This window comes from Nocardia sp. NPDC059195, assembly GCF_042754695.1.
In the GTDB taxonomy this organism is placed as follows: Bacteria; Actinomycetota; Actinomycetes; order Mycobacteriales; family Mycobacteriaceae; genus Nocardia.
The window spans coordinates 1-57,671 of sequence record NZ_JBHZBG010000012.1 but is presented as its reverse complement, the minus strand read 5'-3'; the positions used below and the strand labels follow the sequence as shown (position 1 = coordinate 57,671).

Below are 57,671 nucleotides of genomic sequence, written 5' to 3'. Positions count from 1 at the left end.
ACCCATTTCTGCCCGACGGGCGGCTGCGGATGGGCCAGCTGATAGTCGACGGTGCGCAGCGGCGTCCGGCCGAGAATGCGAAAGGTGACCAGGTGCAGGTGGATCGGGTGCGGATCGGGCGTGATGTTGATGATGTTCCACTGCTCGACGGTGCCCTGGCGCGGCATCTCGATATCGGGACTGCTGAAGGTGAGATTGTTCAGCGACATGATCGCGGGTGGCACGCGCAGCTCGTAGGGCTGGCTGACGGTGACATTGCGGATCACCGTCGGTGTTTCGATCGGCGGCAGCAGCGGCGGCAGCCCGGCCTCGCCGCGCAACCGGGCAGGCACGCCGTCCGCGAAGCCCGGCCGGTCCTGGACCCGGAACTGACAGAACCGCGGCATCGCGACCTCGCCGAGGATCGCGGCCTGGAAGACCGGCGCCTCGTCGTTGCACAGTTCGACGGTCTCGCCCGGGGCCAGTTCGGCGAAGTCCACCAGCAGATCCACCCGTTCACCCGGCGCCAACCGCAGCTCGTGGGCGGCGACCGGCGCATCGAGCAGGCCGTGATCGTTGCCGATCACCCAGAACCGCATCCGGTTGCCGAAGAACAGATTCCACACACTGAACGACGCCGCGTTGAGCACACGGAAGCGGTAGAGGCCACGCGCGACCGGTAGATACGGCCAGATCTTGCCATTGACTACGCCGGTATCGCCGACGGCTCCACCTTCCCAGCCGCCTTCGGGTACCACCGGTGTCGACCGGACCGACTGGTGCCCGTCGGCGGTGAACAGCTTCTCCTGCAGGACCAGCGGCACCTCGAACTCGCCGGCGGGCAGACCCAGCGGGTTACCGGGTGCGCCGGTGTCGAAATCGTCGCGGAGCAGCAGCATTCCGGCCAGTCCGGCGTAGACGTTCACGCGGGTGATGCCCATGGCGTGGTCGTGATACCAGAGGTGGCCGGTGTCCTGCGCCAGCGGGAAGTCATGGTCGATGTCACCGCCGGGATACACGAGTTGCTCCGGGTGCCCGTCGCTGTCGGGTGGCGTCACCCCGCCGTGCAGATGCAGCGACGACGGCGGTGCGGTGCGGAAGCTCTCGGCGACGCCGTGCAGGCTGGTGTCCATGTCGGCGGCCAGCGGGTGGGTGGTCATCCTGTTCGCGAAGCGCAGGCGCAGTGGGGCACCCGCCGGATGCTCGATGGTCGGGCCCAGGTAGCTCATCCCGTTGTAGCCCAGTGAGGGCGATTCCGGCAGATCACGGTGGAACCGGTGGGTGGTGGTCTCGGCGAGGAGTTCGAGCCGGTCACCTCGCACCACGGGCAGGCGCGGCAGCTCGTCGACGAACGGCTCGACCGCCGGGGAGTGGAACAGCAGCGGACTTCGGATTCCCGGTGGCGTGGTGGGGGCCGCCGCGGCTTGCGATTCCCACAGCATCGCGCCGAGCAGACCCGCTCCGGCCGCACGCAGGAACTGGCGGCGTTCGATCGGATGTTCCATGTTCGAGCCCTTCCCGGGCTGCATCGTCGCAGGCACCGCGGCAGCGACCATACCACCGAGTACAGTACCCAGTACTTCGCTGGATGGCACCGGGTGCAACCTTGCGGGACATGCCGATATCCACTGCGCGCGAGGAGGACCCAGCGACCCGTTCGTCCGAGGGATTCCGCGGGTCGGCGCCGGGCGTACGATCAGCGGACAACATGAGGCGGGGGCTTCCAGCGCGAGGTGATGTCGCATGTTCGATACCGATGTTCTGATCGTCGGCGCAGGTCCGGTGGGGTCGGCGGCCGCCGTGGGAGTGGTCCGGCGCGGCGTGCGGTGCCGGATCATCGACGCGCTGTCGGATCCGCCGCAGTACGCGAAAGCGGTCGGCATCCAGCCCCGCACGCTGGAATTGTTCGAGGCGATGGGCATCCTGCGGGAGGTTCTCGACGCCGGGATCCTGTTGCGTGGTCAGATCGTGTACATCAACGGCGTCGAGGCCGGCCGAATGGATCTGACGCTGCCACCCGAGATTCCGTTCGGGTTCCTCGGACTCCCCCAGTACGAGACCGAGCGGATCCTGCACCAGCATCTGGAGTCGCTGGGCACGCGCGTCGAGCGCGGGGTCCGGCTCGTCCGGTTCACCCAGGACGAGAACGGCGTCGATGCGGTGCTCGCCGGACCCGAGGGTGAGCACACGGTGCGGGCACGGTATCTGGTGGGCTGCGACGGCGCGCACAGCACCGTCCGCAAGACGCTGGGCCTGACGTTCGAGGGGGCGGCCTTCGCGGAGCAATACATGCTCGCCGATGTCGAACTCGACTGGTCACAGCCGCACGGCTACAACGTGCGGTCGATGCACCAGACGAACGGCGTCACCGACGACGTGCTCGTGTGCGTCCCGCTGCCCGGCCACCACCGCTACCGGGTGTCGATGCGGGTTCCCCCGGAACTCGAGACCGACACCTCCGTCGGCGGCGACAAGGTCGAACACGGGCTCGGCACCGGGCCCGGCCCGCGACTGGCCGATATCCAGGCGGTGCTCGACCGGCTGGCGCCCGAACCGGTGACCGCTTCGCATGTGCGCTGGTCCTCGGTCTTCCGGATCAGCCATCGCATCGTCGACTCCTACGGGCGGGGACGGGTTTTCGTCGCGGGCGATGCCGCCCACATCCACCCGCCCACCGGTGCCCAGGGCATGAATACCGGCATCCAGGACGCCGACAACCTCGCGTGGAAGCTCGCGCTGGCCGTCGCGGAGGTGGCCGCGCCGTCGTTGCTGGCCAGCTACGACGCCGAACGCAGGCCGGTCGGCGAGGACGTGGTCGGTCGCACCGTCCGCGATGCCCGCGAGGGGATCGGCGCAGGCGAATCTGACCCCGAACGCGTCCTGCTCCGCGAGGCCCAGCTCCTGATCGACTACCGCGACAGCCCCATCGTCACCGAATCCCCCACCGGCGCACCGTCTCCCACGGCCGGCAGCCGCGCTCCCGACGCGATCGGGCTGACCAGGGACGGCGTGAGGTCCCCTTTCCGCCTCTTCCCTCTCCTCGCCGGCCCCGGCCACACTCTGCTCTGCTACGTCGACAACACCTGTGACACAGCCACTCTCGCCGACCTGGAACGCCACGTCGGCCTGCTCCGGAAACTGACCGACGACCACCTCGACAGCTACCTCGTCGCGAGCCCGGAGGCCACCGTCGGCCCGACGACCCTCCCGGTCATCCGCGACAGCGACGGTGACTTCGCCCGGCGATACCACTGCGCCCCCGGCGCGGCCTACCTCGTCCGTCCCGACGGCTACCTCGGCTATGCCGCCTCCCCTGCCTCCCCTGACGACCTCATCCGTCATGTCGAGTCGACCTTCGCCCCGGCACCCGAAAGCGTCCTGGGGACAGCCTGACCCGCGCCTCGACGCCACCACAACGTCGCGCCCGAACGGTTCGAAATCACCGGGTGCGGGTTGCGGGCGCAATACAGTGGCCGGATGCGTGGACGATATCGAATCCTGCTGCAGGCGACCGCAACAGCCGCCGCAGCGCTGGTGCTGCCCGCCGTCCCGACTGCGGCCGCCGACCCGATCCCTCACCCCGACGGCTGCGCGGAGGTCCGGGTCGTCACCGTTCGTGGCACCCTCGAACCGCAGTCCGGCAGCCTGCTGCTCACTCCGCTGGGCGGGCGGATCGCCCAGGAATTCGGTCGCCGCACCACGGTGACCGAACTCGAATATCCGGCCTCGATGAACCCGGACAGCGCCGTGCGCGGTGTGGAGAACCTGACCGCGCTGCTGAACGCGTCCGCCGCCGCTTGCCCTGACCAGCGGCTGGTGCTCCTCGGCTACTCGCAAGGCGCGCGCGTGATCGGCAACACCCTCGATGCGCGAACAGCGTTGACCGAACAGGCGGCCGCGCGCATCGACGCCATCGCCCTGTTCGGCAGCCCGCTGTTCAACGGCGCGGAACCCTACAACCGCGGCAGCTTCGATCCCGCCCTGTCCGGCACCGGTCCACTGCGCCTCGGCGCGCTCACGGAATTCGCCGACCGCCTGCGCGACTACTGCCACGCCGGTGACCGCGTCTGCCAGGGCGGCGACCCGGCCGCCGGGTTCCGAAATGCGCTGAGCTACGGCCATATCGCGTACTTCTTCAACGACAGTCGTGACCAAGCCACGGCATTCGTCCGCGAACAGCTCGGCTGATTCCCGCCGGAGTCACCGGCTCGGCGGCGACGACGACGAATGGACCTGATCGAGCCGACCGTGATAGGAGAGTTGTCATGTCGTCGTCATCGTCCGTTCTCCGGGATTCCGGCTCGCCTATGCCTCAGCGGAGCATGCCGATGGGGAGTTCGGGGCTGTGACCGGTGTGAACGCCGATTCGACGCACTCGACCGAGCAGCCGCGCCTCACCACCGCCACGCGAGCCGGTCGCGGGTCGCAGTACCGCGTCGATCTGGACGGCTTGCGGGGGCTCGCGATCGCGTTGGTCGTGGTCTTTCACGTGTGGTTCGGTCGTGTTTCCGGCGGTGTGGACGTCTTCCTGGTGCTGTCGGGGTTCTTCTTCACGGGCTTGCTGCTGCGCCGGGCAGAGTCCCCGGAACCGTTCTGGGCGTGGTCGGTCGTGCGCCGCACTGCCCGACGCCTCGTCCCCGCCATGGCGGTCGTGCTGGCCGCCGTCGTCGCCTCGACGGTGTTGTTACTGCCGTACACGCAATGGTCGACAGCGGCAGCGCAGGTTCTGGCGTCGCTGTTCTACTACCAGAACTGGCAGCTCGCCCTGACGTGGTCGGACTACCTGGCCGCCGATCCTTCGGTCAGCCCACTGCAACATCTGTGGTCGATGTCGGTGCAGGGGCAGTTCTACCTGGCCGCATTGCTGGCGGTCGCCGTTACCGCCTGGTTGTGCGCTTGGCTCTCGCGACCGGGTCGGGTTCGCCCGGCCATCGGCGGGGTCGTGGTCGCGGTGTCGGTGGCCTCGTTCTGCTACGCCGCCTACGGCACCGCGACGAATCAGGGATGGAACTACTACGACAGCTTCGCCCGCGGGTGGGAGTTGCTGATCGGCGCCGGGCTCGCGGTCGTCGCACCGTCTCTGGTGCCGTGGCGCCAACTGCGCGTCGCGCTGTCGGTGTTCGGTGTGCTCGGCGTGGTGCTGTGCGGGTGGCTCATCATCGACGGCGCCAACCGGTTCCCCGGGCCCGCGGCCCTGCTGCCTGTCTTCGCGACAGCGGCTGTCATCCTTTCGGCGACGCACCTGCTGTTCGACGACTGGCCGCTGCCCAACCGGCTACTGGCTCATCCGGCCATGCGGTGGCTCGGCGATATCGCCTACCCCCTGTACCTGTGGCATTGGCCCATCCTGATCTTCTTTCTCGCCGAACGCGGAAACACCAACGCCGGGCTGGTGGGCGGCATCGCGGTGATCGGGCTGTCGGTTGTGCTGGCCTGGCTGACGCACCGCTGGATCGAAGAGCCACTGCGCCAGCGCACTACGCGCGCCGACGATCTCGGTCACCCACGATCTCGTCACCTGGCCGCGTCCGCGGTCGGGGTGTTGCTGGTGGCGACCGTCACCGTCACCACCGGCTGGCAGTTCGCTGTTGTCAGCGTCAATCCACCGGTCGCCGTCGGCGAACTCGACCCGGCGAAGTACCCGGGTGCCGAAGCGTTGGCCTCCGGCGCTGTGACACCGGACGAGCCGATGCGACCCTCCGTCTTCGAAGCACCCACCGAAGTCCCCCCGCCCACGGCGGACGGGTGTATCGCGGACTGGGACACCAGCGACATCGTCACCTGCACCTATGGTGACCCGGATGCCGATCGGACACTGGCGCTGGTCGGCAGCTCCCATGCCGAGCATTGGCTGCCCGCGCTCCAGGTGCTGGCCGCCGAAAACCCGTTCCGCATCCAGGTGTATCTGAAGATGGGTTGCCCGCTCACACTTGCCGAGGACGCCATGTACAAGGGCGAGCCCATCCCGGATTGCCGGGACTGGTCGGCCGACGTGATCGACCGCCTCGACGCCGACCGCCCCGACTGGGTGTTCACCACCGGTACCCGTCCCCGCGACGAGGGTGGCGACGAGACGCCCGCCGACTATCTCGACGTATGGGCAGCGCTGTCCGACCGCGGTCTCAATGTGGTCGCCATCCGTGACACGCCATGGCTGCGCCGCGGAACCGTCCGATACAAGGCCACCGACTGTTTGGCGGGCGGCGGGAACCGCAGCAGCTGCGGCATGCGCCGCGAGGACGCGCTCGACCCGATCAACCCAGGACTGGAACCGGCCTCCGCGTTTCCCAGCGTCTTCCCGATCGACCTGACGGACGCGGTCTGCGAACCCACGCTGTGCGCGGTGGCGGAGGGCAACATCCTGATCTATCACGACGAACACCACCTCACCGCGAGCTACTCCCGATCCCTGGCCGGAGCACTCGGGCGGGAGCTGCAACCGATACTCGGGTGGTGGTGAGGCTGCTTCGCGTCACCTTCGGCAGACGGTTGGCGCGGTACGGTGCAGGTCCGAGAGGCGATCACGAGGAGGTCTGCCGGTGGCACGTGGCCGAATGCGTCGCTGTGTCACTCTCGTGATGCTTGCGGTACTCACCCTCGGTCTCGGTTATCGCGCCGCTGAGCTGTCCGTACCGGCAGAGACGATCGCCGCGGAGGCCGCGGCGATGCCACCGACCCCGATGCGCATCACCTACGGGGATTCACCGGAGACTTTCGGCGACCTCTATCTGCCACCGACATCGAATACCCGTCTGCCCGTGGTGGTTGTGATCCACGGCGGCGGATGGGCGCAGAACCGGACCCTCGCGCAGTTCGACGCCCATGCCCGTGCGCTGACCGGCGACGGCGTCGCGGTGTGGAACATCGAATACCGCCGAGTGAACGGCGGCGGTGGGTGGCCGGTCACGCTCACCGATGTCGCCGCTGCCGTCGACGCGCTGGCCGAAATCGTCGCACCACGCCTCGGTAACCTTCTCGACCTACAGCGGGTGCACCTTGCCGGGCACTCGGCCGGTGGTCACCTCGCCGCCTGGGCCGCCGGACACCGATCGGCCGAAGCACCGAAGCATCCCGCCATTCGCATCCGCAGCCTCACCCTCATGGCCGCGGTACTCGACCTGGATCTGGCTGTCACCGAAGGCCGTGACTCGTTCGTCCCGAAACTCCTCGGCGGTACACCCACGGAGGTACCCGACCGGTATCGGTACGCCTCCCCCATCCACCACCTCCCGCCGGACGGCACCCACATCACCGCGATACACGGCGAAAACGACCGAGTCGTGGCACCGATCCAGAGCCACCGCTACGTCGAAGCCGTCACGCGCGCGGGCGGCATCGCCGACGTACAAATCCTGCGCGGTACCGGGCACGGTGAATTCGCCGACGCCGCGTCTGCGGCCTGGAACTCGGCGCGCAGCACCATCATCGGCTACGTCGGCACCATCAGCTGAGGCTCGCCACTGTCTCCGCTGGTGTGGATCCGATTCCTCTGTGACGGTCACCGCATACCGCAGCATCCAGCAAATCCGTAGCATCGACCTGGAGGCAACAGACACAGTCGCGTTTCAAATGGGAGTGAGCAGCGGTGAGCACCACCCGCGCCGACCTGGCGCATCGTTTGGACCTGCTCTACTCCGCTGCCGGGGCACCGCCGTTGAAGGCGGTCAGCGCCCGGGCAACCCGGGAGATCCGGGCGCGCAATCCGCGTGGTCGCGAGGTCAGCGTGCAGCGGATTTCGGACTGGCGGCTCGGCAAGAGCGTGCCCGCGAAGTTCGACGGCCTCTCGGCGGTGCTGAGTGTGCTCATTCCCCCGGCGCGACTGCACCGGCCCGAACCCGAGCTGCCCGGTTTGTACTCGATGACCGCGTGGCGGAAGCTGTGGTCACGCGCGCAGCAGGAACCTTCCGGCAACCGGCCGACGATATCGACGATCTGTCCGTATCCGGGGCTGGCCGCGCTGACCATCAGCGACGCGGAGTACTTCGCGGGCCGCGACAGCCAGGTCGAGGCGATGCAGACGTGGTTCGCCGAGAACCTCGGCACCGGTGATCCACTGGTGCTCGTCGGCGACTCGGGTGTCGGGAAGTCGTCGCTGCTGCAGGCTGGGTTCGCCGCCCGAATCCGCGACGAGTTCGACGTACTGCTGGTGACACCGTCCTCGGTACCCGGCGACGACCTCGAATCCTGGGCGCACGAGCGAGCCGCCGAGAAACCCTATGTGCTGGCCGTTGACCAGTGCGAGGAACTGTTCCTGCCGCCCTTCGACGACCAGGCCGCCGACCGGTACCTGGACGTTCTCCGCGACATGTCCGTCCCCGGACCCGTGCGGCCAGGCCGATGCGCCGGTGTGATCATGGCACTGCGCGCCGACTTCTACACACACGCTTCTCGGCACCCGGCGTTGGCGACGCTGCTCGAGACCAACCAGATGGTGCTCGGCCCGCCGACCGCGCAGGCCTTGACCGCGGCCATCGTGGAACCGGCGAAGACACAGGGACTCAGCATCGGCGACGGGCTCGTGGAGTTGATGCTGGCCGACCTCGGCATCCGCGGCAGCACCACCGTGATCCGGGCGGGGACGTTCCCCCTGCTCGCCCACGCCCTGCGCAGTACCTGGCAGTTCCGCGACGCCGAGGTGATGTCGGTGCGGGCCTACGAACAGGCGGGCGGAGTGCGTGGTGCGATCGCCGCCAGCGCCGAGCAGCAGTGGGAGTCGTTCGGTCCCCAGGAACGCGACACCACACGAACTATCCTGTTGCACTTGGTCACCCCGGTGGCGGACGGGACGTCGGTGGGTCGACACGTCGATCGCGACACCCTCGTGCGTCGCTGCGGCGATCCGGAATCGGCCGCCCTGGTCCTGAACGCACTGGCCGAGGCCAGGATCATCACCCAGGACGCCTACGGCACCTCGCTGGCCCACGACGCGGTGATCGGGGCCTGGCCACGGCTGGCCGAATGGGTCGACGAAGACCGCGAGGACGCGATCATCAGGCATCGGCTCCAGACCGATGTCGAGGAATGGGCGGACGCGGGCAAAGACCCGGCCCTGCTCTACCAGGGCGGTCGCCTGACGGTGGCGAGCGAGTTGCGCACCCGCACACCCCATGCCCTGTCGGCACAGGGCAACGAATTCCTCGACGCGTCCGCGGCCGGGCGGCGACGGCAAGTGCTGGCCAAACGGGTGCTGGCACTCGTGCTGGTGATCGCGGCGCTGGTGACCTCGGTGCTCGCGGTGGTGTCGACGCGCCAGAGCCAACGTGCCGAACGCGAACGCGCCGACGCGCAGTACGCGGCGCTCGTCGCGGCGTCCCAGCGCGACCGGGCCGTGGATTCGACCGAATCGGCCCAGCTCGCGGTGGTCTCGGAGGCGGAGCGGCCGGGCGATGCGCACGCACGCGGCCTGCTGCTCGCCTCCCAGTCGTCGCCGCTGGCAGCGACCGTCCCCGCGCACGAGGGCGCGATCTACACGTCCGCGCAGTCGGGCACCGGCATCGTGGCCTCGGCCGGCTACGACAACACGGTCCGGCTGTGGCGCCGCAGCGCCGAACACGGGCTCGTTCCCCTCGGTGCGCCTTTGCGTACCGCGTCGTGGGTCGCCTCGGTGGCCTTCGCGCCCGACGATCGCACGGTGTACGCGACCGGGGCCGCCGGCCTGGTGCACCGCTGGAACCTCACCGATGTCGAACATCCGGTCGCGCTGCCCGATCTCGACCTCGGTCACCGCGGCACCGCCTACGCGGTGGCGATCCGGCCGGACGGCCGGTGGCTGGCAACGGCAGGTGACGACCGCACGGTCCGCCTCCACGATCTGTCGACCGGAACCACCCGAGTACTGACCGGACACGGCGGCTCGGTCCGCACCGTGGCCTTCACACCGGACGGCAACACGCTGATCAGCGGGAGCGACGACCGCACCGCACGGATATGGGAGACCACCGATCCGGACCGCGCGCACCAACTCGGCGACCCACTGACCGGGCAAGCGCTGGCCATCCACGCTGTCGCCGTCAGCCCGGATGGGACGATGCTGGCCACCGGCAGCGACGATCAGACCTTTCGGCTGTGGTCGCTGCGCGAGCGCGACCACGTCGTAGCGACGAGCGCGCCGATCGAGGCGCACACCGCCGCGGTGTGGTCGCTGGCCTTCTCCCCCGACAGCCGCACGCTGGCCACCGCGGCCCGCGACGGCACCGCCGAACTGTGGAGCGTCACCGACGTCGGCAACCCCGTGGGGGTCGGACAGTCGCTGAACGGCAGCCGTGGACCGCTGGCGACAGTGACCTTCCTCGACGATTCCGCGGTCCTCACCGGCGGGCAGGCAGGCAATCTGCAGGTCTGGACCCTGTCTGCGGCCGTGGTCACCGGCCACACCAGACTGGTGCAGGCGCCGAGCTACGACGCGTCCGGCCTGTTGATGGCCACCGGATCCTGGGACGGGCAGGTGCTGCTCTGGGACACCACCGGATCGACGCCACAGCTGCTGTCGACGGTGCTGCCGCTCGACGACGATGTACGGGTGGAGAACGTCGCCCTCGCCCCGGACGGGCGGACGCTGGCCGTGACCTTCCTCGACACCGGTGATGTGGTCCTGTTCGACACCACGCGCCCCACCGCTCCCACCGCGCTGACCACCTTGTCGATCCCCCGGGCCAGATACGCCCACGCACTGGCGTTCGCGCCGGATTCCAGACGCCTGGTCACCGCCTACGACGACACCAGCATGCAGGTCTGGGACCTCACCGATCGCGCACGCCCGGTGGCAGGCCCCACGCCGTTGACCGGACCGACAGGCTGGGTGAACGCCGCCCTGTTCAGCCCTGACGGATCCACGTTGTTCGCGGCATCGGCCGATAGGCGGGTACACCGCTGGGCGCTCAACGGTGGTGCCGGTACCTCCACGGCGGTCGCCGAGAGCGGCGGACCGGTGAACGCCTTGTCGATCAGCGCCGATGGCACGTTGCTCGCCACCGCCGGGGACGACCAGATCGTGCGCGTCCTGCACATCGCCGGAGATCGGGTCGACACCATCGCCGAGTTGAGCGGACACACGAGCACGATCCGCTCGGTGAGCTTCGACCCGACCTCGCAGCTGCTGGCCAGCGGTGCCGACGATCAGACGGTCCGGCTCTGGTCGGTGGCCGATCCGACAGCACCGAACCCCATCGGTGGTTCCCTCGCCCCGACCGGCATCGTCCGATGGCGGGTGGCCTTCAATCCACGCGGCATGCTCGGCGCCGGCGGGGAGAACGCGGTGCTGCGCTGGTGGAGCACCGACGCGGTGGCGGCGGCGCGGCGAGTCTGCACGGCAAGTCGCGGCACCGTCCTCGACGCGGAACTGCCGCAGTGGAGCAACGAGTTCAGCGACGCCTGCGCGCCCTGATTCCGAGCCCGATCGTCCGCCTGAACACCGGTGTTCCATCCGGAACGGAATGCTTGTTTACCGCCTCCTACCTGCGAAAACACCGTGCCCATCTGGTCATCGGACCGACTCGGGATGCCACTGTGGTGTTGCGCCGATCCACGGTGCATCTCCACCAGAAACACGAAGCAAAGGATCAACCATCATGCTTTCCGGACTCACTCAGTTCTTCAACGACATCTACGCATTCGGCGGCGACTTCTTCAGCATCGCCATCAACCTGGGCCTCTGAGGAATCCGGTTCGTCCGAGCCCGCATGTCGAGTTTCATCCTCGGCATGCGGGCTCGTCTCATGCCCGCACTCCGCGACGCTCGGCGACCCCCGCGCGGTCAGAGGATGGGGATGTCCGGAGGAATCTGGAGCGCGATGTAGATGAGGGTGTGCACGCGAGTCGCGATGACCCCGAGCAGGCCCTGCATCGCTTCCGGGGCAGACTCGGCCACAGCCTGGAAGGACTTCAGGTCGTCGTCGATGCGCTCGAGGATCGGCCCCACGTCCGCGGTACGCGAGGCGAAAGCGGTCGCGATCTCCTCCAGCGGGATGCCCTGGGCTTCCAAACTTTTGATGAGCTGGATCCGCTCGGTGTCTGCCGGATCGTAGAGCCTGAAATTCCCGGTGGTGCGTTCGGCCGGGTTCAGCAGGCCGAGGCTGGTGTAGTAGTCGACTGTTCGAGTCGAGACCTCGGCGCGGTTGGCCAGGTCACCGATCCGGATCGGCGCTTCGGTCATCTCGGCGCCCTCTTTCCACGCTGCCGTTCACCTGGTCATGGCGTCCATCAGCGTAACTGTTGTGGTTCGGTGCGGCAGCACAGCCTTCATGACTCGGTTCGGGTGGCGGCAACGAGATCGGCGACGACGACAGTGACGTTGTCCGGTCCCCCACCTGCCAGAGCAAGGTCGATCAGCTGGTCGGCGCACGCGTCGACGGTGCGTGCGCCGGCCATGGTCGTTTCGATCTGCTCGGGTCCGACCACATCCGACAATCCATCCGAACACAGCAGAAACCGATCGCCGATCTCGGCGTTTCCATTTACGAGGGCAGGGGTCACCGCCGCACCGGTCAACGCGCGCATGATCAACGAACGTCGCGGATGCGTTCGCGCCTGCTCGGCGGTGATGTGGCCGGCGTCCACCAGGGACTGGACGAAGGTGTCGTCGTGGGTGAGCTGCGACAGGTGACTGCCACGCAGCCGGTAGGCACGGGAGTCGCCGACATGTACGAGCCCGAAGGCGGTGCCGTCGAACAAGATCGCGGTGAGTGTGGTGCCCATACCCGCCGTCTCCGGATTGCGGGTGGCATGCTCAGCTATCGCCGTGTTGCCTTCCAGCACCGCATGTTCCAGCCGTAGCAGGAGATCACCGTCACCCGTTTGTTCGAGCGGTGCCAGTGCGGCGATCATCAACGCTGAAGCGACTTCGCCTGCCGAGTGACCGCCCATCCCGTCGGCGAGTGCGAGCACCCTCGCCCCCGCGTGGAAGCTGTCCTCGTTCGCCGCGCGGACCAGCCCACGATGGCTGCGCTGCGCACAGACCAATCGGGATGTCACGGCGACACCTTCGTTGCCCATCGCAAGTCGACACCCATGATTTCGTCCCTTCGTCGTGGTGACCCTGCTTGTTCTACCTAGTATTTCGTGTCTGTGCCCGCAGCCGCAGGGAGCAGCCGTTGCAGGACGTCGGTGATGGTGACCAGACCGACGATCGCCGTTCCGGCGTCGGCGGCGGTGACCAGCGCGAGGTGGCTGCGGGATTCGCGCATGACACGCAGCGCCTCGTACACCGGGACGCTCGAACCGAACCGCAGCACCGGCCGCATCAGTTCGTCGGCAGCCGTCCGCGGCAGGGCGGTGAGACTGTCACGCACGTGAACCACACCGAGGACGTCGGTCCCGTCACGCACCAGCAACCGCAGGTGACCGGTCTCCCTCGACATGTCCTGGATGTCGCGGATCCCGGCGGTGGGTGCTACCGCGCTCGGCATGGGATTCGGCGCGGTGATGTCACCGACGGTGAGCTGTTCGAGTTCCAGTGCGCTGGTGAGGTTTCCGTGATAGCGTTCATCGAGGGTGCCCGCGGTCGCGGAATGCTCGACCAGGTGGCGCAACGCGGCCGAGTCCTGACCCGCGTCGACCTCGTCGACCGGCGTGACACCGACCCTGCGCAGGCACCAGTTGGCGGCATGGTTCAACGCGGTGAGCAGCGGCCGCGTCACCGCCATGAACGCGCGCATCGGAATGGCCAGCATTGTCGCCGATTTCTCCGGGTGCGCGATGGCCCACGACTTGGGTGCCATCTCGCCGACCACCAGGTGCAGGAATGTCACCACGATCAGCGCGAGCACGAACCCGGCCGCATCGGCCACCCACAGCGGGGCACCCAGGTGCTCGATGAGCGGGGTGATCCAGTGGTGCACAGCAGGTTTGGTGACCGCACCCAAGGCAAGGGTGCAGACCGTGATACCGAGCTGGGAACCCGCCAGCAGCACCGGCAACTCCGCCGAACTCCGCAATGCCGCACGCGCGGCACGACTCTTCGGTGCGGCATCCTCTAGCCGGTGCCGACGGGCCGCGATCAGCGCGAACTCGACAGCCACGAAGAACGCACTGGAAGCGATCAGGACGATCGTGACAGCGGCGACCACCCACGGGTTACTCATCATTGCCGCCTGTCTGTTCGGTGCGCACGGTCAACCACACCGACGACGGCACATGCTTGCCGATCGCTCTGACCTCGGCCGCCACCGTTCGGGCCGGCCCCGGCCGTTCGGCGATGTAGTCCGCGCCGCGGCGAGGAATCGCGACCTCGACCCGGTCACCTACCTCCGGCAGTCCGCCGTAAGTGTTGATGATCAGTCCGGCAATGGTCTCGAAGTCGCCTGCGGGCAGGTCCACTCCGATCACCCGCTCGACCTCGTCGAGGTGGATGTCGCCCGGCATGAGCCAACCATCTTCTACCGCGACGATTTCCGGGGTCGTGCCGGAGTCGTGTTCATCGGCGATCTCACCGACGAGCTCTTCGGCGATGTCCTCGATCGTCACGATCCCGGCGAAACCGCCGTATTCGTCGACGACGAGCGCCATCTCCTGCCGCGCCGTGCTGAGCCGGGCAACGACCTCGGGCAGCGCCAGTGACTCCGGCACCAGTACCGCGGGCCGCATATGGTCGCCCGCGGTGCCGGTCGGTTCACCGCCGAGCAGGTCATGCAGTTCGATGGTGCCGAGAATATCGTCGCTGGAATGTCCGACGACGGGGTAGCGGGTGTGTCCGGTACTCATGCGAGCGAGCACCGTCGCGACCGGCTCCTCGACATTGACCAGGTCGACCTGCGAACGCGGGATCATCGCGTGTTCGGCAGTGGCGGAAGGGAAATCGAGCATCCGATCCAGCAGCATCGACAACTCACGCGGCAGTTCGCCCGCGTCACGGGAAGCGGCCACGATGTGTTCGAGGTCGCGGGGGGTGGCCGAATGTTCCACGTCGTGGACCGGCTCGATCCGCAACGCGCGCAACAGGACATTCGATGATTGGTCGAAAAGCCAGATCAGCCAACCGAATACCCGCAGATACAAGGTGGTCGAGCGGGCCAACCAGCGCGCCACCGGTTCGGGGCGCGCGATGGCGAGGTTCTTCGGGAACAACTCACCGAACAGCATCTGCACCAGCGTCGAGAACACGATCGCCAGTACCGTGCCGACACCGATGCCGACCGCGGTCGGAATGCCGATCCCGCCGAACATCTCCCCGAGGCCACGACCGATCAGCGGTTCGGCCACATAACCGACTAGCAGCCCGGTCACCGTGATCCCCAACTGGGCGCCCGAGAGCATGAACGACGTCCGCCGCGTCACCGCGAGCGCACGGCCCGCCGCCGCATCACCGGCCTCGGCGCGCGCGGCGAGCCGGGACCGATCCACCGCCATATACGCGAATTCCTGGGCAACGAAATACCCGGTCACCGCGGTGATCAACAGAACTACAACCACTCCGAGAACCACGCTCAACGCGGTCAGCACATGCCCACCCCGTCACGCGCCGCACCGCGGAGCAATCTAGACGGACCTTCGTCGTCAACTTCACCATCAGGCATGCGCGCCACACTAGCACGTAGCACTGTATGGTTTCCGCGCCGAAACCAGTGGCCAACGAACCGAATTGGTCTCCTACCGAGGCCGGATAGGGCTCCTCCGTTTCGCTCGCACGTCGTCCGGCTAGGCTCAGCGCGGTGAGTGGCACATCGATGCGGTTCGCACGGATGACGTCTTACGCGATGGACGCCATCGTGGGCAAGCAGTTTCGATCTCGAGGTGGCCGACTGCGCGTCGGCCAGGTCGGAATCCTGGAGCTGGCCACCATCGGCAGACGCTCGGGACGCGCGCGGTCGGTGATCCTGTCGCACTACAGTCGAACCGAGGACGGGTATGTGGTCATCGGCACCAACGCGGGCTCGCGGCATCAGCCCGGCTGGTACTACAACATATCCGCGGATCCGCGAGTCGCCGTCACCGCCGACGGGCTCACTCAGACGATGCTCGCCCGGATTGTCACCGGTACCGAACGTCGTCGACTGCTACGTCTGTTTGTGTTGCGCGGGTACGGGATTCCAGCACTGCTGGTAGCTGCGCTCCTGATCGGCACCCGCACGGTGCCGATTGTCGTCCTGCACCGAACACGCTGAACCGGGCCGGTGGTACTGCGGCATGCCAGCAGCCGACAGCCAGGTCAGTTGCCGGTATCGGGTGCGAACGACGTGAGGCCGACCTTGCGGTAGCGGCCGACCAGGCGTTCGTATTTGCGCCGGTTGCGGGCCATCGGAGAATCGGTGAGGGTGGCGGGGAGCCGGTTGTAGGCGACACGCAGGGCGGTGGTGAGGACTCGGAACCGGCGGTCGTGGCGGGCGGTCCAGGTGATCGGCATTTTGGCACGCACGTCGGGGTGCATGATGCCGCATCCGAGGATCATCGCCAGATAGCCGAGAGTGGGTGCGCTCAGCCGCCAGAGCGGGGTGACGACGGCGGGGAGGAAGTCCGGGCGCGGGGACTGCCGGACGGAGCTGGTGGCGGCCTCGAGGGCCGAGGTCGCGCATAGTTCGGCGATCATGCTGTCGTAGTGGGCGGTCAGGTCCGCGTAGTTCGCGATCGGCTGCGAGTTGCCGGGCAGGTGCAGGCCGCGCGTCTTGGTGCGGTAGTGGTCCCAGATGGCCTGGTCCGTTGCCGCCGACGGGGTGTCGCCGGTCAATGCCAGGTAGGCGCCGCGCTGAACGAAGAAGGTGGAGTAGAGGATCCAGTTCCACGCCCGCGGGTTGAGCGCCGAATATCGTTCGCCATCCGGGCCGACGCCTTTGACGTCGCGGTGCAGGAGCATCAGACGCTGCGACTCGGCGTCCCGATCGGCGTCTTCGCCGTGGTAGATCAGCTGATCTGCCGCCGCGGTGCGCACCGCCCGCGCCCACGGCTGGTACCGCGAACGTCCGGTGGCCTCGAGCGCGGCCGACACCGGGGGCAGCATCGGCTGGTCGAACAAACCGACACCGAACAAACCGAAGAGGACCGATCCGCCGACACGTTCGAATCGTGCGACGGCGCTGCGGGATTCGCCCGATAAGGCCGGGGTGGTATCGACCGAGCGGGGGTCTGGATGTGGCACAGGACAGGTCATCGGTGAACTCCTTTGTTCCGCCGCCAGTTCTGGTGCAGGACGGCACCACAAACTAGTCTGGTGTCAGAGTGCACCAGAACTGGTGGATGGTCAAGAGTGCCGGTGGACTACGCTGACGCCCGAGGTAGGGAAAGGCGGCCATGCACAAGGACTCCGATGGCGCGACGCCGTCGCGCGTCTACGGTGGCGTGGCCGCGGATGAACGCCGATCCCGTCGCCGTGGCGCACTGTTCGATGCCGCGCTCGACCTGCTCGCCGAGGGTGGGGCGCCCGCTGTCACCAAACGGGCGGTCTGCGTCAAGGCCCGGCTCAACGATCGCTACTTCTACGAGCAATTCACCGACCGCGACGCCCTGCTCACCGCACTGGTCGAGGAGCACACCGCCCTCGGCATCGCCGCGGTGGTCACCGCCACCCACCACGCCGCCCCGGACATCGACAGTCAGGTGCGCGCGGCAGCGGACGCGTCGCTCGGATTCCTGCTCGCCGACCCCCGCCGACCAGCCCTGCTGCTCAACGCGCACAGCACCGAGGCACTCCAGGCCGCGCGCCTGTCCACCCAGCACGCGATCGCCCGCGCCATGTCGGCGGTGGGCCGCGAACTCGTGGCCGAACCCGCCGGTCCACTCGACGCCGATATGACCGCCTACAGCGTGGTGAGCGGCACCCTGGAGCTGGTCGCCGCCTGGATGCGCGGCGAATTCGACACCACCAGAGAACATCTCACCGACCTCATCGCGGGCCTGCTGCTGAGCACCGACCGCGGCGCGCTACCCGTCACCGGGGCGAAGCCGGCGCGATAGCCGACCGAGCACCGTCAGCCGGACCGCTTGCCGTCGGCACGACCTGGGTCTGCGCGGCGAAGCCGGGGAAAGAAGACTCCCACTCCCCGGACATCCGGTGGTGCCGACCGATGCCGACGTGGGACTGTTGGGGGTCGAGAACTTTCGATCGAGGAGGCCACCGCAGATGCGGGGAATCAACCACATCGTGCTGTTCGTCGCGGATCTGCCGCGCAGTATCGCGTTCTACGAGGACGTGCTCGGATTCGAGCGGCTCGCCGAAGGGTTCCCCGGCGGCGCGTTTCTGCGCTACCCCGGCTCGGCCAACGACCACGACCTCGGACTCTTCCAGGCCAGGACACCCGCGACCGGCACGGCGGGGTCGGTCGGGCTCTATCACGTCGCGTGGGAAGTGGACACGTTGTCCGAGCTGGTCGCGGTCCGGGACCGCCTGGTGGCGGCGCACGCGCTGACCGGTGCGGGCGATCACGGGTCGACCAAAGCGCTCTACGCCCGCGACCCCGACGGCATCGAGTTCGAGGTGTGTTGGCTGGTCCCCGATGACGAGGTCGAGGCCGCACTCGCCCCGGGTACCTCGCTGACCGCGCCACTGGACATCGACGCCCAGATCCACCGGTACGGCGCGGCCACTCCGGGCGGCCCGCGCACCGATCCACAGGTGTGGGCGCGCGTCGCGGCACGGCGGGCAGCGATGTCCTGACCTGGCCGGTGGGGAAGAGAACTACCAGCTGATGTCGGCCGTCGACTCGAGCGGTCTACGGTTGGCCACCGTCTCCTGGGTGACGAAGGTGTCGGCGATATGCAGGGCTGCCGGGAATCGGCAGCGTGCTCGTTGTTCGATCTCGGGCACCGCGACCTGGAATACGCGGAACTCGTCGAGCGCGAGCGCTTCGAGTTCATCGAGATGCTGGGTCAGCAGAAATGCCTTGCACCGCAGCCGGTTTCCCTCTACGAAGCAGATCACCTTCCAGTATTCTCGCGGCAACGCCACGCCACGATGCAGCTGGTCATCTGCGCGGAAGGCCGGTCCGCCGAAGACGCTCACCCTCAGGTCGTCGATGTCGACGTCGGCGAAGACCGCGTCTTCGAGTTGTCCCCACACCCCAGCACGGCTGCTCTGGTTGAAATCGTCCATTTGCGGGGTGATGTTGGTGTAGAAGAACGAGTCGATATTGGCCTGCTCGGCCTCGCTCTCGCTGCCCCACAGCAGATCCGCGCGCCGCGCCAGGTGTCCGCGATCGAGCCGATTCCGTAGGTAGAGTTCGTTTCCCACCTGCACATGGGCCGGGATGCGTGGGTCTTTGACGAAATCGATGCCGGTGCGGGGAAGTTTCCTCATCGCGGCACCGTCGATATTCCACGCGACCCAGAACGCGAACCGCCGCGGCGTGCTCAACGCCAACGAGAAGTGCGTGTAGCTGATGACGTCGGAGCCGTCGAGGCGAACCGCGTCACCGCGGACAGCGGCATCCAGTTCCGGCACCTCGACCCTCGGCCCGAGAAAGTCCGGGTCGTACCCGGTCCGCAGCACGGCGCGCTCGATGCCGGTTGTCGACGGAGTAGCCACGTGGGCGGTCATCGGATGCCCCTTCCAGAAGGCGGACATTGCGTGTGGCGCCCGTGATGGGCGTACACACGATCGTCGTCGCCACCGGAGACGTCCTCACGAGTAGTCGACTACCCGTTCGTTCCACACGCCTCTAGCCCAGCAGGAGACTTCACCCGCTAGTGCGTACCGGGTATCCCGGCGTCGGTCACGGCGAAGGTGGCCCACGCACGCACGACGACGTTGCCCGCGGCATCGGCGCCGGCCAGGCTGACATCGACGCGCGATTCGCCGTCCTGCACATAGCTCTGCGTGACACGCCCCGAACAGGACATGACCTCTCCGGACGGCAATGGCCGCACCGACCTGGTGCGAAACCGGCGGATCGCCTCGGCGCCGAGCCAGTCGGTGGCATAGGTCGCCAACAGCGCCGCCGCCTGTGGCGAAACCTGTCCGCCGGTAAAGGTTTCGGCCGCCGCCCACGACTCGGCGACGAGACCGCCGGTGCGGTCGAAGTATCGGGTGAGCGACTCGGCGGCACCGACCGCGGGCTGGCCGGGGGCACCCGCGCGGATCGCGGTCAGCTGGTCACCCGCGCGCGGCGGTGGACCGAAGAATCGGTGATCGGTCTCCACCTGCTCCCCCACCCTCGATCCGTCGGCGGGCAGGAAGGTCGGCGGTACCACGGGTCGAGCGGCGAGCCGGTAGGCCGGATTGTCGGAGTGCGCGGCTTGCGCGAACAGCCGGATGGCATCGGTGTCCAAGACCACCGCGACGTTACCCATGATTGTCTCCTGCTCGTCGTAACCGATGCCGTCACGGTAGGGCGCTCGCCCTGCTGTGATCGGTTCCTCTCCCGGTCATCGGGACGCCGGCTGACCGGGACGAAAACATGTCCGCTGACCGGGAACACCACGACCCGCCGACCCTCGCGCGGCGCGACCATCGGCACAGCTCATCCCCACTCCGTCCGAACATGGAGGTTTCGATGCCGGAGAACTCGCCGAACGGCCGATCACCGGACACCACCGCTGACTACCGGCAGATCGAGGCCGCCGCGGCGCCGACTCGATTCGCCCGCGGCTGGCACTGCCTCGGCCTGCTCTCGTCGTTCCGCGACGGCAAACCGCACGAGGTGAAGGCCTTCGGCACCATGCTCGTGGTGTTCGCGTCCGAATCCGACGGCGCGCTGCACGTGCTCGACGGCTACTGCCGTCATATGGGCGGCAACCTCGCACACGGCACCATCAAGGGCGACTCGATCGCCTGCCCGTTCCACGACTGGCGCTGGGGCGGCAACGGTAAGTGCACGGCCATTCCGTACGCGCGCCGGGTTCCGCCGCTCGCCAAGACCCGCACCTGGCCGACGCTCGAGCGCAACGGCCAGCTCTATGTCTGGCACGACCCGCAGGGCAGCAAGCCCACCGACGAGGTGACCATTCCCGAGATCGAGGGCTACGGCACCCCGGAATGGACCGACCTGACCTGGAATTCGATTCTGATCGAAGGCTCGCACTGTCGCGAGATCGTCGACAACGTCGTCGACATGGCGCACTTCTTCTACGTGCACTACTCGTTCCCGCGCTATTTCAAGAACGTCTTCGAGGGCCACGTCGCCACCCAGTACATGCGCTCGACCCCGCGCCACGACGTCACCGTCGGCACCAGCTACGACGACCCGGATTCCGCGCTGCGCTCGGACGCCTCGTACTTCGGGCCGTCCTACATGCTCGATTGGCTGTGGAGCGAATCGAACGGGATGACAATCGAGACGGTGCTCGTCAACTGCCACTACCCGGTCGACGAGAACTCGTTCGTGCTGCAGTACGGCGCGATGGTCAAGAAGCCGGAGGGTATGTCCGACGAGGACGCCAACGCGATGGCGGCGCAGTTCGCGCAGGGCGTGGAGTACGGCTTCGAGCAGGACGTCGAGATCTGGAAGAACAAGGCGCCCATCGACAATCCGCTGCTGTCGGAGGAGGACGGTCCGGTGTACCAGCTGCGCCGTTGGTACAAGCAGTTCTATGTCGACGTCTCCGACGTCACCGAGGACATGACCAAGCGGTTCGAGTTCGAGATCGATACCGAACGCGCGGTGACGAGCTGGGAGGCCGAGGTGGCCGACAACATCGCCCGCGGCACCGTCGTCGACACCATGTCCTGACCCCGACCACCCCGAACAGAAAGCACCACCGAAGATGACCAAGGTTCTCGACAATATCGCCGCGATCGCCGACAAGCTGCGCGATCAGGCCCCGGAGGCCGAGCGTCTCGGGCAACTGCCCGACGCCACGGCCCAGCTGCTGAAGACGGCGGGTCCGATCCGCTTGCTGCAGCCGAAGAAGTACAGCGGCTTCGAGGCGCACCCGCGCGAGTTCGCCGAGACGGTGATGGCCACCGCCGCGCTCGATCCGGCCAGCGGCTGGATCGCCGGCATCGTCGGCGTGCACCCGTGGCAGCTGGCCTTCGCCGACCCGAAGGTGCAGGACGAGGTGTGGGCCGACGATCACGACACCTGGATGGCCTCGCCCTACGCGCCGACCGGCATCGCGCGCCCGGTGGACGGCGGCTACATCTTCAACGGCCGCTGGCAGTTCAGTTCCGGCACCGATCACTGTGACTGGATCTTCCTCGGCGCCATGCTCGGTGACGCCGAAGGCAAGATGGCGCTGCCGCCGACGATGCTGCACATGATCCTGCCACGCCAGGACTACCAGATCGTCGAGGACTCCTGGAATGTGGTGGGACTCAAGGGCACCGGGTCCAAGGACATCATCGTCAAGGACGCGTTCGTGCCCGACTACCGGGTGATGAACGGCGACCACGTCATCGACGGCACCGCGCAGAAGGAGTACGGGGTCACCGAGACGCTGTACAAGATGCCGTGGTCGACGATGTTCCCGCTGGGCATCAGTTCGGCGGTGGTCGGTATCGCCGAGGGCGCGCTGGCCGCGCATCTGGACTACCAGCGCGACCGGGTCGGCGCGCAGGGCACCGCGGTCAAGGACGATCCGTACGTGCTGTTCGCCATCGGCGAGGCCGCCGCCGACATCAACGCCGCGCGCCAGGAACTCCTCGCGAACGCCGACAAGATCTTCGACGCGGTCGACGCGGGCAAGGAGATCAGCTTCGCCGAACGGGCCTCGGTCCGGCGCACCCAGGTCCGCGCGGCCTGGCGCGCGGTCACCGCGGTCGACCAGATCTTCGCCCGGTCCGGCGGCAACGCGATGCGGACCGACAAGCCGCTGCAGCGCTACTGGCGCGACGCGCACGTCGGCCTCGCCCACGCCATCCACGTGCCGAGCACGGTGTACCACGCCTCGGCCGTCAGTTCCCTCGGACTCGAGCCCGCGGACCACCTCCGCTCGATGATCTGACCCGAATACCCAGAAGGACAACGGAAATGACAGACATCAAAGGCCTCGGCTACGTCAAGATCCAGACCGCCGACATGGACCGCTGGCGCACCTTCGCGTTCGACGTGCTCGGCTTCGCCCAGGGCAGCGGACCGGACGAGAACGCGCTGTACCTGCGGATGGACGAGCGCGCGGCCCGCATCACGGTCGTGCCGGGTGACAGCGACGCCATCGTGACCATCGGCTGGGAGGTGCGCGATCACGCGGCCCTGGTCCGGGTGCGCGACGCGGTCACCGCGGCGGGGATCGCCGTGAAGCCGCTTTCTGTCGAGGAGGCCGACGCGCGCCGGGTCGAGGAGGTCATCACCTTCCAGGACCCGACCGGCGCGACACTCGAGGTGTTCCACGGCGCGGTACTCGACCACAGCCCGGTGGTGACGCCGTTCGGCGCGAAGTTCGTCACCGGCGCACAGGGTTTGGGCCATGTCGTGTTGCCGACCATGGACCCCAACGGCGCCTTCGACTTCTACACCGATGTGCTCGGCTTCCTGTCGCGTGGTGCGTTCCGGATTCCCGCGCCGCCGGAGTTCGGGCCGATGCGGGTGCGGTTCCTCGGTGTCAACGAGCGCCACCACAGCCTCGCGCTGTGCCCCGCGCCGCACGGTGGCGCGCCGGGTCTGGTGCACATCATGGTGGAGGTCGACAGCCTCGACGCCGTCGGGCAGGCGCTCGATCGGGTGACCAAGGACGGCTTCTCGGTGTCCTCCACGCTGGGCAGGCACACCAACGACAAGATGGTGTCGTTCTATGTCCGCGCGCCCGGCGGCTGGGACATCGAGTTCGGCACCGAAGGCATGCGGGTCGACGAGACGTACTACAGCGCCGAGGAGATCACCGCCGACAGCTACTGGGGCCACGATTGGTCCGGTAGCGAGCCGCTCGCGGCGATGTAAAAACCTCCCGGCAGCCCACGACGGCCCCCGACCCGAGCGCACCGCTCGGGTCGGGGGCCGTCGTCTGTATATCGACCCGCCGAATCATGTGACAACGACCACAACGGATGGTATGAATAGGTATATGCCTAATCGAAATATGCGAGTGGGCATCAGCTCGTAGATCCGAATGGAGAGCTCATGGTCATCCAGGCCGAGGCCACCACCCCGAGCGCGATCCTCGATCGCGCATCCCTGCTGCTCGACGCCTTCGACGGCCCGGGCAGGCTCACCCTCGCCCAGATCGTCCGGCGCACCGGTCTACCCCGGTCCTCGGCGCATCGCATGCTCGACCGGCTGGTGCAGTTGCGCTGGCTACGGCGTGAAGGGCGCGACTACGAGCTCGGCATCCGCCTGATGGAGCTCGGCTCACTGGCGGTGCACCAGGACCGGCTGCACCGGGCGGCGATGCCGTTCCTGCACGAGCTGCACCGGGTCACCGGGTTCGTCGTGCATCTGGCCGTGCTGGACGGTCCCGACGTCGTGTACCTCGACAAGGTCGGTGGCGAGCTGTCGGCGGTGGTGCCCACCCGTGTCGGCGGCAGACGGCCCGCTGCCTGCACCGCGGTCGGCAAAGCGATCCTGGCCTACTCCGACGAGCACCGCGTCACCGAGGCCATCGCCGGACAGTCCAGCGCCCGCACCCGCTACTCGATCACCACCAAGGCCCAGCTCGACACCGAACTGGACAAGGTGCGCGCGCACGGGATCGCCGTCGAGCGCGAGGAATCACTGCCGGGCTTCGGCTGTATCGCGGCGCCCATCGGCGATCTCGGCGAGGCCGCCGTGGCGGCGGTGTCGGTGTGCGGGCCGGTGGATCGAATGCTGTTCGATCACCGCCTCAGCGCGCCGGTCCGCACGACCGCGCTCAATATCTGGCGCCACGTCGACGACGGCCGGGTGCGGGTGCATCCGACGTTGCAGCAGCATCCCCGTCCGCTCGGGGTGGGTCCGGCGGCGCGGCCGTACGCGGACCAGCGTGGTCCGCGTACGGCGTGATCCCACCTTTTCGGTCAAGCGACCTATGTTGGTGGCGGCGAGGTCAACGCCACGGACCGGCGTATCAGCCGGTCCGTGTCATCTTGTCACCGGCCGGCGAGGATGCCCCCGGATACGTCGAGGTAGGCGCCGGTGATCCAGCGTGCGTCCTCGGATGCGAGGAACCCGACGACATCGGCGATGTCGGTGACCTCGCCGACCCTGCCGATGGCCGACCATGCGGCCATCTCCGCGACGGCCTGGGGGTTCGAGAAGACCGGGCTGCCGTTGTTGGTCACGCCGGCGGCGACGGTATTGATCGTGATCTCCTGGGGGCCGATGTGCCGCGCCAGTTGCACGGTGATCTGCTCCATGGCGGCTTTGCTGATCGCATAGACCGTTTGACCAGGATGGGACGTTCTGGTGATGCCCGAGGAAATATTGATGATTCGCCCGCCTCGTGACATCAGCCTCAGCGCCCGCTGGGTAAGGAAGAACGGTGCTTTGGCGTTGACCGCGATGAAGCGGTCGAAGATCTCCGGCGTCACCTCCTCCGGCGCCATTTCGTCGAACCCGGCGTGCGCGGCGTTGTTCACGAGAATATCCAATCTCGTCGTCCCGGTGCGGTTTTCGAGTTCCGGCTCCAGCGCCGCGAACAGTTCCGAAACCGCGTCCGGCTCACCCAGTTCGGCTCGGAGCATGAAGGCTGTGCCACCGGCGTACTCGATCGATGCCACGGTCTGCTTCGCCGCATCCTGGTTCGTCGCGTAATGCACCGCGACCAGCGCCCCGTCGTGCGCGAGTCTGGTCGCGATGGCACGCCCGATTCCTCGGCTCGATCCGGTGACCAACGCCGTCTTGTTCTGCAGCCCGTTCATAACCACCCCTTCTACTACGACATGTAGTTGAAGCGTAGCGAGTCGAAAACGCTCCGTGAACCGCAAATCCGGTGCCGAACAACACACCGAAACCCCTTGCGGCACAGCGTAATAGCTGCGCAATCAGATACAACCGACAGCAGTTCTGTCGACATCCACCAATCCGCGGTGCGACACCTCGGTCAGGGGCAGAAGGTGCCGAACTGATCGAGGTCGAAGTCGTACTCCCACCGCGGCGACAACAGGATGAGTGCCCGCGGGCCAATATGACAGCAAGAAGCATGTTGACAGCCTCTGTCATATAGGGAGATACTTTCGCCACGGATGCGGTGGATCGTTCATCGCACGGTTTTCGGAAGGGGTGGTTGGCGGTGTCATTGCGCGATCGGCAGCGTCGTCGGGTTCGCGACGAAATTCAGCGGGCGGCCTACGGATTGTTCGCACGGTCGGGGTTCGAGGCGGTCACCACCGAGCAGATCGCAGCGGCGGCGGGGGTTTCGCCGAGTACGTATTTCCGGCACGTACGCAGCAAGGAGGATCTGCTGCTGGAACCGGTGCGGGAAGGAGGTACCGGCATTGCCGGCCTATTGGAGACCCGCCCCGGAGACGAGCCAGCCGATATCGCATTGGCGGGGGCGATCCTGGCGCGCTCGACGTCGATGGGGATCGAGGAGCTCGAGCAGTGGCGGGCGGCTTTCATGACCGCACCGCACCTGCTGGAGCGGGTCACCTTGATCCCGCCCGATCATCGGGTCCGGTTGGTCGAGCTCGTCGCCCACCGGATGTCACGCGATCCCGAGGCCGATCCCACGCCGGGACTGCTGGTGCATCTGATGCTCGCGGCCGCGGAGTTCGGTCTCCTGCAATGGCTGCGCGCCGCCCATGACCCGGCGACATCGCTGCCGGTGTGCATGGAAGCCGCCTTGGCCGCAGTCCAGGACCCCCGCTGGCGTCATGCCAGGGCCTGATCTCCCTGGTTCAAATGTGTTTCACAGGTAAGGAATCTGTACCCATGCAACTAGAACACAGCGATACCGACTCCGTAGACGTGCTGGTGGTCGGCTCCGGCGCCGCCGGGATGACCGCCGCGATCACCGCTGCCCACCAAGGGCTTTCGGTACTCGTCGTCGAAAAGGCCAGCCATTGGGGCGGCTCTACCGCCCGATCCGGCGGGGGCATCTGGATTCCGGGCAATACCGTGCTGCGCCGGGAAGCGCCCGACGACGACCTCGAGGCCGCGCGCACCTATCTCACCAACATCATCGGCCCGGTGGTCGACAAGGACAAGATCGACACCTACCTCGACCACGGGCCGCGGGTGTTCGACTTCCTCACTGCCCACAGCCCCCTGCGGATGCGATGGGTGCCCGGTTACAGCGACTACTACCCCGAGGCCGAAGGGGGGCGCAGCCACGGCCGTTCCGTCGAACCTGCCCCCTTCGACGCCCGAGGGCTCGGTGCGGAATTGGCCACCCTCGAACCCGATTACTCCAAGGCCCCCCGCAACTTCGTGCTCACCCAGGCCGACTTCCGCCAGATCCACCTCGGTTTGCGTAATCCCCGTGCGCCCTGGCGCGTGATCCGAATCGTCACCCGCTGGCTCACCGCCCGTCTCCGAGGCCGCCATCTCCTCGCTCGCGGCCAGGCATTGAGCGCCATGTTGCGCAAAGGGATGCTCGACGCGGGGATCCCGCTACTGCTCGACACCCCGCTGCTCGAGTTGATCCGCACCGGCGACCGGGTCACCGGCGCCATCGTGCGCCGCGGCGACGATGAACACCGCCTCACCGCGCGAGCCGGGGTGATCTTGGCGTGCGGCGGCTTCGAACACAATCCCGCTCTGCGCCAACTGCATCAGCGCGCACCCATCGGCGCGGACTGGACCGTCGGCGCCGCCGCCAATACCGGCGACGGCATCGCGGCCGGTGCAGCTGTGGGCGCGACGACCGGTTTCATGAATGACGCCTGGTGGGGGCCATCCATCCCGCTACCTCGTCAACCGTGGTTCTGCCTGGCTGAACGAAATCTGCCCGGCAGCCTCATCGTCAATGACCGCGGCCTACGGTTCATGAACGAATCGTTGCCCTATGTCGATGCCGTACACCGCATGTACGGCGGCGAATACGGACAGGGCGACGATCCAGCGGAAAACCTGCCCGCTTGGCTGATCTTCGACCAGCGCTACCGCAACCGCTATCTGTTCGCCGGCCTTCCCCCACGGCAACCCCTGCCCCGACGCTGGTTCGACACCGGCGTGCTCGCCCGCGCCGCCACCATCGGCGAACTCGCCGACAAGATCGGCGTGCCTGCCGAGCGACTCACCGGCACGGTGAACCGGTTCAACACCTTCGCCCGCACCGGCGTCGACGCGGACTTCGGTCGAGGCGAGAGTGCCTACGACCGCTACTACGGCGATCCCCGTCAACACCCCAATCCCAACCTCGGCGCCTTGACTACCGGCCCCTATTACGCTGCCCGCCTGGTGCCCGGCGACCTCGGCACCAAAGGCGGCCTGGTCACCGACACGCACAGCCGAGTCCTGCGCGCCGACCACACCGTCATCGAGGGCCTCTACGCCGCGGGCAACACCGCCACCCCTGTCATGGGCCACACCTATGCCGGACCCGGCGCCACCATCGGACCCGCGATCGTCTTCGCCTACCTCGCCGCCCGTCACATCGCCACGACGGGGACCGTGGAGCAGAACAACATGTGACGCAACCGCATTGGACGACAGCGGTAAACCGACCCGACGGCGCGAGTCAGGTACCCACAGTGGTTCGAGGCAGGGCGGGCTGCGCGGGGGACCTACAGTGGGCCGCCCGCAGTCCGCTCGTTCGGGGTGGTCATCCACCGACCTTGGGCTCACCGGCGGGCATCGACCTGGTGTTTCCGCCCAGTGGGAGAAGGCGGGTCGGATCGTGCCGGGCTGGTTCTACGGTAAGGCCGACGACGTGCTCGACTGCCGATTCCGTCGCCGAATCCCAGGAGGACCAGTGACTGTGCGGACTTTCCCGACCACCGGGCCGGGTGCGGTTCCTGATCCGGAAGTCGCGGCCATGCTCGGCACGCTCGACGCCGGATTCCCCGATGTCGCCACGATGGCAGCGGCCGACGTGCGTGCGGCGATCCGCGCCAGACGCGCTCCGCTGCAACGACTTCCCAAGATGCGGGTAGCGCGCGACATCACGATCGACGGACCCGGCGGCCCGCTGCCGCTGCGCGTGTTCGGGCCCGAGCACGACGGCGGCGCGCTGCCGGTGATCGTGTTCGCGCACGGCGGCGGTTTCGTCTTCTGCGATCTCGACAGCCACGACGAGTTATGCCGCTCGATGGCGGCGGGGGTCGGCGCGGTGGTGATCTCGGTCGACTATCGGCTCGCGCCGGAGCATCCCGGCCCCGCGGCCCATGACGACATGCTCGCGGCGCTGCGGTGGGCCGCGGCGAACGCCGGTGTCTACGGCGGTGATCCGTCGAGGATCGCGCTGGCCGGTGACAGCGCGGGCGGCAATCTCGCGGCCACCGTGGCCATCGCGGCCAGGGACGATGGCGGTCCGCGAGTCGCCGCGCAGATCCTGATCTATCCGGTGATCGACGACGATTTCGAGACCGAGTCCTACCGGCGGTTCGGCACCGGCCACTACAACACGACCAGCGCCATGCGGTGGTACTGGCAGAACTACGCCCCCAACGGCACCGACGACGTGCGTCTGGTGCCGACCAGGGCGGACTCGCTCGCCGGTCTACCGCCCGCGGTGGTGATCACCGCCGAACTGGACCCGCCGTGCTCGGCCGGGGACGCCTACGCCCAGCGGCTGACAGGCGACGGTGTCGCGGTCCGGCATCGCCGCTACACCGGGCTGTTCCACGGATTCCTCAGCATCCCGTCGCTGTCCGCCACCGCTGCCGCGCGAACGCAGATCTGGGCGATGGTGCGCGACGTGCTCGGTCCGGCGTAGAGAAGTTCGTTCCCGGGCCTCATCTACGGAACAGACTGCGCGACAGCATGATTGCCGACGGCCTGGGCGGAACTAGTCGGCCGGGCCGTCCGGCACACCCTCTTCTTCGCGCACGCGCTGCTCGATCTCGCGCCAGCGCCCCGGCGTCGGATGGGGGTACTCGGCGCGGTCGTCGTGCTCGGCGCCTGCCAGTACGGTGGCTGCGCTATCGATGTCGTCGATCAGCTGCTGGGCGAGGTCGCGTTCGGTGGCGTAGTGACGCTGGGACCATTGCAGCACGAGCTGCGAATAAGCCCAGCCCGGCTCGGATTTCGCCGCTTCTGCGTCGACCGCGGCGCGTTGCGCGAGCTCGTCGACGTCGGCGATGTGGTCGCGCAGGATCTGCTTGAGGCGATCAGGGGAACCGAGGTGTCCGAACATGACCCGCACCAGCACATGGTGTTTGAGCACCGACGGATCCACCGGGGCCTTGTTCCACCACGTGGTCACCGCCGCCCGCCCGTCCGTGGTGATCTGGTAGAGCCGCCTGGCGCGCATCGCATTGTCGGGGTCGAGGCGCGAAGTCGCGAAGCCGTACTGCTCGAGCTTCTTCAGTTCGGCGTAGATCTGGCTGTAGGACGGGGTCCAGTAGATGTAGCGCAGACTCCAGTCCGCCCACTTCTTCAGGTCGTAGCCCGAGATCTCCTCCTCGAAGGAGAGCATGGCGAGCACCGCCCAACTGGTCGGCGGCAGATTGGGCACGTCGGAGTCGCTGGTCGCCATCGCAGCATGCTAGCAATCGGTCTTGCCGGAATTCGCCCCTCGACAACCACTGACCGGGAGGCGGTCTTGAGCCGCTCCCCCCTCTTCCCGGATTCTGGGCGGTATCGAATTCCGTTCGGAAGGACATCTATGAATGCGGACAACGTCGTCGTCGACGCAGGTATCCCAGCCCCCGCGGACTTGCGCAGAGTGCTCGGCCACTTCGCGACCGGTGTCGCGGTGATCGCCGCCCACGACGGGACGCGACCGCTCGGTTTCACCTGTCAGTCGGTGGTGTCGGTGTCGCTGGATCCGCCGTATGTGTCGTTCTGCCCGGCCAAGAGCTCGACGAGCTGGCCGCTGCTGCGCGCGGCGGGCGCCCTGTGCATCAACATCCTGGCGCAGGAGCAGAGTGCGCTGTGCCGCCAGTTCGCGGTGAGCGGTGCCGACAAGTTCGCCGGTGTCGAGTGGGACAGGGCGGGCAACGGCGCGCCCGCGCTGGCCGGGGCGCTGGCCCAGATCGAGGTGACGGTGGAGCTCGAGCACGATGCGGGCGACCACACCGTGGTGCTCGCCCGCATCGGTGACCTGCGGGCCACCGAGGGCGCCGAGCCGCTGCTGTTCTACAAGGGCGGGTTCGGCGGCTTCACGGCCTGATCCGACGACGGGGTGGCCCACTGCGGACCACCCCGTCGTCGTCTTCTCATGCCTCGATGACGTCGAAGCCCTTGTACCCGGCGGCCGCGACCTCGGCGATGATCTCACCGTAAGCACCGAACCCGCCGACGAAGGGCATGAACACCCGCGGCCTGCCCTCGATGTTCGCGCCCAGATACCACGAATTCGCCTGTGTCATCAACGTTCCCGCGGCTCGGTTGACGCATTCGCGCACCCACTCCGACACCGCGTCCGGCCGTGCCTCGAGCGCCACCGCTGCTCTGTCGTCGAGGAAGCCGATGGCCTCGGCCACCCAGTCGACGTGCAGTTCCGAGTGCAGCACCATATTGGCCAGCACCGACGGACTGCCGGGACCGGTAAGGTTGAACAGGTTCGGAAAACCTGTCATCCCCAGTCCCAGATAGGTTTTCGGCCCTTCCCGCCACGCCTGGTTGAGCGTCTCACCGCCCCGGCCGACGATGTTCATCCGCGACACCGAGCCGGTCATCGCGTCGAATCCGGTCGCGAGCACGAGGGTATCGAGGGGGTAGTGCGCGTCGGTGGTGTGTACGCCCTCGGCATCGATGCGGGTGATCGGTGTCGCCTTCAGGTCGACGAGGTCGACATTGTCGCGGTTGAAGGTCTGGTAGTAGTTCGTGTCGGTGCAGATCCGTTTGGTGCCGATGGGGTGGTCGTGCGGAACGAGCAGATCGGCGACGCGCGGGTCCTCGATCACGGCCCGCACCTTCTCCTCCCAGAATTCGCGGGCGGTGTCATTGGCGGCGAGGGTCGTGAGCTGGTCGGGGAAGGTCTTGCTGAACAGCACACCGCCCAGCGCCCAGCGCTTCTCGTAGGCATCCCGGCGTTCCCGCTCACTCACCGCGACCGCGGAATCCGGATGTGCCTGGTGCGGCGAACCACCACCGCTGGCCATCGACAGCCGCCTGCGCTCGGGATAGTTCGCCTTCTGCGCCGCTCGGTCCTGTTCGGTCAGTGGCGTATTGCCCGCGGGCACACTGAAATTGGCGGTGCGCTGGAACACGTGTAGCTGCTCGGCCTGTTCGGCAACGCACGGGATCGTCTGGATGCCGGAGGATCCGGTGCCGATCACGCCGACCCGGCGGCCGGTGAGATCGACCCCCTCGTGCGGCCAGTGCGAGGTGTGCAGGATCTGCCCGGCGAAGGTGCCGAGACCGTCGATGGCCGGGGTGTTCGCGTTCGACAGCGGGCCGGTGGCCAGCACGACGAACCGCGCCGAGACCGCGCGGCCGGTGCCGGTGCCGACCTGCCAGCGCAGGGTCTGCTCGTCGAGCACGATATCGGTGACACGAGTATTGAATTCGATGTCGCGACGCAGGTCGTAGCGATCGGCGACGTGCTCGAGGTAGGCCAGGATCTCGGGCTGGGTGGCGTATTTCTCGCTCCAGTCCCATTCCTGTTGCAGCGCGTCGTCGAAGGAGTACGAGTAGTCCACGCTCTCGACATCGCAGCGCGCGCCCGGGTACCGGTTCCAGTACCAGACGCCGCCCACGCCGTCGCCGGCTTCGAACACCCGCACGGTGAGGCCGCTGCCGCGGAAGCGGTGCAGCGCGTAGAGGCCGGCGATGCCCGCACCGACGACGACCACGTCGACGTCGGCCGGGCCTTTCGCTGGTGCCGATGGGGTCTCGGGGTTCACAGTGCCTACCTTTCGATGGAGACCGGTTTCTCTGCCGCGACGCTATGGACGCGCACGCCGTTCGAGCAGGTCCCCTTCCCGCTGACCGGCACACTGAGGCCAAACGGACTACCAGGTGGTCACAGACACACAGGGGCTCGCGCGCCAGTGCCGACCGACGACAGCACCGACCATCGGACGTGAGCGGCAACACCCTGGTTCAGAGGTCCCGAGCCCTGATTTCATCGACACACCACGAGAATCGAAACCCGCTGATCCCGTAGGTCTGTTTGTTGACAGCGACCCCCCACCGCCGGGATTCCGAGCCGACCGGAACGTCACCCGCTAGATCGATCCACTCCACCAGTAGCGTCTCGCCCTCCCCCGCAACCACACTCATCGTGTACCGGTGCCCGACCGCGCGGCAGACGAACGTGGTCCCGGCAGGCGTCGGGGTAACGACCGGATCCACGACTGGTGTACTTCCGTCGCGGGAAATCATCACTGCTCCGTCCGCAACCACGAACGCGACGTAGCGACGACTGTCCTCCGAGCATCGCAGGAAGGCGAACATGCCGATCTGCGGGTAGTGCTCATCGGTACCCCTGGCGATGGTGAACCGAACTTCTTGTGCGTCGAACGTGAATGGATCCACCCATATACCGCCGTACAGACCGGCCGATGACGATAGCCCGCCCTGCGGCGGTTGGGCGATAGCCTGACGAATGGACGGCAATCCCTTCGACAGGCTGTGGCCGGTCCAGGCGATCCAGTTCGGTCCGACGGCCGAGCGATCGAACGTGTCGGTCACGTCGATTCCCGTCCACAGCGCACTGACGACAACCAATGGCATCAGCTCGTCACCCCTCTCAGGCTCGCTTGCAGACCTCGGCCGGCCGGATTGTCCGGTGTCGCGATGACCACCGTGAGCCGATCCCCGACCGCGAGGACCCACGTTCCGGCGATGGTGGTGTCAGTGGCATGGTTTGCGGCGGTGATCGTCGCGGCAGTACCCGCAATCACCGTCCCGTTCCGGCGAAGTTCCACCACCAAATTTCCGGTGCCTGCCGTTTCGCCGCGATAGGTGATCGATGTGACGGTGATGGCACGTTCGATGCGCAGACCTTCGGGAACCACATTTCCGGGACCTGCCGCACGGGTGCCGGAGTGTGACTTGTACGCGATGTCGTAGGCCTGCCCGGCGGCGGTAGGTGGTCTGGCGTCGACCAACCGTGGGTCGGTGTCGGCGATCGTCGCGATCGCCGTGCGGGCCGCCTCGGTGTCGGCTGCGGTGAGTACCGATCGGCCTACTGCGGTCGAGTCTGCGATCTGCACGGCCGGATGGGTGTGTGGAGTTGGTGTTCGAGCGTCGCTGAGCCGCGGATCGTTGCCTGCCACGGCGGTGGACGGGGTAGACCCGATGGTTGGAGGAAAGGTTGCCGGTTTGTCGCCGATCCCGGCCCAGTCCGTTGCGCCGCGGATCACGATGCCCTGCCCGTCGGGTGTCCAACCACCGGCTGCGCCATGGTAGATGTAAAGCAGCCCATCAGCTTTCACGATATACTGGAAGCCTTCGGTCGGTGTCACCGGCAACTGCGTATAGGTCTCGACCTGTCCGTCGATGCGCAAACCTTCGCCGCGAGGACCGACAACGACGGCGTTGCCTGCCGACGCCGGCACCGGCGACACCAGCGTCAGGTCGATCAGCCCCGCTGACCCGACATCAGGATCATTCGGGTCAGGGCCTGGTACGTAGGCTGGGACGTGAAAATTGTATGGTGCCAGCTGGATTCGATCGCCGTCGTAGTCGAGTTCGAACGAGACCCGCCATGTCCAGTCGCTCGGGTTCGTATCGGCGTTCGGTGCGACCAACCGCACACCGCGACGGCCCCGCCAGGTGAGATATCCGAACTCGTCGAGCTGGCATTCGTAATGTTTGGGCAGCTGCACATAGGTTGCCGGATGAGGTTGCGCACCAGCGACGAGGACCTTGGGCGCATCGGCGGTGAAGGTGACGGTCCCGCTCAACGGTGAGAATTCGGGTAGGTCGTCGATGTCGGGCCCGTCTATCGTGTTGGCGAGGAAACGCCCGACGACTTTTCCGTACTCGAGTGGGGGCAGATCGGCCATGGATCCATACCTTTCGACAAGCAATCGCGCGATTAGACGGGCTGCGCGCGCACGATGATCTGGGCGTTGTTGGTGGCGACCGTGTACCGCGCGGTGCCGACGATTCGCCGCACCAGGATGTACAACACGATCGTCCGATTCGCTGGCACGACACCGACTGTCGAATCGGGGCTGATCGGGTACTGGAACTCCGAGGCGACCAGGCCGCTGCCGATTCCGGGAATGGTGGTGCCGTGACCACGTGCGACCAGTTCACCGTCGACGCCGTCGATACGAACCTCGATATTGCATTTGGATTCGCCCCGCGCGCCCTCCGTGGTGACCGCGAGATAACCGGACACGAGCGGCCGCCACGACATCGGCTGACCTGGAATCGTCATGGACGCCAGCACTTTGACCTGATCGCTCAGATGCGAGCCTCCGACCATCTGCCCCTGCCCGATAGCCCATGGACCGGCAAGACGAGGACCTGGGCGAGGTACGAACTTGTCGAGTGCAGCGTCCCAGGCGAGCACGTAGTCCTGGCCGAGTGGGCGTGTCGAGTCGACGAGAACGTCCGCAGCATCCTGGATCCGACCGGCCACACCGAGGTCACCGGGATCACCAGTTTCCCCCCGAGGGAAGGTGATTTCCACTCGTTGTCCGGGTGCGGCACCGGTGACTTGTGCGGCGGCCGACGAGCTCGTCGGACCGGCGACCCCAGATCCGGTCAACCGGTTCGGCGGTCCTTTGTGTCCCGGGTTTGCGAACGCGTTGGCGAAGCCGATGAATTCGAGTCCGGTCCAGACGTAGACGGCGTCTTCCGCGACCACTCGCCAGGCTTTGCGGGCATCGGAGGTGGTGAGGCCGAGTGCCCGCAAGGCGGCGGGATCGGCGATGTCGCCCTGCCACAGCCATGGCCATGCCGCTTCGCCTTCTTCGCCGGGGGGACCCGCTGGGCCCTCCCGCAATTCGACGAGTGCCTCGCGATCGACCAGTTCCATCGGGTTGACCGTGTACGGGAGGCCGATCGAGTCGCCGACGCCACGCATCGTGACCAGGATGTCGGCGGTGAACGCGGGTGGTCGAGGATCGGTCATTGTGGCTCCTCTGTCCCTGCGGTGATGATCAGCGCCGGGTCGAGCGCGGGCGCGTTCGGCAGATCAACCGGCCGAGCCCAGCAGCTGATCTGAGCGCCGGGCAGGTAGTAGTTGTAGTTCGAGCTGCCCGCGTTGCGTCTGAGGACGACTACCAGCACCGCGGCCTGGCCGGCAGGTATGACGCCCACCGAATCGGTTGGTGTGCACCGGGTTCCGAAGTAGGGCATCAGATCACAGTGTCCGTCGATCCCCGCGGGCAGACCGGACCCCTGCGCGACGATCTGCCCGCTGTCAGATCCGATCCGGACCTCGGCGTCGATACGCGTGACATAGGTCGTAGCGCCTTCGGTGGTTTGCACGAGAACGCCGCCGGCAACAATCGGCGACCAATCCGTGTCCTGCGCTGGAATAGTCAGCCTGGCAACCGTATTCGGCGATGTTCCGATGTTCGCTTGCGAAGCTGAGAATCCAGCGCCACCGTCCCAGGCACGGCCCTCCATGATCGACCATGGTCCCCGCAACCCTGGATACGGTCGCGAGGTCCATTTGTTGACTGTCTGGTCCCACACCGGCACCGCTCCCTCGACCAGTGGTAGGTCGAGGTAGTCGGGCGCTTCGCGGATCGGCCCGGGACCGCCTGGTTCACCTTTTCGGCCCTTCACTCCTCGGGGCACTGTCAGGTCGAGAATGAGATCAGGTGGCACGCCGGTGATCGTCGCCTGCAGCTCGGAACCGACCGGTCCGGTCTCGACGTTGCCGAGGCGAACAGTGCAGGGTCCACCATCGGGTCCAGCGGCACCGAACGCGTCGGTGAACGTATCGAAACTCGAGCCGTTCCAGTACACCAACGTGTTCGCCGACAACACTCGCCAGGCCTTGCCGGCCTGTCCTGGGCCCAGTCCGGCAGACAGCGCCGACAGCGCGGATTGATCGGCGATATCGCCTTCCCAGCGAAACGCCCGGCCTGGTTCTCCCGGCAGGCCGGCAGTGCCCGGTATGCCGGTCATCAATTCGAGCGAGCCGTCGGCTGGGGTGGCATGTAGAGACTGGACGACACCGGTGGCGCCGACACCTTCATCGATTCCCCGAATTAGCGCCGTGTCGAAATACTTTCCTACAGTGGACATGTCACCTCCATCAGATGGGCTGGGCGTAGACGACCAGCGATGCCCGCGCCCGCTTGTAGCCGATCGTCGCGGTCCCGTTTCCGACCCGCTCGACTGCCACCAGCAGGTCCACCGATTGGCCAGCCGGGATCGTCGCGTAGGTCGAGGTGGGCGACAGCGTGACCGTGGATTGCTCGTCGCGAAAGGTCGACACGATCGGCATGTAGAGGTAGACCCCTGCCGATCCGACCGCACTCGCGACAACCTGTCCCTGTGAGTGGTGCATCCTCACGACCGCCTGGGAGTACTGAGAACCGCTGTTCGCGGAGAAGGTCGACAGGTGTCCCTGCACAACAGGTCGCCAAATGAATGGCTGAGGGGGAATCGTGAACGTCGCCGCGATGATCTGAGCGGCCGTGGACTCCTGGTCTGCGGCGAAGTCGCCCTCGACCCATGACCAAGGACCGGCTCCCATCGGGGCGGGCATGGCACGGAATTTGCCGCCGGCACGGGAAAATCCGAAAACACCGCCGTGCGATGGACCCGATGCAGTGTCGAAGTCGGGTGACTCCGAAATTGCGCCGGACGTGCCCGGGAGCCCTTTGGGCCCTTGAAGGCCCGCGGGCACTGTCACTTCGAGCTGCTGTTCGGCACCCGCGCCGATGAAATCAACCGCTGCGGTGGTCAAGTTCTCGCTGTACACCGTGCGGATGCTGGTGATCGTGTTGGCGTCGGCGACCGGGCCATGTGGGCCGACGGCCCCGGCCGAGTGCTTCCACTCAGTGCCGGTCCAGACGTCCATCCCGTTGTCGTCCAGCCGATGCCACCACCGTCCTCGGTCCAGCAAGCCGAGGCCAGGGGGCCGTGCCGCGACGTCGGGTATCTCGCCCATCTTCTCGAATGTGGTGTGGGGTCGGCCGCGTTGCCCCCGCTCACCGCGCGGACCAGAGGGCAGAGCCAAACCGGCCACTTCCTCCGAGACCGTCACATGCGCAGTGAGTATGGGTAGTCCGTCGACATCGGACTCTCGGTCCACAGCCACCCGTGCGGGAAAACTGATGTCCGCCATAGAATTCTCCTCTCGGGATTCGGCTAGAAGATCAGCAGATCGAGGTCCGCGCCCACGTCGGTCGACAGATCTTTGATCGAGTGCGCTACGCGGGCCAGCCGCTGCCACGCCTTGACGATCGAGTCCTCTTCATCGGTGCCGTCGCCGACCGTGATCTCCCACTGGGCGGCTGTTTGGCGGTTGTCGATGAAGGTCAGTTCGGTGACGTAGTCGGTGAATACGTATCCGCCGAGGACGAACCCGATCTGGTCACCCAGCTCGTAGTCTTTGCCCAACGTGTACGGGGCGTGGTCTTCGACGGTCACCTTGTGACTCGTGTAGCCCCGGGTGACATGCAGCCCCTGCCTGGCAGCAACCAGACCGTCGAGATTGAACGCTTTGTCGCTGCCGGTGATGTACAGCTCTCGAAAGGCATACGGTCCGGCGCGCCGGACACGGTTTGTGTCCCGGTAGACCATCCACGCCAGAAAGACGTCGTTGAGCTGACCTTGGTAGAGCGATCCCAGCCCGATCAGCGACAGCAGGTCCTTGATGACGATGTTGATGCCGGCATTCACCCAGCCTGGCGACCTGCCGCCGACGATGATGTCGGTGGCCGTTGGTTTGTGCAGCGCCACCTCTGACGGCCCGATCCCGGAGTATTCCCCTTCGAAGTACCACACCCACGGGAAGTTCCGGTGGGTGCCGAATCTGCCCGGTTGGCCGTAGATCGCCTCATATTCGGAGGTTGAATCGAAGTTCGGATACCGAATAGGTGTGGTTCCGTCGTCGGCGAATTCTTCTATCCAGGAATGGATTCCATCCAGCAAGGTGCCGGTGGGGCCGGTGACGCCGGACTTGTCCACAGTCTCGAGAACGACCGTCGGCCGGTCCAGGTAGAACCAGTCCGGTGCCGGCTGTTGGTCTTCGCCCGCTAGGAAGAACCGAGCAGTGAGGATGACGCCGGAGTCGTCCAGCATGGGTTGGAAGAGTTTGTCTGCCATGTCGAATCGCGCCGACGCGGCGCTCCATCGGCTGGTGTCGGTCAGCGGATTCACCGGTACCACCGCGATCGGGAACAGTGAGTTCCCGATATTGCGCCAGTCGCGCGATGGGTCGTCCAACGATCCGGCACCCAGTCCTTGTAGCCGGATCAGATTCGCGGTCAGGTATGTGGTGATCAGGGTGCGGACCGGCCCGAGCAGGATCATGTGTCGCGGGAACTGGACGAGGATGGGCGCGAAAGGATTTGCCCAGCAACAGATCGTTGCGATGTGGTTCCAGCAGTGGATGGCCTCGATGTCGACGGTCTCGACACCGTTCTCGTCGCGCACAATCGATGCCTTGGTGATGTAACCGTCCCAGCGGAAACTCTTGGTGTTCACCGTGATCGGGATCGTCGCGTCTTCAGCATCGGGATTGTTGAACAGATGGTCGAAGTGGACCATGTCCTTCGGGCAGATCATCTTGAGCCCGCCGGCTGCGTTGCGCGGGTAGGTGAACTCCAACGACAGGTAGCTGTGTTCCTCCCCGACCTCAACCATGTTCTTGTCCCAGTACCGAACCAAGATGTCCTGGTCACGAACCTGTGCGTGCTCTGTCTGAGTCGCCACGTCCATCCGCCGAGATTCGGTGTCCGGGTCCCATCCAGGCGCGCTCATCAAAACGGCCTCGATGATCGAGGCGTGACCGCGACGATAATGCTCGACTGCGCTGTGCCTGCATCGACCAGCACGGTGATGTCGGTGGAGCTCCACCGTGGCAGCGGCGCCAACCAGCGCCGCCCGGCCAGTTGTGCCCACACATTGCGACCGACAGGATCTGCCGACGAGTACACGCGAGCTGTTCGGCGCCGCGGATGTGTGTCGATCCGCAGTGTCTCGCCCTCCTGCAGCACGGGTGTCTGCACCAGCCGTGGCGGCTCTGCTGTGGTCAGGTCTTGGATCGACCAGCGACCTGGACCGTTCATGGTGTACCGCGGCCAGGCAGGCTGATCCGCCGCGTTCCGGGCGCGCACTATCCCTTGTCCGGAGCCGGACGTGTTGTTCCACACCGCGATTTCGTCGAACTGGTGCTCCAGCGGATCCATCGCCGTCGCCGACATCTTGTAGGCGATGCGAGCGTTGAGTGCCGGATCGACGTCACCGATCGGCTGAGGTGCGGACTCGAGCTGCGCCTGCTGAAATCGCCAGCCTTGATGGCGGGTGAAGTATCCGACTGTTACCGGTAGGTCGGTGGACCAGCCCCGGAACCACGCGTCGTGTACGGCGTGGAAGTCTCGGATCGGTTCGGAGCAGCCGTCTTTCGCGGAGATGAGTACCAGGAAGTCCCAGTCCTTCTTCGACCGGACGGACCGCAGGAAAGTCGCGCCATCCTGCCTGGCACCTTCGGAAATCAGCAGCTGTGTCGGCGCGAACATGTGCCCGGACTGATTCGACAACCGAACGCCTTCACGCCCGGCGTTCGCTCCGGACAGATGCCAGACTCGCCCGTTCACGTCCCACACAACAAGTTTCGTCGCGTGTCTTTCCAGAAGTTGGTGCATTATCGACCGAGCCCTCCCCCGCGTTGCTGTGCCAGCACACGGCGTCGACGCACCCGTTCGACCGCAATCGCGGCACTCTTCGGGTCCATTCCGTTGAAGTTGTAGATATCGCCTCGCGCGGTCCGCCCGCCGGGGCTGTTGGCCAGATCGACCAACCCGAAACCGCTTCCGATCACTTCTTTCGCTGTTTGACCGGCGTAGTCGACGGCCTGTTCGATCGGCTTCATCACGATCTGGGCCGCCTGCGACCCCAACAGCGACCCCACGATCGGCGCGAGCGGTCCCGCTGGTCCCAACGCGGGCGCCAACGCAGCTCCCAGTGCGGTCCCGATATCACCGCCCGCCTTCTGCGCCAGTCCCGCAATGCCGCCATTGATACCGCCGAGAAGACCGGCCCCGCGCATCGATCCGAAATCCGGACCCACGGAACCGGGACCACCGAAGGACGTAGCGATCCCGCCCAACCAGGAACCAGCGAGGACACCCATCTTCTCGCCGAGGTCAGGTCCGGATCCACCAGCAGGACCTAGTACTGGTCCGATAGCCGCGCCGATATCGCGCCCCAACGCACCACCTGCCGTTGTGACGCTGCTCGCCAAATCCTCACCGCCAACGACACCTGGCAGTTCGAGCGTTCTCGCAGGCGACGTCGGGCCCGATCCACTGCCGGTGTATCCCAGCAGCGCATTTTTGAACAGACCCGCGGTGCTCGATGATGCCGCCGCAGCTGCCGGTAAGGCACCGAGCGAGCCCGAGCTTTGCTGACCCGTGCCCGAGGTGAGGGCCGAGCTTAACCCGACTCCCGCCTGGTCGCCGACATTCAGTGCAGCGTTGCCGACCAGGTTCAATACGCCGGCGACCTGGCCGAGTACATCGAGCGCATCGCGAAATGCCGCCACCAAGACTGCCGTGCCGAACGACTGGTCAACAATCGAGTTCGGTAGCGACCACGCCTCGGGGGCGCCCGTTGCCGCCGGATCCGATTCTGGTCCCTGCCATGGTGTTCCGCTGGTCGGTGGACCGACCAGACCGGAATCGAGGCGCCCGTTGTTCATCGCCGCCAGAAGTTCTGGCCAGCTCATCGCTGCCAGCCGCTCGCGGCCGGCATCCATGTCGTCTGCCACTATCCGCTCCAATCGAGAAATTCATTCATCCGATCGATACTCACGGCGGTCCCGATCCTCTCGCGACCGGATTTCACTCCTGGTCGGGGGACGGGATCTGGTCGTCCGCGTCCGTGTCGAGCGTCCTCGGTTTTCGCCCACACCAGCCACCGCAGCGAGTCCACCATGTCCGCGAGTAGGTGCTGGTTCAGTTGCCAATGCTGTCCGCTCGGGTCCAGCGCACGCGACAACGCGGAGCCGCTGGGCAGCCACTTGATGATCGCCCTGAGGTCCCGCCAGCTGAGAACGTCGGATCCCAGGTGGCGCAGCCGTAGTCCGTGGGCGATAATGTCGTACTCGATTGCCTCGCCATGCTCTTCGACCAGAGCATCGAGGCTCAGGATTCCCCCAGGCTGACCCCTGAATGGACGCGCCACGCTTCGAGTAAAGTCCGGTACTCGTCGGGATCCATGTCATCCACCGCCGCAAGAGCTTCCGCCGACAGCGACAACTCGAGCAATGTATACATCGCGTCGACCTCACCCATCCGGCGGATTCGTCGAACCAACCCGGGCTTGAGGTAGGACAGCGACGGTAGCTGAACGTCCACCCCACCGACCCGGTAGATGAAGTCGTCCTTGATACTGATCTGCTCGCCGAGCCTCGTCGGCGTTTTCGGAATAGTCATGCTGCACAGACCCTTTCAGAGAGATGGAACAGGTTTGGACCTCAAAGATGGGGCCCAGCGGCGGCGGGCGGGCCTGCGCAATAGGGTGGACCCGCCGCCGACTGGGGGCTTATCAAGCGGCCGGGATGCCGTCGTCGAGGTAGCGGTAGGCCTTCACGCCGACGTCGTCTTTGAACGCCTCGACGGTCACTGTGAAGCCGACGAGATCCCGGGCGACGAACTTGTTCTCGGTGATCGAGGAGATCTTGGCGTTGGGCAACACGATCCGCAGCTTCTTCTCCTCGGTCTTCATGTCGAATACCCATGACCGGTGTGGGAGGACCGAACCGGTCTCTTCGACGGTGACGAGTGTCCCGGTGGATGCCGTCGGCGCGGTGATGGTGAGGTTCTCGTGTCCGAAAACCTCACCGAGAACGTCCTTGTCCCACACCGCGTAGAGGGTGAGGCCGAATCGTACGGAGTGCTCGGTCTGCAACTGGGCGATGATGTCGGCGTTCCAGTCCTTCACCGACTGGACTCGCCGTTCCCCCTTGGACTCGATGCCGTCTTCGGAGACATACCCCAGCGCTGTGAACCCTGGATCGATGGTCGTCGATGCCGAGGCTGGCAGCAGTGTGCCGAGCGGACCGGACAAGACGCCGCCGGTCACGGCGATATTGGGAGTGCCCGCACCGATGTACTTGCTGGTTGGCAGAGCCATGTGAATATTCCCTTCGGGGTGTTTGCGCAGGCCCGGGGGAATTTCGAGTATTCAGTTATGCTGCTCCCGTTAGGGAGTCATGCAAGGACGGTGCCTCGCACATACAGGTCGGCGAGCAGCACATACCTCGGTGCCGCTGTCGCCGGATCGGATTCGTTCTCCACGCCGGCGTCGTCGATGTGGTCGCACCACACCGGGCCGATGTAACCGGGCGCGGCCGCCGTCAGAATCGAGCGCACGACAGCGAGAAGCTCGGCGGCGGTACCTGCGGCGTCGCTGCACTCGAAGCGCACTCGTGGACGATCGAGGATCAATCTCGTGCCGCGCCGCCCAAAACGGTCTTCCTTGTCCTGGCGACGTTCCCGATCGTCTCGAACAACCCGAACCATCCGAGGCGGAGCCGGATCAGGAACCTGCGTAACGACTTTCGCTGGATCGGAAGCGGCAGCCAACTCGACCGTCAAATGATCGACAAGACTTCTCTCGACATCCGCGAAAACTATTCTTTCGAGCATCGCCTTCTCCTTCGCTAATATTCACAGATGAAAATTTAGTGACACCAATAGTCAGCGAAATGCTCCGCAGACGACGACCAGCCTCCGAGCGTCGAGTAGCGAGTCAACCTCGGCTCTATATCGCCCGTTGGCGCCGCTTCTATCGACTTGATCGCGCACGACCAAGGACGGCATAAGAAACCCTTTGACTAACCCTCAGATTCTCATGATTCGACGCGTTGCACAGGGCTGGAATTGAGTTCGTCAACCGCTAAAACTGGTCAACAGCCTCCGCAAGAGCAGATCGCCGCCTCCAGGTCGGGTGCCGATCATTCCGCTCCGTCGATCGCCGTTCTCATTAACCGTTGCGCAAAGATCAACGCCTCCCGAAGTGTCGCGAAGACGTGGTCATAACCGGAACAAAATCCCTACTCGAAATACACAGACACTCCCCATTCGTTCCATTTGAATGCCCCCTCGATCATGCCGAAATGCTCACCAGATAGCAAATCAACCATTATCACTCCCGAGGGAAACTCTCGAATAGTCACCGATATCGGCTCTTCAAAATAGCTACGAATCTCAGTTTCAACTTCTTTTGTGTAGTTACTCAACGACACGCCCTTTTCGCTAATACACGACGGTGCCATTTTTCTTCAATATCATCAGTCGAACCATCTGCATTGATATGAATCAATGCTTGCTTCATTTCGATATCGAGTCCGCCTTCGGCATTTTGGAGGATATGACCCTCCACGGAGGGTACACCGTCCATTCGGAACATCAGCGAAATACTTCGTAGCCCACGGTCGGCCCTCTATTTGGCCATGCCCAACCACCGATCGCCTTGCGACGGCGGCTTATCATTGAGATCAGTCCTTACGAGAAACCACCCAAGGGCGCCAAACCCGCTCGTAGTCGGAGTACACGGTGACGCCTTCGGAAAAGTCGCGAATTCCACGACCGGGAAGGTATGCGGCCACAAGAAGATCTAGACCATTGGTTAGTATCAATGGAACATCCGGTCGCGCCATATTCACTGAATCGAATACTTGCCGCCCACACTCCTTCTGTGCGCGCCTCTCGGTACATCTGACCCCTAATACCACACTGTATGCGTCGATCGCTTCAGGGGTTGCCTCGACATCATCTGGATATGAATAAGAATTACGGAAGAAATCTCCAAAAACCTCGCCAAATTTGGGATCCGGCGCGAACCAAACCCGCACTCGGGCCCCATCCTCCACCTTTCCCGCATAACCACCAAGGAGTTCGCCCACAATCTCCGCCTCAAGTTCCGGAGAATTGTCAGTATAGAAGAAGACCAATTCGCTGTCCGACATGTCAACCTACTTTCCAAAGGTTATGATTGACCCATCCCCCAGGATAACATGGAGCGTGCTTGGCAGGCGTCCACCCGGTTGCCCTTTAGCCCTGGCGTAAGCCCGCTGCGCTTCCTCTCGCGTCGTTCCGACCTTCCTCCCATCAACGACCAATCCATCATTAGGGCCGAGCTGGTCAGTGTCCGTCATATTCTTCTTGAGCGCGTTGTTGCTGCCGCTATCCAACGTCTTGAAGTCGACGATCATACCCGGATCATCTGGTCCTTTTCGAATCATTGCATCCGGGTTCTTAACATCCGGTTTGACTGGACGCTGATCAATTCGCCAACCTTCAGCCTCTAAACGATCCGCGATATCGCGCTCCTTTGGCAGGAACTCACTCTTGGGATCGTGCACACCAGACTTGAAGTCGCGACCAAGGGAGTCATGATCAAAGGCCGGATCTTGTAGCTTAGGAGCTTCGGGCGGTTTCCTCTTTCCTTTCCCGAACAGCCCTCCCAGGATTTCCTTGCCCTTGGCAACCGCACCATCGACTGCCTTGCCGACGCCCTCGGCTGCCTTGCCAACAGCACCGCCGACCGAGTCAGCCAGGCCCACAATGGCTTTGCCGATTGCGGCGGGATCCTTCACCACCATCTCGGCAAGCTTCAGGATCACCTTCCCACCAACAGTGAAGATGCTCTTCACCAAGAACAGATCACTGACCGCCAACAACGAGTTGACGATCCCCCAACCCCACTGACCGTTCTGGAAGTTGTGGATCGCCGCCTTCGCTGACCCATAGACCGGAATCAGGCTCTCCACGAACGACGGCTCACCGACCCCCGATTCCTTCGACTCGGCATTCGCCGGCGGCCGATCCGCTTCGACCGGCGGCGGCTGGTCAGCCTCTTGCGGCCGTGGTTCCGGCAACGTATGCGGCGCCGAATCCTGCGGCGGCCCAAACTCATCAGGCACCGGCTGTTCCGGCGCAGCCGGAGCAGTACCGGGATCGCTCGGCGCCACCGGGAGGAGATCAGCATCTACCGGCGGTGCAGACTGCCCGCCCTCGGAACCATCGACACGATCACCAGGTGTCGCCTGCTGGGGTTGCGGGTTCGCATGCTGCAGATCCCCTGGCGCATCATCGGCGGTGCCCGGAACCGGGACCGGGTAATAGTAATGCCACCGACCGTCTGGATCGACCCAGATATAGACGTCCTTGCCGTCCTCCCAGCGAGGATGATCTCCATCCCACTCCACATCATGACCAGGAGGATTCTCGATCCACCGATCACTCGGCGGCGGACCACCCTGCCCAGAACCACCCGCGCCGTTCCCGCCACCGGGACCGGGCGCGGCTTGCGGACCTCCACCCGAGGCGCCACCACCCGGGTCCTGCTGCTCCTGATACAGCAGATAATCCAGATCCGGCCCCGCCTCCATCGGAACCGAAGGACGACTCGGGGCGATATCGCCCGGAGCGCCGTACTGCTCATCGGTGGGCGGAGCCACGATCCCGGGATCAATATTCCGCGAATCACCCGGGCCTTTCGTGCCATAACCGGCCATCTGCGCGTCATCGGACTCAGGCGGCGCCGGCCGCGGAGGAACAACCATCGCCACGGGCTGAACGACAGTTCCCGACGACAGGAACTCATCCACCATCAAACGACGATCCTGCACCCGCTCGACTATGCGAGCCGCAGATACCGGATTCATCCCACCGTATGAATAGACACCCCCGCCCCCGACCACGGAATCCGATGCCCCACCATCGAATTCGTCGACCGCGACACCACTCGCAGTCAAACGTTCCCACGCGACCGCACGCTCAGCAACCCACGACGGCACCGAGCCATCATCTGGATTAACCGCCATCAGGAGCACCCCCACATCGGACGCACAGCGCACCGAATGGGGGTGTGCTGAAGGAAATTCCAGATCATTCAGAGCAGAGAATCTTCCGCAGCCGGACCGGAATACTACTGTTCTCCGCGAGCCTGCACAATTCGGTGCCGCAACTGGTCAGCTAGGTCGGCATAGGCTTCGGTTTTCGATCGTGCTTCGCAGGCAAGTCCGCGGGGATGTGTTGCGTACCAGATGCCGTCGTCGGATTGTGCGACCTTGATGTCGGCCAGGTCGTAGTAGTCCTCCGGAGACGGAGTCGGCCATTGGCCGTCGTCGTCCTTCACAACATGCATTCCGGTGTCGAATGCCCCCGGCTGTCCGCCCGGAGTCGGTGTCCATCGAATCTCTTCGAGCTCGGGATGCAGTCGTACGCCACGCATCACGAGGTACTCGGCGATCCGTGTGGCCTGCTTGATGGTGGTGACTGTCGCTTCCGCAAGCTTGCGCCCTTCCGGGCTACGCCACTCCGGAAGGTGTAGAACCGCGAGCTCGTCCGCCAAGATCTTTGCCAATGGATCAAGGCCTGTGGGTTCGCGGGACTCAGCACCCTGTCCGGTCAGCACTTGCTGAAGAAAGTCGATGAATTCCGGCGTCACCTGCTGTCCCGTAGCCGTTTTGACGTACTCTGCTGGCTGATGAGTGCCGAAGCGTACCGATTCAACAACTTCTCTGTCAGACATGAACACCCGCCTTTGTTGAGACCGAGCCACCGTTTGGCATCTCGTGTGGGTAGGTTTCGCGGAAACTTTCGGCTGCGCGGGAAGGTGGCGTGCCTCCGCACGACATATGAAAAAGCCCAATCCCTGTAGCGGAATTGGGCTCAAGCAATATTGGGAATGTCTGGCTGGTTACACAATTAGTTTGGGGTGGAGTCGTCAGCAGCGATCCGTTGTGCCAATCGTAGCGCCGATCATCGCTCACTGCAACCAAATCCCGACATTCCTACGTTCGCGACTTCAGCCGACCTGCGACACGAAAAACCGCCACTAGCAACAGCTTTGGGCAGCGGTTGTCAGTAGCGGTTTCTGGTGCCAACGATAGCGCCGGGAGCTTGATCACGCAAGCATCAAGCCCGTTTCTACACAGAGCCCGCTACGCCTTCGGGACGCCTCCCGAAGCCAATACGAGCACGTCACCGAGGCGATACACCGCGACGTCGGCAGCACTGAGCCTGTCGTTGGTGGTTCGAATCCCGTTGGGTCCGTGGTGCTGCCAACCGCGAACCTCTAGTCGATGTTGCCGGGCCCAGCGGTACAAAGTCGACCGCGGCACCGGTGCACCGACGCCGTCCAACACGCGCAACAGATCCGCCAGCGGCCAGAGCTGATCCTCGGCCGTGGATCGCGCTATCGCCTCGATCTGTTCCACCTCGTGCCACGAATCGCAGCGCCGGCACCGCACCCGCTTGGCGATTCGTTCGGCGCGTAGGTCATGTCGGCACTGCAAGCCGTCGGCCAGAACTGTCGGGCATGGCCCCACGTAACGTTGCGCAACCGGACGATCGATCGACGAACTCAGCCGTTCAAGGGCGCCGGAGAGCTCAGCCATGAGTTGACCGGCGGAGGGGTGGCTGCGCAGCGCCATCGGCTGACATGCCATCCAGACTACGGTCTGTTCGAGTGGACTGGCCTCGGTGAGTGACAGTGCGGCCCGATCGCGTGTATCGCCGCGATTGTTGTGAACGAGCTGGATCAGCCCTGGTCTCCCGAGCGGCACAGTGGCATCCAGATACGCGGCAAGAACATTCGCCCAGGTGGCTATCACCTTCTCGACTTCGGCGAGCGCACCATCGCCGTGCATGCGGATTCCGCGCCCGGTCGCGCGAACCGGCAAGGGCACATTCGCCGATTTCCCGCCGATACGTTGCGCTTGCAAGCGATCCAGTCTCGACCGGGCGATAGTCAGGTCGGTGAGCAGACCGGGCAAGCAGAGCAGGGCTTGCACGACCGCGTCGCCGCATGTGGCGCACACCGTCAATCGATCGGGGACCGGTCGAGCACAGTGAGTACACGTGGTTGACAGGTGCTGGGCGTGGTTCGAATGAAATGCCATGGCGCAGAGATCCTCTCGACTGACAGCGTGAATCCCCCACCAGGCTAACCCCCAAATGGTCGCTCTGACACCCCGAACAGTCGCTTGCTGGTCCAGATCTGACGCAGAACCTGTGGTGGTGCGCTTGCATAGGACCGCATTCGGTCCTCAGAATGGAACACATGAATAAATCCAACGACCTGGTGAACATTCAGGTCGACGCGGCGGAAGAAGCCAAGCGAGTAAACCTCGCCCTGGCCGCCACGCTGCGAGGACTGCGCGCCAGACGCCGGATGACCCAAGAAGCCCTGGCCGATGCCGCGAACATGAACAAGAAGACGGTCCAGCGCCTCGAGGCGGGCGAGCGGGCGATGACCATCAACCAGCTCTATCGGCTCTCCCGGGCGCTAGGAGTCAAGCCCAGCGAGTTCGTCACCGACATCGAGTCCGAAATCGGCATCCAGTAGCTCCCCAGGCACTTCCCCTCGTAGACGCGCTTCGACGACGAAGGTCGCCACCGTCATCTGCCGCCAGTCGGCCGTCACCCGAATCGACGGCCACGCCAAATCTCCACCCTCATCACACAATTCGAGCCCCGCCCTTCTGGTACGAACCCTTCCGATGTTGGCGCCGCCTTCGATGGTAGGCGAGACCGTGACCAATTTCGAGGAATGTTTGCCCCGATATTGCCTGGGCCTCCGGAGTTGTTGCCAGCGGCGCCAGTGGGGACTCGAGACCCTGACCGGCACATTCGCGGATCGATGCCCTCCCGGTGATCGGGAGAACCGCCCCACGACCACCGGAGCCGGGCCTACCGTCGAGCGCAATTCGAGGAGGAAACAGTGGTGGACTGGAACGACGAGGTCGATGTGCTGGTCGCGGGGTCGGGTGGCGGCCTGGCGGGCGCTTACACCGCCGCGCGTGAGGGACTCAGCGTCGCGGTGGTCGAGGCGACCGACAAGTTCGGCGGCACGACGGCGTATTCGGGCGGCGGCGGGGTGTGGTTCCCGTGCAACCCGGTGCTGGAGCGGGCGGGCACCGACGACACCATCGACGACGCGCTGACGTACTACCGCGCCGTAGTCGGTGACCGCACCCCGGACGAGTTGCAGCAGACCTACGTCCGGCGAGGTCGCGATCTCATCGAATACCTGGAAGCCGACGACCATTTCGCGTTCACGATGCTGCCGTGGCCGGACTACTTCGGTAAGGCGCCCAAGGCCCGCCTCGACGGTCAACGCCACATCATGCCGACGCCGCTCCCGGCCGCCGAGCTGGGCCCGCTGCGCGACTCGCTGCGCGGACCCCTCGACACCGATCGGCTCGGCGCTCCCCTGCCGGATCTGCTCATCGGCGGTCAGGCGCTGATCGGGCGGATGCTGCGGGCGATCTCCAGCTACCCGCACGCGCAGCTGCACCTGGACTCGCCGCTGGTGGAACTGGTGGTCGAAGACGGCGTGGTGACCGGCGCGATCGTCGAACGCGACGGCGCCGGATTCGCGATCCGCGCGCGGCGGGGCGTGATCCTCGCGGCGGGCGGTTTCGAGCAGAACGACGAACTGCGCAAGCACTACGGTGTGCCCGGCGAGGCACGAGACACCATGGGGCCCTGGGGAAATCAAGGCAAGGCGCACATGGCGGGCATCGAGGCTGGCGCCGACACCGATCTGATGGATCAGGCGTGGTGGTCGCCCGGACTGACCCATCCCGATGGGCGTTCGGCGTTCGCGCTGTGGTTCACCGGCGGGATCTTCGTCGATCAGGACGGCCATCGCTTCGTCAACGAGTCGGCGCCCTACGACCGGCTCGGTCGCGATGTCATCCGGCAGATGCGCGAGCGTGGGCTGACCTTGCCGTTCTGGATGATCTACGACGACAAAGAAGGCGAGGTGCCGCCGATCAAGGCCACCAACGTCTCGATGGTCGAGACCGAGAAGTACGTCGAGGCGGGGCTGTGGCACACCGCCGACACCCTCGGCGAGCTGGCCGCGAAGATCGGCGTGCCCGCGGCGAATCTGGAAGCCACCGTCGAGCGGTTCAACACGATGGTCGCCGCCGGTGTCGATCCCGATTTCGGGCGCGGCGACGAGGCCTACGACCGGGCCGTCACCAACGGCGAACCGCCGCTGGTGACCATCGACAAGGGCCCGTACCACGCGGCGGCGTTCGGCATCTCCGATCTGGGCACCAAGGGCGGCCTGCGCACCGACAGCGCGGCGCGCGTGCTCGGCCGCGACGGCGAACCGATCCCCGGCCTCTACGCCGCGGGCAACACGATGGCCGCGGTAAGCGGCGAGGTGTACCCCGGCGGCGGCAATCCGATCGGCGCGTCCATGCTGTTCAGCCACCTCGCCGTCCGGCACATCCTCGGCGAATGACCCACCCATGTCCCCTCCCGCTGGTCGGGAGAGAAAGGGACACCCGGCCACCGAATGTGGTTCGGTTCACTTACTCATCCTTTCTACTTTTCAGGAGCGACACGATGGCTTCAGCGGACGACATTCGGGCGACGGTGCGCAAATACGTGGAGGCCGTCGGCAGCGGTACGGCCGCCGACGTCGTCGCCCTCTACCGCGAGGACGCGACGGTGGAGGACCCGGTCGGCAGCGAACCGTACGTCGGCCACGCCGCGATCACGAAGTTCTACGAGAACATCGAGCCGCTGGAACGTTCGACCGAGCTGTTCTCCCTCCGCGTCGCGGGTGACAGCGCCGCGTTCAGCTTCCGGGTGGTCACCAAGTTCGGTGAGCAGACCTTCACCCTCGATCCGATCGATGTCATGACTTTCGACGAGGACGCCCGCATCGTGAGCATGCGCGCGTTCTGGTCCCAGGACGACATGGTCGTCGGCTGAGACGACGATGACTGCTACCGAACAACAGTGGGACCATGAGGTCGGCTTCCTCGTGGTCGGCAGCGGCGCGGGCGGGTTGACCGGCGCGCTCGCCGCCGCCGATCGCGGGCTGGACACCCTCGTCATCGAGAAGGCTTCGGTGTACGGGGGCAGCACCGCGCTGTCGGGCGGTGGCATCTGGGTACCCAACAATCCGGTGCTGCTGCGCGAGGGCCTCGGCGATTCCCGCGCCGAGGTGCGCGCCTATCTCGACGCGGTCGTCGGTGACCGGGTGCCGACGAAGAACCTCGACGCGTTCATCGACGAGGGCCCGCGCATGCTCGCCTTCCTCGAGACCAGCCCGCACCTGCGTTTCCAGTGGTGCACCGGCTATTCCGACTATCACCCCGAAGCGCCGGGCGGGCGAGCGGCGGGTCGGTCCATCGAGCCGCTGCCGGTCGACCTCAAACAGCTCGGCGCGGACGAGGAGCTACTGCGTCCCGCCGCGCTCGCGACACCGCCGGGACTGTTCATCACCTCCAAGGACTTCGTCCAGCTCAATATGGTGACCCGCACCTGGCGGGCACGCTGGACCGCGCTGCTGACCGGTCTGCGGGCGGTCAAGGCGATCGTGTTGCGCAGGCACATGGACACGCTCGGCCGGGCGCTGATCGCTCGGTTGCGGCTGGCCGTGCGCGATGCCGGGGTACCGCTGTGGCTCGACACCCCGCTGCGCTCGCTGATCACCGACGACACCGGCGCGGTGCTCGGTGTCCTCGCCGAACGCGACGGCCGGGAGATCCGGATCAGGGCGCGCGACGGTGTGCTGCTGGCCACCGGCGGGTTCGAGTTCAACCAGGCCATGCGCAAGGACTACCTGCCCGAGGGCGGGCGCGACAATTTCAGCGCGGCATCGGCGGACAACACCGGCGACGGCATCGTCGCGGGCGAAAATGTCGGCGCGGCAGTCGATCTCATGGATGACGCGTGGTGGATGCCGTCGTTCCAGCGCCCGGAGGGCATCAATCAGGTGCTGGTGTCGGAACGGTCGATCCCGCGCTCGATCATCGTCGACAGCACAGGCGAGCGCTTCACCAACGAAGCTTCCCCGTATGTGACGTTCGTGCATGCCCAGCTCGCGGGCGGCCACGATCCGGCCTGGCTGATCTTCGACGCGAAAGCCAAGAGCCGCTACCCCATCGGCGGCATCGTGCCCGGCCAGAAGTTCCCGTCCTCGTGGCTGACGACCGGCCTGATGCGGACCGCGCCCGACATCGAGGGACTCGCCGCCGCGATCGGCGTCCCGGTCGACAGTTTGCGCGACACCGTCGGGCGCTTCAACGGTTTCGCGCGCGACGGGCACGACGCGGACTTCGGCCGCGGTGTCAGCGCCTACGACAACTACTACGGCGATCCGACCCTGGCGACGCCCGCGCTCGATGTCATCGACAAGGGCCCGTACTACGCGTTGCGGGTACGGATCGGCGACCTCGGCACCAAGGGCGGGCTGGTCTACAACGCCGATGCCCAGGTGCTGCGCGCCGACGGCTCGCCCATTCCCGGCCTCTACGCCACCGGCAATACCGCCGCCGCGGTGATGGGCAACGACTACGCCGGTGCGGGCGCGACGATCGGCCCGGCCATGGTGTTCGGCTACATCGGCGCGCGTCACGCTGCGGGCGAGCGGTAAGGCGGGCGGCCATGCAACCCGTCGAATGCGCTACCTGTGGCAACAAGGTGCTGGCAGAGAAGTTCAGTCCGAGCCACACCAGCATCCAGTGGCTCGACGACGCCGAGTCCGCGTGCCCCGAGTTCGCTCGGCGCGCGGCCCTCGGTGAACACAGCAGCTGGATCCCCACCTGCCCCGCCCTGCGCGATTCCGTCGAGAATGCCGTCCGCGCAGGCGTATTGGCGACCGATCAGCTCCGCCACGAACCGGTTCCCGGCCGACTCGGCTGACACCCACGACCAGGAGAGAACCCATGAACAGACTCGACAACCACCGGACGCTGGTCACCGGCACCGAGATCCGCATCGACGGAGGTACCCACGCATGACCGACCTGAGCTACGAGGGCACCCTGCGCGAGATCACCACCGACGCAGGCGTCTTGCGCTACCACGAAGCGGGCGAGGGACTGCCGCTGCTGCTCCTGCACGGATCGGGGCCCGGTGTCACCGGGTGGCGCAACTTCCGCGGCAACCTCGCCTTCTTCGCGCAACGATTCCGTTGTCTCGTCCTGGAATTCCCCGGTTTCGGGGTGAGCGACGACTTCGGCGGACATCCGATGATCACCGCGCTGGATTCGGTGGTCCGTTTCGTCGACGCGCTCGGCCTCGACAGCGTCGACATCATCGGCAACTCGATGGGTGGCGGGGTGGCGCTCAACTACGCCATCGCCCACCCGGAGCGGGTCGGCAAGCTGGTGACGATCGGTGGCATCGGCCGCAACCTCTTCAGCCCCGGCCCCGGTGAGGGCATCAAGCTGCTCCAGGAGTTCACCGAGGAACCCACCCGCGAGCGGTTGATCCAGTGGCTGCATTCGATGGTCTACGACCCCGCGATGGTCACCGAGGAATTGATCGAGGAGCGCTGGATCCAGGCCACCGATCCCGCGACCCTCGACAGTGCCCGCAGGATGTACAGCAAGGCCGCGTTCGCGATGATGATCAAGGCGATGGAGGCCTCCGACGCACCGCCGCCGTGGGCGATGCTGCACAAGGTGGCTGCCCCGACGCTGATCACCTGGGGCCGCGACGACCGGGTGAGCCCCCTGGATATGGCGCTGATCCCGATGCGCACGATCCCGCGCGCCGAACTGCACGTGTTCCCGAACTGCGGGCACTGGGCGATGATCGAACGCAAGGACGAATTCGAGTCGGCCGTCCTGGCTTTCCTCACCCGCAAGGACGGCACGCGCTGCCCCGGAGGTAGTGGAGCCTGCCTCAGCCCACCGCCGCGGTGACCGCGTCGTCGCTGATGTCGATCAGGCGACGGCGCGCCCGCGGATCCACGGCCTGTGCGTGCGGACTGCTCTGCCTTGTGCCGTTGAAATACCCCTGTCACCTGCGACAGGCCCGGATCGCAGATCAGCCGAAGGGCTGCGTCCGCACCTTCGGCGACAGTGCTGATCGGCGTAACGCCGGATTCCACCACCATGAGGGTGGCCGGGTGCAGAGCGTTCACGTCCGGGCAGCCGCCATACCGCTGCGGACTATGACCCTGCGGCGCGTGCGGCGCGGCGGGACAGAGCGGCGAAGGCGTCACGCAGCGCGTCGGGGCCGATGACCTCGATCTCGGTGTCGAAACGCGCCAGCGTCGCGGCGAGCGCGGCCCAGGACCAGGACCCGGTCAGCAGTCTGGTTCGGGCGGGGCCGAGTTCCTCGACGATTCCGTCGCCGACGAACGGGGCCACCTGTGCGGCAGGCAGGCCCAGGACCACCTCGCCGCGACAGGGCCAGATGTTCGCGCTGCCGGAGCCTTTGAACCGGGCAGACAGGAACGCGGCGACGTCGTCACCCGGCACCTGCCGGGGGGCGAAGCGCGGCCCGTTGGGGACGCGCAGCGCCATCCGATCGGCACGATAGATCCGCCAATCCTGCCGCTCGGGATCCCATCCGATCAGGTACCAGCGTCCGCCCCGGACCACGAGGTGGTGCGGCTGCACCCGCCGCGCAGGCCGCATCCCGGGATCTTGCGCGCCTACCGCCGACAGGTAGTCGAACCGCACCTCCTCCGCGGACCGGACGGCGGCGCTCAGTGCGAGCAGAACGGCGGTGTCTACCTGGGGATCGGCACCACGCCCGGCCGTTTCGACCGCGGTCACGTCGAGGGCGTCGACGCGCTGTCGTAGCCGGAGCGGCAGGACCTGCCGCACAGTCGCCACAGCGCGTGCGGCGGCCTCTTCGATACCCGCTCCGGTCCCCACCGCGATCCGCAACGCCACCGCGAGCGCGACCGCCTGCTCATCGTCGAACAGCAACGGCGGCAACTCGCTGCCCGCCTCGAGCCGATAGCCACCCGCCGGCCCTTTGACCGCCTGGACGGGGTAACCGAGCTCGCGCAGCCGATCGACGTCGCGGCGAACCGTGCGTTCGCTCACCGCCAGCCGCTGGGCGAGCAGCGTTCCCGGCCAGTCACGACGGACCTGCAGCAACGACAGCAGCGAGAGCAGGCGGCGGGAGGTCCCCCTCGAAGACTCGATCGGCATGGTCACCAGGCTGCCACGAATAGCGGACGTTCCCTGACCGGTACTGTTGTGAGAGTGGCGTTGTCGCCGGAACCCTCCGGCGGCGACATCACCTCCGAAGGGACCCGATCACCATGTCGGTCAACGCTGTCGCCCACTTGAACTTCCACGGTCAAGCCCGTGCTGCCCTGGAGTTCTACCAGTCGGTTTTCGGCGGGCAGACCACCATCGCCACCTACGGCGATTTCGGGATGCCCGCCGAGTCGCCCGACGCGACCAAGGTGGTGTTCGGCCAGGTCATCGCCGACAACGGCTTCCAGGTCATGGCCTACGACGTGCCCGGAGCGGACGCACCCCTCGCTCAGGGAGCGCCCACTACCCGCAGGGAGAACGGCACCACTCTCACCACGGAACCGTTCTTCCTCTCCGTCCGCGGCGACACCGTCGACGAGGTCGGCGCACTGTGGGAGCGCCTCGCGGACGAGGCAAGCGTCATCGAGGAATTCGGCCCTGCCCAGTGGGCGCCCGGGTTCGGGATGCTGCGCGATCGCTTCGGCATCACGTGGATCCTCGACGTCGCGGCCGAGTACACCCAGGGCTAGCGCTGAGTGCTGCCCGCGTCGATGGGCAGCGTCACGGCGGTGATGTAGCGGCCCTCGTCCGAGGCGAGGAACAGGGCGGCATTGGCGATGTCGATCGGTTCGACCCACGGGATGGGCAGCATGTTCATCGTCACCGCCGCCTCGGCGAATTCCTCGCGGGTGGGATGTTCGCGGTCGGGCCGGAACACCTTGCGCACCATGTCGTTCTGGATCATCGGGGTGTCGACATTGGTCGGATGCACCGAGTTCACCCGGACATGGTGCGGGGCGAGCTCTTTCGCGAGCGAGCGCATCAGGCCCACCACCCCGTGTTTGGCGGCGGTGTAGTGCGCGACGCCGACCAGCCCGCGCAGTCCGGCGATCGAGCTGGTCAGGACCATCGCACCGCCGCCGCGAGCGATCAGGTGCGGCGCGGCGGCCTTGGATGTCTGCCACACACCGGTCAGATTGACGTCGATCATCGTCTGCCACTGCTGTTCGGTCAGTTCCAGTGCGCCACCACTGGAACTGATTCCCGCGGTGGCGCAGACGATGTCGAGGCCGCCCAGCGCCTCGACGCCCGCGTCGACCGCGGCCCGCAGCGCCGCACCGTCGCGGACATCGACGGTCGCGGCGACGATCCGCGCGCCGGTCGCCTCGACCGCGCGCACGGTCTCGGCGAGGTCGTCGTGCGTCGCCCCCGGCGACACCACGGTCTCGACCGGCCCGCAGATGTCCACCGCGATGATGTCGGCGCCTTCCTCGGCCAGCCGGATGGCCTGTGCGCGGCCGATGCCGCGCGCCGCGCCGGTGATCAGCGCGATCTTGCCCGAAACCCGTCCCATGTCACACCTTCTGAGTAAGTCCGGCATCCACCACGAGCTGGATCCCCGTCACGTAACGGGACTCGTCGGATGCGAGGAAGAGCACGGCATTGCTGACGTCGACCGGATCCACCCACGGCACGGGGAGAATCGTGCGACGGGCCAGCGCCTCCGCCGCGTCCTGCTGAGTCGGATTCGGCAGGTCGGGGCGCACTTTGGCGTACACAGCGTCGTTGAGGATCATCGGCGTGGCGACCGAGCCGGGATGCACCGTGTTCACCCGGATCCCGCGCGGGCCGAGCTCGTTGGCCAGGGTGCGGGCCAGTCCGACCACGGCGTGCTTGCTCGCCGAGTAGTGGGCGGCGGCCGCCCCCCCCCAGCGCCCCGTGGTGGTGCTGAAAATAAACACCCAGGCCCCCCCCGGCCCGGCCGCCCAGCCCCCCCCCCCCGTGTGGCACCAGCGG

Annotated in this window: 53 protein-coding genes and 1 pseudogene (1 of these 54 running past the window's edge); 23 read left to right on the top strand and 31 right to left on the bottom strand. The window is 66.1% G+C overall.

The features are described 5' to 3' along the window. A protein-coding gene (locus ACFXKN_RS17385) for a multicopper oxidase family protein (RefSeq protein WP_379433358.1) crosses the window boundary here: on the bottom strand, positions 1-1,484 show its 5' portion. It extends 328 nt beyond the left edge of the window; the window shows 1,484 of its 1,812 coding nt (coding positions 1-1,484); the start codon lies at positions 1,482-1,484; its stop codon lies beyond the left edge, outside the window. 238 nt (positions 1,485-1,722) lie between these two features. Between ACFXKN_RS17385 and ACFXKN_RS17380 the strand changes: the two genes are divergently transcribed. From ACFXKN_RS17380 to ACFXKN_RS17360, 5 genes are all read left to right on the top strand, one after another. After that, a complete protein-coding gene (locus ACFXKN_RS17380) occupies positions 1,723-3,372 on the top strand; it encodes an FAD-dependent monooxygenase (RefSeq protein WP_379433357.1) in 1,650 nt (549 codons plus the stop codon). An 84-nt stretch (positions 3,373-3,456) separates the two neighbouring features. Next, on the top strand, positions 3,457-4,167 hold the full coding sequence (locus tag ACFXKN_RS17375; protein ID WP_378951446.1) for a cutinase family protein: 711 nt from the start codon (positions 3,457-3,459) through the stop codon (positions 4,165-4,167). A 157-nt stretch (positions 4,168-4,324) separates the two neighbouring features. Then, positions 4,325-6,439: an acyltransferase family protein gene (locus tag ACFXKN_RS17370; protein WP_378951449.1), complete on the top strand. Its 2,115-nt coding sequence runs from the start codon at positions 4,325-4,327 to the stop codon at positions 6,437-6,439. 79 nt (positions 6,440-6,518) lie between these two features. Continuing rightward, positions 6,519-7,430, top strand: a complete 912-nt coding sequence (locus ACFXKN_RS17365; protein ID WP_378951452.1) for an alpha/beta hydrolase family protein — start codon at positions 6,519-6,521, stop codon at positions 7,428-7,430. A 134-nt stretch (positions 7,431-7,564) separates the two neighbouring features. Further along, positions 7,565-11,362 carry a hypothetical protein gene (locus ACFXKN_RS17360; RefSeq protein WP_378951455.1) on the top strand — a complete coding sequence of 1,266 codons (3,798 nt, stop codon included), beginning with the start codon at positions 7,565-7,567 and terminating at the stop codon, positions 11,360-11,362. A 369-nt stretch (positions 11,363-11,731) separates the two neighbouring features. Here ACFXKN_RS17360 and ACFXKN_RS17355 read toward each other — a convergent pair whose 3' ends face one another. From ACFXKN_RS17355 to ACFXKN_RS17340, 4 genes and pseudogenes are all read right to left on the bottom strand, one after another. Continuing rightward, a complete protein-coding gene (locus ACFXKN_RS17355; protein ID WP_378951458.1) occupies positions 11,732-12,130 on the bottom strand; it encodes a MerR family transcriptional regulator in 399 nt (132 codons plus the stop codon). A 110-nt stretch (positions 12,131-12,240) separates the two neighbouring features. Then, a pseudogene (locus ACFXKN_RS17350) lies at positions 12,241-12,948 on the bottom strand (PP2C family protein-serine/threonine phosphatase); the annotation flags it as partial. A gap of 77 nt (positions 12,949-13,025) precedes the next feature. After that, positions 13,026-14,057 carry a hemolysin family protein gene (locus tag ACFXKN_RS17345; RefSeq protein ID WP_378951461.1) on the bottom strand — a complete coding sequence of 344 codons (1,032 nt, stop codon included), beginning with the start codon at positions 14,055-14,057 and terminating at the stop codon, positions 13,026-13,028. Next, on the bottom strand, positions 14,050-15,414 hold the full coding sequence (locus ACFXKN_RS17340) for a hemolysin family protein (protein ID WP_378951464.1): 1,365 nt from the start codon (positions 15,412-15,414) through the stop codon (positions 14,050-14,052). The genes ACFXKN_RS17345 and ACFXKN_RS17340 overlap by 8 nt, the downstream gene beginning before the upstream one ends. A 209-nt stretch (positions 15,415-15,623) precedes the next feature. On the opposite strand from ACFXKN_RS17340, the gene ACFXKN_RS17335 reads away from it, so the two are divergent. After that, on the top strand, positions 15,624-16,076 hold the full coding sequence (locus ACFXKN_RS17335; RefSeq protein ID WP_378951467.1) for a nitroreductase/quinone reductase family protein: 453 nt from the start codon (positions 15,624-15,626) through the stop codon (positions 16,074-16,076). Between the two features lie 44 nt (positions 16,077-16,120). Here ACFXKN_RS17335 and ACFXKN_RS17330 read toward each other — a convergent pair whose 3' ends face one another. Further along, on the bottom strand, positions 16,121-17,056 hold the full coding sequence (locus tag ACFXKN_RS17330) for an oxygenase MpaB family protein (protein ID WP_378951470.1): 936 nt from the start codon (positions 17,054-17,056) through the stop codon (positions 16,121-16,123). 140 nt (positions 17,057-17,196) lie between these two features. Between ACFXKN_RS17330 and ACFXKN_RS17325 the strand changes: the two genes are divergently transcribed. Next, on the top strand, positions 17,197-17,859 hold the full coding sequence (locus tag ACFXKN_RS17325) for a TetR/AcrR family transcriptional regulator (protein WP_379433356.1): 663 nt from the start codon (positions 17,197-17,199) through the stop codon (positions 17,857-17,859). A gap of 166 nt (positions 17,860-18,025) precedes the next feature. Next, the gene (locus ACFXKN_RS17320; protein ID WP_378951476.1) at positions 18,026-18,559 is read left to right on the top strand and encodes a VOC family protein; all 534 of its coding nucleotides are present in this window, start codon (positions 18,026-18,028) and stop codon (positions 18,557-18,559) included. A gap of 21 nt (positions 18,560-18,580) precedes the next feature. Here ACFXKN_RS17320 and ACFXKN_RS17315 read toward each other — a convergent pair whose 3' ends face one another. Next, on the bottom strand, positions 18,581-19,438 hold the full coding sequence (locus ACFXKN_RS17315; RefSeq protein ID WP_378951479.1) for a DNA/RNA non-specific endonuclease: 858 nt from the start codon (positions 19,436-19,438) through the stop codon (positions 18,581-18,583). A 146-nt stretch (positions 19,439-19,584) separates the two neighbouring features. Next, positions 19,585-20,190 carry a hypothetical protein gene (locus ACFXKN_RS17310; RefSeq protein WP_378951482.1) on the bottom strand — a complete coding sequence of 202 codons (606 nt, stop codon included), beginning with the start codon at positions 20,188-20,190 and terminating at the stop codon, positions 19,585-19,587. 203 nt (positions 20,191-20,393) lie between these two features. Between ACFXKN_RS17310 and ACFXKN_RS17305 the strand changes: the two genes are divergently transcribed. From ACFXKN_RS17305 to ACFXKN_RS17290, 4 genes are all read left to right on the top strand, one after another. Further along, a complete protein-coding gene (locus ACFXKN_RS17305; RefSeq protein ID WP_378951486.1) occupies positions 20,394-21,569 on the top strand; it encodes a Rieske 2Fe-2S domain-containing protein in 1,176 nt (391 codons plus the stop codon). Positions 21,570-21,603: 34 nt separating this feature from the next. Beyond that, a complete protein-coding gene (locus tag ACFXKN_RS17300) occupies positions 21,604-22,782 on the top strand; it encodes an acyl-CoA dehydrogenase family protein (RefSeq protein ID WP_378951490.1) in 1,179 nt (392 codons plus the stop codon). Positions 22,783-22,808: 26 nt separating this feature from the next. Then, a complete protein-coding gene (bphC, locus tag ACFXKN_RS17295) occupies positions 22,809-23,714 on the top strand; it encodes a biphenyl-2,3-diol 1,2-dioxygenase (RefSeq protein WP_378951493.1) in 906 nt (301 codons plus the stop codon). 180 nt (positions 23,715-23,894) lie between these two features. Next, the gene (locus tag ACFXKN_RS17290; protein ID WP_378951496.1) at positions 23,895-24,752 is read left to right on the top strand and encodes an IclR family transcriptional regulator; all 858 of its coding nucleotides are present in this window, start codon (positions 23,895-23,897) and stop codon (positions 24,750-24,752) included. An 86-nt stretch (positions 24,753-24,838) separates the two neighbouring features. On the opposite strand, the gene ACFXKN_RS17285 is transcribed toward ACFXKN_RS17290, so the two are convergent. Further along, entirely contained in the window at positions 24,839-25,609 is a 771-nt protein-coding gene (locus ACFXKN_RS17285) for an SDR family oxidoreductase (protein ID WP_378951499.1), read from the bottom strand. 371 nt (positions 25,610-25,980) lie between these two features. Between ACFXKN_RS17285 and ACFXKN_RS17280 the strand changes: the two genes are divergently transcribed. The 3 genes from ACFXKN_RS17280 (at position 25,981) to ACFXKN_RS17270 (ending at position 29,568) form a co-directional block, all read left to right on the top strand. Continuing rightward, positions 25,981-26,577: a TetR/AcrR family transcriptional regulator gene (locus ACFXKN_RS17280; RefSeq protein WP_378951502.1), complete on the top strand. Its 597-nt coding sequence runs from the start codon at positions 25,981-25,983 to the stop codon at positions 26,575-26,577. A gap of 44 nt (positions 26,578-26,621) precedes the next feature. Continuing rightward, complete coding sequence (gene kstD, locus ACFXKN_RS17275; protein ID WP_378951505.1) at positions 26,622-28,325, top strand: 3-oxosteroid 1-dehydrogenase; 1,704 nt, start codon at positions 26,622-26,624, stop codon at positions 28,323-28,325. Positions 28,326-28,605: 280 nt separating this feature from the next. After that, a complete protein-coding gene (locus ACFXKN_RS17270; protein WP_378951508.1) occupies positions 28,606-29,568 on the top strand; it encodes an alpha/beta hydrolase in 963 nt (320 codons plus the stop codon). Between the two features lie 72 nt (positions 29,569-29,640). Here ACFXKN_RS17270 and ACFXKN_RS17265 read toward each other — a convergent pair whose 3' ends face one another. Further along, entirely contained in the window at positions 29,641-30,330 is a 690-nt protein-coding gene (locus ACFXKN_RS17265; RefSeq protein WP_378951511.1) for a PadR family transcriptional regulator, read from the bottom strand. Positions 30,331-30,459: 129 nt separating this feature from the next. Between ACFXKN_RS17265 and ACFXKN_RS17260 the strand changes: the two genes are divergently transcribed. After that, a complete protein-coding gene (locus tag ACFXKN_RS17260) occupies positions 30,460-30,966 on the top strand; it encodes a flavin reductase family protein (protein ID WP_378627718.1) in 507 nt (168 codons plus the stop codon). Positions 30,967-31,012: 46 nt separating this feature from the next. On the opposite strand, the gene ACFXKN_RS17255 is transcribed toward ACFXKN_RS17260, so the two are convergent. From ACFXKN_RS17255 to ACFXKN_RS17170, 18 genes are all read right to left on the bottom strand, one after another. Then, positions 31,013-32,644 carry a flavin-containing monooxygenase gene (locus ACFXKN_RS17255; protein ID WP_378951514.1) on the bottom strand — a complete coding sequence of 544 codons (1,632 nt, stop codon included), beginning with the start codon at positions 32,642-32,644 and terminating at the stop codon, positions 31,013-31,015. Between the two features lie 199 nt (positions 32,645-32,843). Continuing rightward, positions 32,844-33,476: a hypothetical protein gene (locus ACFXKN_RS17250; RefSeq protein ID WP_378951517.1), complete on the bottom strand. Its 633-nt coding sequence runs from the start codon at positions 33,474-33,476 to the stop codon at positions 32,844-32,846. Next, positions 33,476-34,753 carry a hypothetical protein gene (locus ACFXKN_RS17245; RefSeq protein WP_378951520.1) on the bottom strand — a complete coding sequence of 426 codons (1,278 nt, stop codon included), beginning with the start codon at positions 34,751-34,753 and terminating at the stop codon, positions 33,476-33,478. Before ACFXKN_RS17245 ends, ACFXKN_RS17250 begins: the two co-directional genes overlap by 1 nt. 32 nt (positions 34,754-34,785) lie before the next feature. Next, complete coding sequence (locus ACFXKN_RS17240) at positions 34,786-35,832, bottom strand: hypothetical protein (RefSeq protein WP_378951523.1); 1,047 nt, start codon at positions 35,830-35,832, stop codon at positions 34,786-34,788. Beyond that, on the bottom strand, positions 35,829-36,959 hold the full coding sequence (locus ACFXKN_RS17235) for a hypothetical protein (RefSeq protein WP_378951526.1): 1,131 nt from the start codon (positions 36,957-36,959) through the stop codon (positions 35,829-35,831). Before ACFXKN_RS17235 ends, ACFXKN_RS17240 begins: the two co-directional genes overlap by 4 nt. Before the next feature lie 10 nt (positions 36,960-36,969). Next, positions 36,970-38,007, bottom strand: a complete 1,038-nt coding sequence (locus ACFXKN_RS17230) for a hypothetical protein (RefSeq protein ID WP_378951529.1) — start codon at positions 38,005-38,007, stop codon at positions 36,970-36,972. A 23-nt stretch (positions 38,008-38,030) separates the two neighbouring features. After that, positions 38,031-39,605 carry a phage tail protein gene (locus ACFXKN_RS17225; RefSeq protein ID WP_378951532.1) on the bottom strand — a complete coding sequence of 525 codons (1,575 nt, stop codon included), beginning with the start codon at positions 39,603-39,605 and terminating at the stop codon, positions 38,031-38,033. A gap of 41 nt (positions 39,606-39,646) precedes the next feature. Next, complete coding sequence (locus tag ACFXKN_RS17220; protein ID WP_378951535.1) at positions 39,647-40,426, bottom strand: phage tail protein; 780 nt, start codon at positions 40,424-40,426, stop codon at positions 39,647-39,649. Positions 40,427-40,530: 104 nt separating this feature from the next. Further along, positions 40,531-41,655 (bottom strand): hypothetical protein, encoded by a 1,125-nt coding sequence (locus ACFXKN_RS17215; protein ID WP_378951538.1) that lies wholly within the window; start codon positions 41,653-41,655, stop codon positions 40,531-40,533. After that, positions 41,655-42,071: a DUF5361 domain-containing protein gene (locus ACFXKN_RS17210; protein WP_378951541.1), complete on the bottom strand. Its 417-nt coding sequence runs from the start codon at positions 42,069-42,071 to the stop codon at positions 41,655-41,657. The genes ACFXKN_RS17215 and ACFXKN_RS17210 overlap by 1 nt, the downstream gene beginning before the upstream one ends. Further along, positions 42,032-42,322 (bottom strand): hypothetical protein, encoded by a 291-nt coding sequence (locus ACFXKN_RS17205; protein WP_378951544.1) that lies wholly within the window; start codon positions 42,320-42,322, stop codon positions 42,032-42,034. Before ACFXKN_RS17205 ends, ACFXKN_RS17210 begins: the two co-directional genes overlap by 40 nt. Positions 42,323-42,434: 112 nt before the next feature. Continuing rightward, positions 42,435-43,022, bottom strand: a complete 588-nt coding sequence (locus tag ACFXKN_RS17200) for a hypothetical protein (RefSeq protein WP_378951547.1) — start codon at positions 43,020-43,022, stop codon at positions 42,435-42,437. A 77-nt stretch (positions 43,023-43,099) separates the two neighbouring features. Beyond that, on the bottom strand, positions 43,100-43,315 hold the full coding sequence (locus tag ACFXKN_RS17195; RefSeq protein ID WP_378951550.1) for a hypothetical protein: 216 nt from the start codon (positions 43,313-43,315) through the stop codon (positions 43,100-43,102). An 811-nt stretch (positions 43,316-44,126) separates the two neighbouring features. Continuing rightward, a complete protein-coding gene (locus ACFXKN_RS17190) occupies positions 44,127-44,300 on the bottom strand; it encodes a hypothetical protein (RefSeq protein WP_378951553.1) in 174 nt (57 codons plus the stop codon). A gap of 88 nt (positions 44,301-44,388) precedes the next feature. Next, positions 44,389-44,859 carry a hypothetical protein gene (locus ACFXKN_RS17185; RefSeq protein ID WP_378951556.1) on the bottom strand — a complete coding sequence of 157 codons (471 nt, stop codon included), beginning with the start codon at positions 44,857-44,859 and terminating at the stop codon, positions 44,389-44,391. Positions 44,860-44,865: 6 nt separating this feature from the next. Further along, entirely contained in the window at positions 44,866-46,560 is a 1,695-nt protein-coding gene (locus ACFXKN_RS17180; protein ID WP_379433355.1) for a hypothetical protein, read from the bottom strand. 263 nt (positions 46,561-46,823) lie between these two features. Further along, a complete protein-coding gene (locus ACFXKN_RS17175) occupies positions 46,824-47,429 on the bottom strand; it encodes a hypothetical protein (RefSeq protein ID WP_378951563.1) in 606 nt (201 codons plus the stop codon). A 412-nt stretch (positions 47,430-47,841) separates the two neighbouring features. After that, entirely contained in the window at positions 47,842-48,720 is an 879-nt protein-coding gene (locus ACFXKN_RS17170; protein WP_378951566.1) for a hypothetical protein, read from the bottom strand. A 242-nt stretch (positions 48,721-48,962) separates the two neighbouring features. Here ACFXKN_RS17170 and ACFXKN_RS17165 point away from each other — a divergent pair, with 242 nt between their 5' ends. The 6 genes from ACFXKN_RS17165 (at position 48,963) to ACFXKN_RS17140 (ending at position 54,578) form a co-directional block, all read left to right on the top strand. Next, on the top strand, positions 48,963-49,247 hold the full coding sequence (locus tag ACFXKN_RS17165) for a helix-turn-helix domain-containing protein (protein WP_378951569.1): 285 nt from the start codon (positions 48,963-48,965) through the stop codon (positions 49,245-49,247). 375 nt (positions 49,248-49,622) lie between these two features. After that, positions 49,623-51,158: an FAD-binding protein gene (locus ACFXKN_RS17160; protein WP_378951572.1), complete on the top strand. Its 1,536-nt coding sequence runs from the start codon at positions 49,623-49,625 to the stop codon at positions 51,156-51,158. 104 nt (positions 51,159-51,262) lie between these two features. Then, positions 51,263-51,634: a nuclear transport factor 2 family protein gene (locus ACFXKN_RS17155; RefSeq protein WP_378951575.1), complete on the top strand. Its 372-nt coding sequence runs from the start codon at positions 51,263-51,265 to the stop codon at positions 51,632-51,634. A gap of 7 nt (positions 51,635-51,641) precedes the next feature. Then, positions 51,642-53,303 (top strand): FAD-dependent oxidoreductase, encoded by a 1,662-nt coding sequence (locus ACFXKN_RS17150; protein WP_378951578.1) that lies wholly within the window; start codon positions 51,642-51,644, stop codon positions 53,301-53,303. Positions 53,304-53,314: 11 nt separating this feature from the next. Beyond that, on the top strand, positions 53,315-53,572 hold the full coding sequence (locus tag ACFXKN_RS17145) for a hypothetical protein (protein WP_378951581.1): 258 nt from the start codon (positions 53,315-53,317) through the stop codon (positions 53,570-53,572). Between the two features lie 94 nt (positions 53,573-53,666). Then, a complete protein-coding gene (locus tag ACFXKN_RS17140; protein WP_378951584.1) occupies positions 53,667-54,578 on the top strand; it encodes an alpha/beta fold hydrolase in 912 nt (303 codons plus the stop codon). A 249-nt stretch (positions 54,579-54,827) separates the two neighbouring features. On the opposite strand, the gene ACFXKN_RS17135 is transcribed toward ACFXKN_RS17140, so the two are convergent. Continuing rightward, positions 54,828-55,823, bottom strand: coding sequence for a helix-turn-helix transcriptional regulator (locus ACFXKN_RS17135; RefSeq protein WP_378951587.1), 996 nt, complete (start codon positions 55,821-55,823; stop codon positions 54,828-54,830). Positions 55,824-55,936: 113 nt separating this feature from the next. Between ACFXKN_RS17135 and ACFXKN_RS17130 the strand changes: the two genes are divergently transcribed. Beyond that, on the top strand, positions 55,937-56,404 hold the full coding sequence (locus ACFXKN_RS17130; RefSeq protein WP_378951590.1) for a VOC family protein: 468 nt from the start codon (positions 55,937-55,939) through the stop codon (positions 56,402-56,404). On the opposite strand, the gene ACFXKN_RS17125 is transcribed toward ACFXKN_RS17130, so the two are convergent. Then, positions 56,401-57,228, bottom strand: coding sequence for a mycofactocin-coupled SDR family oxidoreductase (locus tag ACFXKN_RS17125; RefSeq protein ID WP_378951593.1), 828 nt, complete (start codon positions 57,226-57,228; stop codon positions 56,401-56,403). The two genes, ACFXKN_RS17130 and ACFXKN_RS17125, sit on opposite strands and share 4 nt — an antisense overlap. 1 nt (position 57,229) lies before the next feature. After that, positions 57,230-57,671: SDR family oxidoreductase (locus tag ACFXKN_RS17120; protein ID WP_379433354.1), on the bottom strand; the 442-nt coding region annotated here is incomplete at its 5' end.

Excerpts from the sequence above, each read along its gene's own strand:
- ACFXKN_RS17380 (WP_379433357.1), top strand. The coding sequence starts at position 1,723 with ATGTTCGATACCGATGTTCTGATCGTCGGCGCAGGTCCGGTGGGGTCG.
- ACFXKN_RS17375 (WP_378951446.1), top strand. The coding sequence starts at position 3,457 with ATGCGTGGACGATATCGAATCCTGCTGCAGGCGACCGCAACAGCCGCC.
- ACFXKN_RS17355 (WP_378951458.1), bottom strand. The coding sequence starts at position 12,130 with ATGACCGAAGCGCCGATCCGGATCGGTGACCTGGCCAACCGCGCCGAG.
- ACFXKN_RS17345 (WP_378951461.1), bottom strand. The coding sequence starts at position 14,057 with ATGAGTAACCCGTGGGTGGTCGCCGCTGTCACGATCGTCCTGATCGCT.
- ACFXKN_RS17330 (WP_378951470.1), bottom strand. The coding sequence starts at position 17,056 with ATGACCTGTCCTGTGCCACATCCAGACCCCCGCTCGGTCGATACCACC.
- ACFXKN_RS17325 (WP_379433356.1), top strand. The coding sequence starts at position 17,197 with ATGCACAAGGACTCCGATGGCGCGACGCCGTCGCGCGTCTACGGTGGC.
- ACFXKN_RS17320 (WP_378951476.1), top strand. The coding sequence starts at position 18,026 with ATGCGGGGAATCAACCACATCGTGCTGTTCGTCGCGGATCTGCCGCGC.
- ACFXKN_RS17315 (WP_378951479.1), bottom strand. The coding sequence starts at position 19,438 with ATGACCGCCCACGTGGCTACTCCGTCGACAACCGGCATCGAGCGCGCC.
- ACFXKN_RS17310 (WP_378951482.1), bottom strand. The coding sequence starts at position 20,190 with ATGGGTAACGTCGCGGTGGTCTTGGACACCGATGCCATCCGGCTGTTC.
- ACFXKN_RS17305 (WP_378951486.1), top strand. The coding sequence starts at position 20,394 with ATGCCGGAGAACTCGCCGAACGGCCGATCACCGGACACCACCGCTGAC.
- ACFXKN_RS17300 (WP_378951490.1), top strand. The coding sequence starts at position 21,604 with ATGACCAAGGTTCTCGACAATATCGCCGCGATCGCCGACAAGCTGCGC.
- bphC (WP_378951493.1), top strand. The coding sequence starts at position 22,809 with ATGACAGACATCAAAGGCCTCGGCTACGTCAAGATCCAGACCGCCGAC.
- ACFXKN_RS17290 (WP_378951496.1), top strand. The coding sequence starts at position 23,895 with ATGGTCATCCAGGCCGAGGCCACCACCCCGAGCGCGATCCTCGATCGC.
- ACFXKN_RS17285 (WP_378951499.1), bottom strand. The coding sequence starts at position 25,609 with ATGAACGGGCTGCAGAACAAGACGGCGTTGGTCACCGGATCGAGCCGA.
- kstD (WP_378951505.1), top strand. The coding sequence starts at position 26,622 with ATGCAACTAGAACACAGCGATACCGACTCCGTAGACGTGCTGGTGGTC.
- ACFXKN_RS17265 (WP_378951511.1), bottom strand. The coding sequence starts at position 30,330 with ATGGCGACCAGCGACTCCGACGTGCCCAATCTGCCGCCGACCAGTTGG.
- ACFXKN_RS17260 (WP_378627718.1), top strand. The coding sequence starts at position 30,460 with ATGAATGCGGACAACGTCGTCGTCGACGCAGGTATCCCAGCCCCCGCG.
- ACFXKN_RS17250 (WP_378951517.1), bottom strand. The coding sequence starts at position 33,476 with ATGCCATTGGTTGTCGTCAGTGCGCTGTGGACGGGAATCGACGTGACC.
- ACFXKN_RS17245 (WP_378951520.1), bottom strand. The coding sequence starts at position 34,753 with ATGGCCGATCTGCCCCCACTCGAGTACGGAAAAGTCGTCGGGCGTTTC.
- ACFXKN_RS17240 (WP_378951523.1), bottom strand. The coding sequence starts at position 35,832 with ATGACCGATCCTCGACCACCCGCGTTCACCGCCGACATCCTGGTCACG.
- ACFXKN_RS17235 (WP_378951526.1), bottom strand. The coding sequence starts at position 36,959 with ATGTCCACTGTAGGAAAGTATTTCGACACGGCGCTAATTCGGGGAATC.
- ACFXKN_RS17230 (WP_378951529.1), bottom strand. The coding sequence starts at position 38,007 with ATGGCGGACATCAGTTTTCCCGCACGGGTGGCTGTGGACCGAGAGTCC.
- ACFXKN_RS17225 (WP_378951532.1), bottom strand. The coding sequence starts at position 39,605 with ATGGACGTGGCGACTCAGACAGAGCACGCACAGGTTCGTGACCAGGAC.
- ACFXKN_RS17205 (WP_378951544.1), bottom strand. The coding sequence starts at position 42,322 with ATGACTATTCCGAAAACGCCGACGAGGCTCGGCGAGCAGATCAGTATC.
- ACFXKN_RS17200 (WP_378951547.1), bottom strand. The coding sequence starts at position 43,022 with ATGGCTCTGCCAACCAGCAAGTACATCGGTGCGGGCACTCCCAATATC.
- ACFXKN_RS17190 (WP_378951553.1), bottom strand. The coding sequence starts at position 44,300 with ATGTTCCGAATGGACGGTGTACCCTCCGTGGAGGGTCATATCCTCCAA.
- ACFXKN_RS17185 (WP_378951556.1), bottom strand. The coding sequence starts at position 44,859 with ATGTCGGACAGCGAATTGGTCTTCTTCTATACTGACAATTCTCCGGAA.
- ACFXKN_RS17180 (WP_379433355.1), bottom strand. The coding sequence starts at position 46,560 with ATGAATCCGGTATCTGCGGCTCGCATAGTCGAGCGGGTGCAGGATCGT.
- ACFXKN_RS17175 (WP_378951563.1), bottom strand. The coding sequence starts at position 47,429 with ATGTCTGACAGAGAAGTTGTTGAATCGGTACGCTTCGGCACTCATCAG.
- ACFXKN_RS17165 (WP_378951569.1), top strand. The coding sequence starts at position 48,963 with ATGAATAAATCCAACGACCTGGTGAACATTCAGGTCGACGCGGCGGAA.
- ACFXKN_RS17155 (WP_378951575.1), top strand. The coding sequence starts at position 51,263 with ATGGCTTCAGCGGACGACATTCGGGCGACGGTGCGCAAATACGTGGAG.
- ACFXKN_RS17150 (WP_378951578.1), top strand. The coding sequence starts at position 51,642 with ATGACTGCTACCGAACAACAGTGGGACCATGAGGTCGGCTTCCTCGTG.
- ACFXKN_RS17145 (WP_378951581.1), top strand. The coding sequence starts at position 53,315 with ATGCAACCCGTCGAATGCGCTACCTGTGGCAACAAGGTGCTGGCAGAG.
- ACFXKN_RS17140 (WP_378951584.1), top strand. The coding sequence starts at position 53,667 with ATGACCGACCTGAGCTACGAGGGCACCCTGCGCGAGATCACCACCGAC.
- ACFXKN_RS17135 (WP_378951587.1), bottom strand. The coding sequence starts at position 55,823 with ATGCCGATCGAGTCTTCGAGGGGGACCTCCCGCCGCCTGCTCTCGCTG.
- ACFXKN_RS17130 (WP_378951590.1), top strand. The coding sequence starts at position 55,937 with ATGTCGGTCAACGCTGTCGCCCACTTGAACTTCCACGGTCAAGCCCGT.
- ACFXKN_RS17125 (WP_378951593.1), bottom strand. The coding sequence starts at position 57,228 with ATGGGACGGGTTTCGGGCAAGATCGCGCTGATCACCGGCGCGGCGCGC.